Annotated in this window: 50 protein-coding genes and 1 riboswitch; of the genes, 15 read left to right on the forward strand and 35 right to left on the reverse strand. The window is 41.2% G+C overall.

Annotated elements, in window-relative coordinates; all coding sequences use genetic code 11:
- Positions 1-15: 15 nt before the first annotated feature.
- From B7E06_RS15815 to B7E06_RS15860, 10 genes are all read right to left on the reverse strand, one after another.
- The gene (locus tag B7E06_RS15815) at positions 16-759 is read right to left on the reverse strand and encodes an SDR family oxidoreductase (RefSeq protein ID WP_082234902.1); all 744 of its coding nucleotides are present in this window, start codon (positions 757-759) and stop codon (positions 16-18) included.
- A gap of 124 nt (positions 760-883) precedes the next feature.
- On the reverse strand, positions 884-2,104 hold the full coding sequence (locus B7E06_RS15820; RefSeq protein ID WP_082234903.1) for a hemolysin family protein: 1,221 nt from the start codon (positions 2,102-2,104) through the stop codon (positions 884-886).
- A 92-nt stretch (positions 2,105-2,196) separates the two neighbouring features.
- Positions 2,197-3,411, reverse strand: a complete 1,215-nt coding sequence (locus tag B7E06_RS15825) for an EAL domain-containing protein (protein WP_082234904.1) — start codon at positions 3,409-3,411, stop codon at positions 2,197-2,199.
- 141 nt (positions 3,412-3,552) lie between these two features.
- Positions 3,553-4,041 carry a GyrI-like domain-containing protein gene (locus B7E06_RS15830; protein WP_082234905.1) on the reverse strand — a complete coding sequence of 163 codons (489 nt, stop codon included), beginning with the start codon at positions 4,039-4,041 and terminating at the stop codon, positions 3,553-3,555.
- A 13-nt stretch (positions 4,042-4,054) separates the two neighbouring features.
- Positions 4,055-4,618, reverse strand: coding sequence for a GNAT family N-acetyltransferase (locus B7E06_RS15835; RefSeq protein WP_082234906.1), 564 nt, complete (start codon positions 4,616-4,618; stop codon positions 4,055-4,057).
- Positions 4,619-4,630: 12 nt separating this feature from the next.
- The gene (locus B7E06_RS15840; protein WP_082234907.1) at positions 4,631-5,173 is read right to left on the reverse strand and encodes a GNAT family N-acetyltransferase; all 543 of its coding nucleotides are present in this window, start codon (positions 5,171-5,173) and stop codon (positions 4,631-4,633) included.
- A 9-nt stretch (positions 5,174-5,182) separates the two neighbouring features.
- Entirely contained in the window at positions 5,183-5,860 is a 678-nt protein-coding gene (locus tag B7E06_RS15845) for a class D sortase (RefSeq protein ID WP_082234908.1), read from the reverse strand.
- 85 nt (positions 5,861-5,945) lie between these two features.
- Positions 5,946-6,884: an LPXTG cell wall anchor domain-containing protein gene (locus B7E06_RS15850; protein WP_082234909.1), complete on the reverse strand. Its 939-nt coding sequence runs from the start codon at positions 6,882-6,884 to the stop codon at positions 5,946-5,948.
- A 298-nt stretch (positions 6,885-7,182) separates the two neighbouring features.
- Positions 7,183-7,800 carry an NUDIX hydrolase gene (locus B7E06_RS15855; RefSeq protein WP_143414509.1) on the reverse strand — a complete coding sequence of 206 codons (618 nt, stop codon included), beginning with the start codon at positions 7,798-7,800 and terminating at the stop codon, positions 7,183-7,185.
- Positions 7,801-7,919: 119 nt separating this feature from the next.
- Entirely contained in the window at positions 7,920-10,967 is a 3,048-nt protein-coding gene (locus tag B7E06_RS15860) for an efflux RND transporter permease subunit (RefSeq protein ID WP_082234911.1), read from the reverse strand.
- Positions 10,968-11,261: 294 nt separating this feature from the next.
- A riboswitch (PreQ1 riboswitch) is annotated at positions 11,262-11,306 on the forward strand.
- 83 nt (positions 11,307-11,389) lie between these two features.
- Here B7E06_RS15860 and queC point away from each other — a divergent pair.
- The 3 genes from queC to queE are packed head-to-tail and all read left to right on the forward strand — an operon-like array spanning position 11,390 to position 13,241.
- Positions 11,390-12,049 carry a 7-cyano-7-deazaguanine synthase QueC gene (gene queC, locus B7E06_RS15865; protein ID WP_082234912.1) on the forward strand — a complete coding sequence of 220 codons (660 nt, stop codon included), beginning with the start codon at positions 11,390-11,392 and terminating at the stop codon, positions 12,047-12,049.
- Positions 12,050-12,517 (forward strand): 6-carboxytetrahydropterin synthase QueD, encoded by a 468-nt coding sequence (queD, locus tag B7E06_RS15870; RefSeq protein ID WP_082234913.1) that lies wholly within the window; start codon positions 12,050-12,052, stop codon positions 12,515-12,517. It abuts the gene before it with no gap.
- Positions 12,510-13,241, forward strand: a complete 732-nt coding sequence (queE, locus tag B7E06_RS15875) for a 7-carboxy-7-deazaguanine synthase QueE (RefSeq protein ID WP_082234914.1) — start codon at positions 12,510-12,512, stop codon at positions 13,239-13,241. The genes queD and queE overlap by 8 nt, the downstream gene beginning before the upstream one ends.
- 23 nt (positions 13,242-13,264) lie before the next feature.
- On the opposite strand, the gene B7E06_RS15880 is transcribed toward queE, so the two are convergent.
- Together B7E06_RS15880 and B7E06_RS15885 are read right to left on the reverse strand one after the other, a co-directional pair.
- A complete protein-coding gene (locus B7E06_RS15880; protein ID WP_082234915.1) occupies positions 13,265-13,432 on the reverse strand; it encodes a YqaE/Pmp3 family membrane protein in 168 nt (55 codons plus the stop codon).
- A 19-nt stretch (positions 13,433-13,451) separates the two neighbouring features.
- Entirely contained in the window at positions 13,452-14,150 is a 699-nt protein-coding gene (locus B7E06_RS15885) for a phosphatase PAP2 family protein (protein WP_082236034.1), read from the reverse strand.
- Positions 14,151-14,528: 378 nt separating this feature from the next.
- Between B7E06_RS15885 and B7E06_RS15890 the strand changes: the two genes are divergently transcribed.
- From B7E06_RS15890 to B7E06_RS15930, 9 genes are all read left to right on the forward strand, one after another.
- Positions 14,529-15,353, forward strand: a complete 825-nt coding sequence (locus B7E06_RS15890) for a M55 family metallopeptidase (protein WP_082234916.1) — start codon at positions 14,529-14,531, stop codon at positions 15,351-15,353.
- An 11-nt stretch (positions 15,354-15,364) separates the two neighbouring features.
- Positions 15,365-16,297: an ABC transporter permease gene (locus B7E06_RS15895; RefSeq protein ID WP_082234917.1), complete on the forward strand. Its 933-nt coding sequence runs from the start codon at positions 15,365-15,367 to the stop codon at positions 16,295-16,297.
- A 1-nt stretch (position 16,298) separates the two neighbouring features.
- Positions 16,299-17,252 (forward strand): ABC transporter permease, encoded by a 954-nt coding sequence (locus B7E06_RS15900; protein ID WP_082234918.1) that lies wholly within the window; start codon positions 16,299-16,301, stop codon positions 17,250-17,252.
- A 5-nt stretch (positions 17,253-17,257) separates the two neighbouring features.
- Entirely contained in the window at positions 17,258-18,256 is a 999-nt protein-coding gene (locus tag B7E06_RS15905) for an ABC transporter ATP-binding protein (protein WP_082234919.1), read from the forward strand.
- 30 nt (positions 18,257-18,286) lie between these two features.
- A complete protein-coding gene (locus tag B7E06_RS15910; protein WP_082234920.1) occupies positions 18,287-19,918 on the forward strand; it encodes a peptide ABC transporter substrate-binding protein in 1,632 nt (543 codons plus the stop codon).
- Positions 19,919-19,991: 73 nt separating this feature from the next.
- Positions 19,992-20,915 carry a S66 peptidase family protein gene (locus B7E06_RS15915; RefSeq protein WP_179134069.1) on the forward strand — a complete coding sequence of 308 codons (924 nt, stop codon included), beginning with the start codon at positions 19,992-19,994 and terminating at the stop codon, positions 20,913-20,915.
- Between the two features lie 19 nt (positions 20,916-20,934).
- On the forward strand, positions 20,935-22,017 hold the full coding sequence (locus tag B7E06_RS15920; RefSeq protein ID WP_082234922.1) for a mandelate racemase/muconate lactonizing enzyme family protein: 1,083 nt from the start codon (positions 20,935-20,937) through the stop codon (positions 22,015-22,017).
- A gap of 19 nt (positions 22,018-22,036) precedes the next feature.
- Positions 22,037-22,984, forward strand: coding sequence for a C40 family peptidase (locus B7E06_RS15925; RefSeq protein WP_082234923.1), 948 nt, complete (start codon positions 22,037-22,039; stop codon positions 22,982-22,984).
- On the forward strand, positions 22,981-23,994 hold the full coding sequence (locus tag B7E06_RS15930) for an ABC transporter ATP-binding protein (RefSeq protein ID WP_082234924.1): 1,014 nt from the start codon (positions 22,981-22,983) through the stop codon (positions 23,992-23,994). Before B7E06_RS15925 ends, B7E06_RS15930 begins: the two co-directional genes overlap by 4 nt.
- Positions 23,995-24,030: 36 nt before the next feature.
- Here the strand turns inward: B7E06_RS15930 and B7E06_RS15935 are convergent, their stop codons facing one another.
- From B7E06_RS15935 to kduD, 3 genes are all read right to left on the reverse strand, one after another.
- Positions 24,031-24,996 carry a bile acid:sodium symporter family protein gene (locus B7E06_RS15935; RefSeq protein ID WP_082234925.1) on the reverse strand — a complete coding sequence of 322 codons (966 nt, stop codon included), beginning with the start codon at positions 24,994-24,996 and terminating at the stop codon, positions 24,031-24,033.
- Positions 24,997-25,087: 91 nt separating this feature from the next.
- Positions 25,088-26,038 (reverse strand): dienelactone hydrolase family protein, encoded by a 951-nt coding sequence (locus B7E06_RS15940; RefSeq protein ID WP_082234926.1) that lies wholly within the window; start codon positions 26,036-26,038, stop codon positions 25,088-25,090.
- Between the two features lie 321 nt (positions 26,039-26,359).
- Positions 26,360-27,115 (reverse strand): 2-dehydro-3-deoxy-D-gluconate 5-dehydrogenase KduD, encoded by a 756-nt coding sequence (gene kduD, locus B7E06_RS15945; protein ID WP_082234927.1) that lies wholly within the window; start codon positions 27,113-27,115, stop codon positions 26,360-26,362.
- Positions 27,116-27,284: 169 nt separating this feature from the next.
- Between kduD and B7E06_RS15950 the strand changes: the two genes are divergently transcribed.
- Both B7E06_RS15950 and B7E06_RS15955 read left to right on the forward strand, forming a co-directional pair.
- Entirely contained in the window at positions 27,285-28,283 is a 999-nt protein-coding gene (locus B7E06_RS15950; RefSeq protein WP_082234928.1) for a LacI family DNA-binding transcriptional regulator, read from the forward strand.
- Positions 28,270-28,950, forward strand: a complete 681-nt coding sequence (locus B7E06_RS15955; protein WP_082234929.1) for a rhamnogalacturonan acetylesterase — start codon at positions 28,270-28,272, stop codon at positions 28,948-28,950. Before B7E06_RS15950 ends, B7E06_RS15955 begins: the two co-directional genes overlap by 14 nt.
- Here the strand turns inward: B7E06_RS15955 and B7E06_RS15960 are convergent.
- The 15 genes from B7E06_RS15960 to B7E06_RS16030 all read right to left on the reverse strand — a co-directional run bounded on the left by B7E06_RS15960 (position 28,947) and on the right by B7E06_RS16030 (position 50,784).
- Entirely contained in the window at positions 28,947-29,867 is a 921-nt protein-coding gene (locus tag B7E06_RS15960) for an AEC family transporter (RefSeq protein ID WP_082234930.1), read from the reverse strand. The genes B7E06_RS15955 and B7E06_RS15960 overlap by 4 nt on opposite strands.
- 71 nt (positions 29,868-29,938) lie before the next feature.
- Complete coding sequence (locus B7E06_RS15965) at positions 29,939-30,574, reverse strand: YesL family protein (protein WP_082234931.1); 636 nt, start codon at positions 30,572-30,574, stop codon at positions 29,939-29,941.
- A gap of 22 nt (positions 30,575-30,596) precedes the next feature.
- Positions 30,597-31,898 carry a Gfo/Idh/MocA family protein gene (locus B7E06_RS15970; protein ID WP_082234932.1) on the reverse strand — a complete coding sequence of 434 codons (1,302 nt, stop codon included), beginning with the start codon at positions 31,896-31,898 and terminating at the stop codon, positions 30,597-30,599.
- Between the two features lie 32 nt (positions 31,899-31,930).
- Entirely contained in the window at positions 31,931-33,040 is a 1,110-nt protein-coding gene (locus tag B7E06_RS15975) for a glycoside hydrolase family 88/105 protein (protein ID WP_082234933.1), read from the reverse strand.
- 23 nt (positions 33,041-33,063) lie between these two features.
- Positions 33,064-33,861 (reverse strand): carbohydrate ABC transporter permease, encoded by a 798-nt coding sequence (locus B7E06_RS15980; protein WP_179134142.1) that lies wholly within the window; start codon positions 33,859-33,861, stop codon positions 33,064-33,066.
- A 60-nt stretch (positions 33,862-33,921) separates the two neighbouring features.
- Positions 33,922-34,833 (reverse strand): carbohydrate ABC transporter permease, encoded by a 912-nt coding sequence (locus B7E06_RS15985; protein WP_082236035.1) that lies wholly within the window; start codon positions 34,831-34,833, stop codon positions 33,922-33,924.
- Positions 34,834-34,994: 161 nt separating this feature from the next.
- Positions 34,995-36,296, reverse strand: coding sequence for an ABC transporter substrate-binding protein (locus tag B7E06_RS15990; protein WP_082234935.1), 1,302 nt, complete (start codon positions 36,294-36,296; stop codon positions 34,995-34,997).
- A gap of 173 nt (positions 36,297-36,469) precedes the next feature.
- Positions 36,470-38,029, reverse strand: coding sequence for a response regulator (locus tag B7E06_RS15995; RefSeq protein WP_082234936.1), 1,560 nt, complete (start codon positions 38,027-38,029; stop codon positions 36,470-36,472).
- Between the two features lie 4 nt (positions 38,030-38,033).
- A complete protein-coding gene (locus B7E06_RS16000) occupies positions 38,034-39,761 on the reverse strand; it encodes a sensor histidine kinase (protein WP_082234937.1) in 1,728 nt (575 codons plus the stop codon).
- An 87-nt stretch (positions 39,762-39,848) separates the two neighbouring features.
- Complete coding sequence (locus B7E06_RS16005; RefSeq protein ID WP_082234938.1) at positions 39,849-41,162, reverse strand: hypothetical protein; 1,314 nt, start codon at positions 41,160-41,162, stop codon at positions 39,849-39,851.
- 167 nt (positions 41,163-41,329) lie between these two features.
- Positions 41,330-45,379 (reverse strand): bacterial Ig-like domain-containing protein, encoded by a 4,050-nt coding sequence (locus B7E06_RS16010; protein WP_082234939.1) that lies wholly within the window; start codon positions 45,377-45,379, stop codon positions 41,330-41,332.
- Positions 45,380-45,394: 15 nt separating this feature from the next.
- Positions 45,395-46,243, reverse strand: a complete 849-nt coding sequence (locus B7E06_RS16015; RefSeq protein ID WP_082234940.1) for a sugar phosphate isomerase/epimerase family protein — start codon at positions 46,241-46,243, stop codon at positions 45,395-45,397.
- A gap of 73 nt (positions 46,244-46,316) precedes the next feature.
- Entirely contained in the window at positions 46,317-47,807 is a 1,491-nt protein-coding gene (locus tag B7E06_RS16020; RefSeq protein WP_082234941.1) for a UxaA family hydrolase, read from the reverse strand.
- Positions 47,808-47,824: 17 nt separating this feature from the next.
- Complete coding sequence (gene uxaC / locus B7E06_RS16025) at positions 47,825-49,252, reverse strand: glucuronate isomerase (RefSeq protein ID WP_082234942.1); 1,428 nt, start codon at positions 49,250-49,252, stop codon at positions 47,825-47,827.
- A 14-nt stretch (positions 49,253-49,266) separates the two neighbouring features.
- Positions 49,267-50,784, reverse strand: a complete 1,518-nt coding sequence (locus B7E06_RS16030; protein ID WP_082234943.1) for a tagaturonate reductase — start codon at positions 50,782-50,784, stop codon at positions 49,267-49,269.
- A 283-nt stretch (positions 50,785-51,067) separates the two neighbouring features.
- Here B7E06_RS16030 and B7E06_RS16035 point away from each other — a divergent pair, with 283 nt between their 5' ends.
- Positions 51,068-52,570: a glycine betaine uptake BCCT transporter gene (locus tag B7E06_RS16035; protein ID WP_082234944.1), complete on the forward strand. Its 1,503-nt coding sequence runs from the start codon at positions 51,068-51,070 to the stop codon at positions 52,568-52,570.
- A 207-nt stretch (positions 52,571-52,777) separates the two neighbouring features.
- Here the strand turns inward: B7E06_RS16035 and B7E06_RS16040 are convergent, their stop codons facing one another.
- From B7E06_RS16040 to B7E06_RS16060, 5 genes are all read right to left on the reverse strand, one after another.
- The gene (locus B7E06_RS16040) at positions 52,778-53,527 is read right to left on the reverse strand and encodes a P-II family nitrogen regulator (protein WP_082234945.1); all 750 of its coding nucleotides are present in this window, start codon (positions 53,525-53,527) and stop codon (positions 52,778-52,780) included.
- Positions 53,481-54,251, reverse strand: a complete 771-nt coding sequence (locus tag B7E06_RS16045; RefSeq protein ID WP_082234946.1) for a DUF1538 domain-containing protein — start codon at positions 54,249-54,251, stop codon at positions 53,481-53,483. The genes B7E06_RS16040 and B7E06_RS16045 overlap by 47 nt, the downstream gene beginning before the upstream one ends.
- On the reverse strand, positions 54,248-54,940 hold the full coding sequence (locus B7E06_RS16050) for a DUF1538 domain-containing protein (protein WP_082234947.1): 693 nt from the start codon (positions 54,938-54,940) through the stop codon (positions 54,248-54,250). Before B7E06_RS16050 ends, B7E06_RS16045 begins: the two co-directional genes overlap by 4 nt.
- A 283-nt stretch (positions 54,941-55,223) precedes the next feature.
- Positions 55,224-56,777, reverse strand: coding sequence for a BCCT family transporter (locus B7E06_RS16055; RefSeq protein WP_082234948.1), 1,554 nt, complete (start codon positions 56,775-56,777; stop codon positions 55,224-55,226).
- A gap of 240 nt (positions 56,778-57,017) precedes the next feature.
- On the reverse strand, positions 57,018-57,599 hold the full coding sequence (locus B7E06_RS16060) for a YpjP family protein (RefSeq protein ID WP_082234949.1): 582 nt from the start codon (positions 57,597-57,599) through the stop codon (positions 57,018-57,020).
- Between the last annotated feature and the right edge of the window lie 72 nt (positions 57,600-57,671).

Genomic DNA, 57,671 nt, shown 5'->3' on the forward strand with positions numbered 1-57,671 from the left:
GACTGCAATTGAAAATTACATGGTTTGATTAGTTGGTCGAACGACGATTTCGTTCACGGCTACTTCAGCCGGCTCTTCTAAGGCAAAGCGAACCGTTCTCGCGATGCTGTCCGGTTTTATCGCCATTTGATAAAGATCATCCACTCCTGATTTAACGTCGTCATCGGTAATAGTAGATGTAAGCTCTGTTGAAACAGCTCCTGGGGATATAATTGTTGCTCGAATGTTTGATTCCTGAGATTCTTCCATTCTCAGACCATCCGTAATCGCTCGCACTGCAAACTTAGTTCCGCTGTACACCGCGCTTCCAGGGAATACAACGTGGCCGGCTACGGAAGATAAGTTGATGATGTGGCCCTGCTTTCTTTCACGCATATATGGCAGGACGGCTGAAATCCCGTATAAGACCCCTTTAATATTGACATCGATCATCTTATCCCACTCTTCAATTTTTTGCTTATTTAAATATGAGAGCGGCATTAGACCGGCATTATTTACAATGGCATCAATCTGGCCAAATTTTTCATGCGCGAATTTTGCAAGCTCTTCCATTTCTTTAGCAGATGTCACGTCTGTTGACTTGTATACCGCTTCGCCATTATTATTATTCAAATTATCGGCAATTTCTTTCAAACGTTCTTCTCTTCTGGCGGCTAACACGAGCTTAGCACCTTTAGACGATAACTCTTTTGCTGTTTCTTCACCAATCCCGCTTGACGCCCCTGTAATAATTACAACTTTATCTTGTATGTTAGACAATTTAAATCCTCCTATAAAAATGACATCACTGGCTACTGTTTCCGTTCTTGTTTTTGGTTAAACCCTCCGATAGGCCAATACTCATAAAAAAGCCTCAGCTGTATGAGTTCAGCTGAGGCTTTTTTCACTTAATAATTTGAACTTTGCGTATCATATGGCCTTCAATTTCAAGGACTTTGAATGTTAGATTGTCACGTTCAAGCACTTCTCCCTTGTCTGGAAAGTCGTTAAATTCTTTTAACATATATCCTGCAAGGACATCTTCTTCTTCAGGGATATCAGTATCAAAAATAGAATTTAGTCGGCGGAGCGTTATTTTACCGTCACATATAATGTTGGTGTCTGTCAGCTTTTCAACGAGTGGATCAGCTTCCCTGTCGTGTTCATCTTCGATCTCTAGTCCGATCATGGATTCAATAATATCTTCATGAGTAAGCAATCCTTCTGTTCCGCCATATTCATCAAGAACAATAGCCATGTGCTTTTTCTCTTTGCTCATTTTGCGGAAAACCCACTCGATGGACTGGAATTCATAGACGACGACAGGATCATTATCACAATACGCTTCAAAAGGTTTTTCTGGTTCCATCGACCAGGAAAGCAGGTATTTTGAGTGAAAGACCGCTACAATATCATCTATGTCTTCATCATAAACTGGATATCTTGTATAAGGGTGCTCAATTACATTGTCACGCACCTCTTCGAAGGAAGCTGTTTTAGGCAGTGCTTCTATTTCCACGCGCGGGGTCGTCATCACATCTTTTACATTTAAGTTATAAAAGTCCAGGACTCCTTTTATACGGTAGGACTCCGTTTCATTAAAGGTGCCTTCTGAATCTGCAATATCTACCATTGTTCTGAGCTCTTCTTTTGAAATAGATACATCTACTGGCTGTCCTTTAGAAAGGGCCTTGGTAATGAGTCCAGTGAGTTTATTCAATACAAACGTAATAGGTTTGAAAATGATAACAAAGAAACGGATGACGGGATATACAATTAAAGCAATTCGGTCAGGAAAGGTTGCTGCCACGGACTTGGGCAGGACTTCTGCAAAAATAATAATAACTATTGTTAAAATAGCTGAAGCAATTCCGATACTGAAGCCATATTGAATCGCTAACGTTGTCACCAACGTCGGCAGTAGTATGTTGGCTATGTTATTGCCAATTAAAATGGTCGTTATAAATTCACTTGGCTTAGAGACGAGGTTCAGCAGTTTCTTCGCTTTTTTATCGTCATTATCCGCTTTTGTTTTTAATTTCATTTTGTTTGCAGCCGTCAAGGCTGTTTCGCTCCCCGAGAAAAACAGAGAAACAAATATTAAAAAGATGATCGCAATGATCACAGGTTATTTCCTCCTTAAAGCATGCACACATTTTAGTAAATGTTTAATATCTACTATAGATTATTTAATAAAAGGAAGAAAGTAATACATCTTTAGATGAGCAGACACTCATTTTCATAAATATACGAGTAGCGAATGTCTACAAACAAGAAATGCTTGTCTGTTAAAGGAAAGCTGAATGTCCGTACCATTTCTTTTGTTTCGATATCTGAATAAATATCAGAAATCGTCCCTCTATTTAAAGTTTTCATTTGCATAACATTTTCTAAAAAGTACGGCCGGAACGCCCAGTTAGACCCCTTTTTACGAGGTTCGAGCTCCCATTCCTTTTCACGTTTTCTGAAGTTTGAAGAAATTTGCAGGCCGTCACTGTCACATATAAACATCCGAAAGCTTTCTTCATTAAATTGATGGCTGAGTAAGTTTATAAATTCATCAATCTTCTTCGTCCCCTCCCATTTAGACAGCAGTCCTTTCACTTTATGCTCCCATTCAGTGAGAATGACGAGACGCTGTTCGATCAGCAATTTTTCACGCTGAATATATGCTGCTACTTTGCTTCCAATATCAAGTGAGAGGGAGTCTTTACTGAGGAGTTCCACATGGGGCCTTGCCAGATAATGCCCTTGGTAATAGCGCCCTCCATTCTTCCAGGCAAAATGAAGCTGAAAATCATCTTCAATATTTTCAAAAAGTAGAGCAGCCCCGATACGATGAGCCAGCATAGACAGTGAATACATAATATCTTGAAAGACCTCCGAATTGTGAGTACGGATATGTTTCGTATCAATTTTTAAAATATGAGGCTCGAGCTGCCGGATTCTATCAATATTTGAACTCTTTGCTCCTACATGATCAATGGCCACCTGGATGCCATAAGTCTTGTAATAAAGGAGCAGGTTGCTGAGTTTATCAAACTCCTGGTCGAAATCATGCTCTGTCACTTCAATAATAATTCGATTCATGGCAAAACCTCTCTGCTCAAAGGTAAGCAGTGTTTCTAATAAATCTTCTCCGTCATTTACCATCAACTGTTTTGCTGTTCGATTTATAAATAAGTAGCCGCTATTGTCGTTCTTAAGCATATCCGATATAGCCAGCTGCAGGATGTGCTGATCGACTTCTACCTTAAATTCCTCAGGTACTTCTTCATCTAAAAAGAAGGAACCCAAGCTTTCAGATTCATTATTATCATAAAATCTCCCAAGCACCTCATAGCCGATAACATCGTGTTTTATAGCACTGACAATCGACTGATAAGCTGGTCTGACTTTCTGTAAATTTCCTACTACATCTAATGGGTCCATATGTCTCCCTCCTCTGTTCTGTTCATCCTGGTTTTTTCGTCTTTGAGAAGACCGTTTTAAAAAACGAGCAACAAGAAAGCCGGGATTAAATTATTATATATCCCAGCTTCTCAACTTGTCATATACGATTGCTAATTATCACTATAGTTTCGTAACAGGGATTAATATATCAAAATGTGGATCACTAAGGTCTCGATCGGCGGGATACCTTTCGTGTTTAATTGGCAGTTTATCATAGTATGCAGTGCCTTGTTCTTCAAAAGGGACATAATGGTTATTCTTCAGCCAATCATAGATTTCTTCATAGGTGAGGCCAATGTTCTCTCCTTTTTCGTGCGAAGTCATAAGGCAGGTCATAGCAGGAACATAAATTTCTATCATACCTTCAGGAACCGGCTCATTTTCAGGAACTTCGTATACAGAGTAGTGTGAAAAACCATCTGGTCTTAAATGGTAGGAGAGACCTAACTGTATAGCGGGGTCAACAGGTGAAGAAAACTCTTTAACTCTCTCATTCACCTCTGCAATAACTTCCTTTAATGTATGAACATGAGAATAAGCACCTTCCCACTTTAAACCGACTGCCCTGTACCCCGGGCGTTCTACAATTTGGTATTTGTCAACTCCCATATGACTTGCTCCTTTACTTTTTAATTTTTGCGTAAATGCATGTGTCCCTTAACTCTGTCTCATCTACAGACAAGTCCTCATTTTGCAGGATTCCTTCAAGGTGAAACCCTAAGCGTTCAGGAACAGTCCGGCTTTTCCTATTTTTTGAATCACAGCGGATTTCTAAACGACGTGCCTTAAGTTCCTTGAAAGCAAAGTCTGTTATACCTGCTACCGTTTCTGTTACATATCCCTTTCCACTAAATCTCGTATCTGCCCAGTAACCGATTTCAAATTTTCGGACTTGCCAATTTAATCGGTGCAGGCCGGAAGAGCATACAAACTGCCCTGAATCTTTTAAAAAGGCCAGAAATCTTAAATCATCCCGTTTTATAAAGGCTGCATGGGACTCCCTGATATTGGATTCTGTATCTTCCTTTGTTTGATCTTTCTGTGCAAAGGGAAGCCATTGTTTTAACTCGTTTCTTGATGCTTGTATAGACTCATACACTGAAAGTCCGTCTCCCGGATTCGGCTTACGAATCAACAGTCTTTCGGTTTCAAACTGCTCTGGAAAGTCAATTAGTATTGGATCCATCTGCTTAACCCCTTACTCGTCTTCTGGATTAATGATAGCCAGCATTTGATGGTCTTCCCATCTGCCGTTGATTTTGACATTTTTTCTGGCAATCCCTTCTTTATGAAAACCTGCTTTCTCCAGCACCCTGATCGATGCTTTGTTCCGCGGCATGACTCCGGCTTCAATTCTATGTAATTGCAACTCTTTAAACCCATGCTCAACGACAAGTTCTACTGCTTCTGTGGCAAATCCGAGTCCGTTATGCTTCTGATCTACAAAATAACCTACAAACGCTCCCTGCAGTGATCCCCTTAATACTTGAAATAGATTTATAGTACCAATCAATTGATCATTCTCGACATAAAAGATACCAAAATAGTAGCCATCATCTTTAACCATTTCTTCGTGAAACTCTTTAATACGCTGTCTTTGCGTCTCCTCTTTATAAAAATCGTCTATTCGTTCCATGGAGAACATTTCAAAAAACTTTCTGTTATTCGTCTGGAATGAGGCCATTTCAGAAGCATCTTCCACTTCCAAAGGCCTAATATATACTTTATCTCCCTTTAACATGGGTTCCTCCTACATATCGGTAGTATTTACAAGTTCTGATTCAATAATATAACGATCCGGAGCATCCCCTAGGAATTCAAAAGGGTAACAGGTCGTTAACGTAAGCGTAGGTGTCTCTTTATCGACAATCACTGAGCGGTCTTCAGCATCCGTAATCCAAGTTTTCTGAATGACATATTCATATCTTTTCCCTTCAAATTCAAGAAACAACGAATCTCCTTTTTCTATATTTTTCAGTTCGGAAAATACCGTATCTCTATGACCGCTTAACACTGTATGTCGTTCTTCATCAGGGGTTGTTGTCCATTGACTGACATACATCCCAACTCCCTGTTCTAATGTATCATCATCCGCTCCCCAGTAAGTATGATAGCCTTTCTCAAGCTTAGGAATAACAAGTCGACCGATTTCTTCCCCTTCGTTCATGTCTTCCATTTCGTCACTCATCCTAAGGGGGGATTCCGGTGCAGCACTGCCTGATTTTATGGGCTTTTTAACTATTTCCTCTTGTTTATTGCTCTGGGAATCTTCCGCAGTTTCACTTGAATCCTCTACACCCCCCGCCCATTCCTTCATCTCTTCTTCTGATATTGACTCAAAAGCCTGACTGCTTTGCCACCACTGAAAACCATAATAACTGACCATAAAAAAACCTATAGCTACCAAAAGAAGCGATAATTTTTTCACTATTCACTCACCTCACTTCCTTTTATCTTACAATAAACAGTAAAAAGCCGCATACCCTTATGCGGCTTTTTACTTAATTTTTCTTTTAAGATTCACTTGGTTTTCGGCTTCTTAAATGGAAAATAAATGCCCCACCCAGCATTAAAGCCAGACCCGATAAAGCCATTGTCGGATAAGAAGTAGACGTATTTGGAAGCTCGCCGCCCTCTGTTTCCTCCGGCATCATGTCCTCCATAGGTGTTGCGGAAGAAAGTACTTCTTCAGGGACAGTAATTTCACCAACACCATTAAAGTTATCAACCGTCATGTTCATATTAATAACGGAGTTGATCGTTTCTCCGTCCATATTCATATCAGTATCCATCTCCATGACCGTTCCCGTCATATAATGGTTGTCTTTATCGATCGTAACTTCATATTTAAGACTGTTAATAGTCATTTGATTCATCAGCTCGTTCATCATCTCTCCAGATTCCTCATCCTGCATCATAGAGCCAAGCATCTCTCTGGAAGCCTCCATTACAGCTTCGCCGTCACCTTCATAAGTAAGCAGGTAGGAGTCTCCTTGATCTTCCACACTCATTTCCTCACCGAGTGCTTCTAATTGAGCCATTTGTTCCTCTACCATACCCATGCCGGCGAGTTCTGATAACGAATCACTAAATTCATTCGGCATTTTAACCCAGCCTTCTACAGGATCTTCCTGAAAGAATCCTTCGTCTGTCAGATAAGACTCCAGGCTGACTTCCCCTTCTTCAGGGATCATAGTTGTGGTTACCATATGCATGGCAAAAGGATCTACAGTTATATCAACTTCTGATTCTGATGAAATCGACATTTCCTCGCCGCCCATATCCATCATCTGCTCCATTTGCATATGAGTGGAATAGCTGTCCAGCTCGGCCATTGCCTCATTTGATTTTTTCAAAATTTCTTCAGCGCTCATTTCTCCAGCAGCAAAATGAGCCGGTGCTGCTAATAACAGGACAGCAGCAAGTGCACTAGCGGTTAACTTTTTAAACATTTAAACACTCCTATTTTAAAAATTGCAAAACAAATAGAGTGATTACGCCTAATATGTATTCGACCTGTTGACTGGAAAAGCGAAGACATCTTCCATTTATTTTACTAAAGTTCTCATTCCCTAAATAGTTCTTATGAAACGTTTATTTTCTATTTTTGATAATTTTTTACATAAAATAGAGTCTTACTAACGGATAATATTGTCTCAAATTACCTATTATTTAATTACTATTCATTTTCTCAATGGTTTCTCCTATTATTTATTTCCCTCTTCTACTTGCTGCAATTATTATATTTTTCTAATCGATAATAGGCGGGCTGTTTGGATGATTGTAAAGATCAAACATCAGGGCGACTTGTGCATAGGTATTACGGCTGGATGATAGTTCAGGCAGGCGATCAAGTGAAAAAAATTGAACATCACTCGTTTCTAAAGTGTCAATTGAAGGCTGGCCGGTGACCTCACACTCTATAAAAAACTTATAATAGTGAAATGGCTGAGGAGGATGGTCATGTTTTTCGTAATCCAAAACGGCCAGAAGCCGCTTGTAGGAGGCAAAGAACCCCGTCTCCTCCCGTATTTCTCTTGTTACATTTTCTATAAGAGACGAACCTGTATCCGCAAATCCCCCTGGCAGCGCCCATAAATCATCAATCTTTTCTTTAACCATCAATATCTCATCTTTATAGAAAACCACTCCCCTCACATCTACTTTAGGAGTTTGATAACCTTTTTCCAGTAAAAATAAATCCTGTATCTTTTCCATATCTGTATTAGAGTATTCTGCTAAAATTTCTGCACTAAGTTCTAAAAGCTGCTTATAACGCTCAAGGTCGAATTTATCTTTGCTGAAGGCTAATCCTGCCTGAGCAGTAGAATGAATCTGTTTTGCCCAATGTAGCCACTGAAGACTCAAACCCATCACTCCTGTTTAATATTTTTAATCCATATGTAATGTTACGTTTTTAAAGGGAAATCGTTTCATAATTACAAATAAAGACGAAAATGCAGCATGCATTCTCGCCTTTATTTATGTTAACTGGCTGTTTCTTTTTGTTGAATGACAGATTCTTTCACTTTGCGTTTCTTCCAAAAACGAAGGCGGAATCCGCTAAACAATCGATAAACTGCCGGGATAAGAAGTAACGTAATAAACGTTGCAAATAGAAGACCTGAAATGATTACCGTGGCGATTGGTGCCTGATAGCTGCCTCCTGAGCCAGTAGCAAGGGCCAGTGGAAGCATACCAGCTGCCGTAGTCAAGGTCGTCATAAATATTGGCCGAATTCTATCTTTTCCTGCCCCTACAAGAGCTTCATTGACAGAAACCCCTTTTGATCGAAGCTGATTTGTTCTGTCAATATAGAGAATGGCATTATTCAAGATGATGCCAATCAGCATGATAACACCCATTCCTGACATGACACTTAGTTCTCTCTGTGTAAGAAATAAGCCTAATATCACCCCGACAATTGTCATTGGAATGACAGACATAACGATAAGTGGATGACCTAAGTGATTGAATTGAACGGCCATTACAAGATAGACAAGAAAAATAGCTAAGCCAAGGATGATCAGCATTTCCTGGATGAGCTCCTGCTGCTGCTCTAAATCACCAGCTGCAGACACTGTATAACCATCCGGGGCTTTGTACTCATTAATCAATTTCTGAACTTCCCTGTTGACCGCACCTAAATCGGTGTTTTCGATATCAGCGGAAAGAGTGACAAATCGTTCCCCATTCAAATGCCTGATCTCATTAGGAACTTCAGTTTTCTCTAATTCTATAAAACTAGAAAGCTTCTCTTTCCCTTCTTCTGTTTTTATTTCCATATTTAAAAGCTCTGATTGAGAAGTCGTGCTCTTATCCCAGCTTGCAACAATAGGAACGGTTTCCCCATCCACATTCATTTCTCCTGCTGGAGCCTGAATCATAGATTGTTCAACATAGTTTCTGATTTGACTGCTGGAAAGGCCGGCTTCTTTAATAGCTGCTTCTTTTAACACTATCTCCTGTTCTACAGAAGACCTTTCATCAGAACTGCTTAGACCTGCAATACCTTCAATTTTTTCCATTTCTTTCCTAAAATCTTCTGCAATGGCCTTAAGCTCTGTAAATTCTTCTCCCTTAATATTAACTTGAACTGGATAAGCCGCCCCTCCGGACATCGCACTCTGTACAGAGTTAATAGGTAAAGTCTCTTCCAATTCCCGAAGAGAACTTAGAATATTTTCATTCACCTGCTTTTGTTCAACTGTTATGTTCTCGCCCTTGGTCATATTCACTATTGAGAAAAGCATACCACCGCTTTCCATTAAATAATTTGTTTCTACATCATCAACGTTCGACAACTTTTCATTTATTTCCCGGGCAATTTCTTCTTTGTCCTGATTAGTCAAGCCTGTGTCTAAGTCGACGATCAGCTCAGTATAACGATTAAATACATCCGGCATAATTGTCATCGGTATTTTAGGTACAAGCAGTAGTGAGCCCGCAAACATAACTGCAGAAATGCAAACCACAGCAAAACTGTACCTTTTCTTTTTAACAACTTTTGAAATGATTCGTCCGTATCCACTGATAATTCTCCCTTCCTGCTTTATCTCATTTGAAGGTCGAAGTTTTAAAAACTTTTCTGATAATGATGGGATAACGGTGAAAGAAACGATGACTGAGCTGATGAGAGTGACTGCAACTACAACAGAAAGCATGATCATAAAGCTCCCCATTTCACCGCCAAGCAGTCCGATCGGAACAAAGACCGCGATAGTAGTGAGCATCGAAGCTAATACAGCATTTCCTACTTCCTTTGTACCCTCAAGAACAGCCGGTAAGTTCTCTAAGCCTTTTTCTTTCTTTTTATAAATGGATTCAAGAATAACGATAGAAGAATCAACCATCATTCCTATTCCGAGGCCAAGCCCTATTAATGTAAGAATGTTAAAGCTGTAATCAAGGAGCCACATTGATGTGAAAGTTAATAGAATGGAGGTCGGAATACTGAGACCGATAATAAAGGTCGCACGCGCATTTCTTAGGAACACCAGAAGAATAACGAGCGCAAGAATTCCCCCAATTAAAATATTAGAGGTTACTCCATCCAAAGACTCTTCTACATAGTCGGCTTGAGCCACAATCTCATTGATTTCAATTCCTTGAGGAAGCCCTGCCTCCTTCATATTCTTTATTTCTGCCCGAACCGCTTCTGCCATTTCAATTTGCGTATACTCAGAAGATCGGCCAATTTGCAATAAAATAAAGTCATTTGATCCGTTTTTCCATACATAGGAAGAATTTTCGACTGGTTTTAGAGAGACCTCTGCAAGCTCGCTAAGCTGAATCATACCGTTTTCACCAGGAATTTCGATTTGTTCTACATCTTTTGCACTGTCAAGCTGAGTCACCCACCTTAAAGTTGGTGATTCGGCTTCTTCTGTCAGCTCCCCGAGTGTTGATTCCCTGTTAGCTTCTTCAATAGCTCCTGTTACCTGATGAAAATCAAGTCCGTTTTCGATGACTTTCTCCTGGTTAAATTCAATCACTAATTCGTTTTGAGCAGTTCCTGAAAGGGAAAGGTCACGCACTTCCGCTAGGTTTTCGAGTCGTGGCTTTAATTCATCTTCTGCGAAAGAGGATACCTGATTCATATCCGTTCCAGAAACATCCATAAAAAACTCATATCCTGTATCTAATCCATACTGACCCGCTTCTACTTCTTCAATATCTGGATTATCGACGGCCGTTGTGTTCACAACAGATTCTACCTCTTTATAAACTTCGTCCCCTTCTCCTTCTTTAAACGTTAATTGGAAAGAACTTCTTCCCATGTTTGTTGTTGAGCTTACTTCTTCGACTCCCTCGATTCCCTCGAGCTTCTGCTCTAACTGATTAGTAATCGACCGTTCGACTTCAACAGCTGGTGTATCACCAGCAAATATTTCTATGTAGCCTCCATCCATCGTTACCGGCGGCATGAGTTCCTGATCAAGCTTAAGCAGAGAATAACCTCCTGTCATAAGTACTAGAACTACAAGAAGGCCAACTAAGATCTTGCGTTGTACGATAAATTTTAATAATTTCATAAAACCCCTCCACATCTACGGATTCATTTTTATTCCTCATTTTTACAATCTCATGTGCACTATAACCTATAAATGTCACTTGATGTTTTAAACTTTCTTAATATTTGGTACTTTTATCATATATTATTTTTCACCAGCCGCTAATGAACTAGAGACTTATCTTTTGTAAGACCACAGACTTATATATGAAATCATTATTTGATTTAGACTTCGAATGGACGAAGAAAAGACCTTTTTATTACACTTAACTGTGTTATACTTAAAGGTGATGGAGTTTAATAAAGTCTGCAATCAGCAGGAGAGGTTCTAGCTACACCCTCTATAAAAAACTAAGGATGGAACTGTACCTGCCTTAGGTGCGGTTTTTTTATGTTTTTAGGGTTAGTAGAATTCTCTTTTTCATTAGAAAGGGGATTTTTTTTATGAATAATAAAGCAGTAGTCGTCTTCAGCGGGGGGCAAGACAGTACAACATGCCTGTTTTGGGCGTTAAATAAATATGAAGAAGTTGAAGCTGTAACCTTTGATTATAATCAGCGTCATAAGGATGAAATAGAAGTGGCGAAAAAAATTGCCCAGGATTTAAATGTAACGCATCACGTACTAGATATGTCGTTACTCAGCCAGTTGGCACCTAATGCACTGACCCGAGATGATATTGAGGTGAAAGATGGTGAAAATGGAGAGCTTCCTTCCACTTTCGTGCCAGGACGTAATCTTCTTTTCTTATCCTTTGCAGCGATTCTTGCCAAGCAAATCGGTGCCGCCCATGTAATTACAGGAGTCTGCCAAACGGACTTTAGCGGTTACCCCGATTGCCGAGATGTATTTATTAAGTCTTTAAATGTAACGCTTAATTTATCTATGGATGATGAGTTTGTCGTTCACACACCACTCATGTGGCTTGATAAGGAAGAAACGTGGGAGATGGCTGATCAGCTAAATGCTTTTGACTATATCCGTGAGCATACTTTGACATGCTACAACGGAATTATCGGAGATGGCTGCGGTGAGTGTCCTGCCTGTAAACTGCGTCGAAACGGTTTGGAGAATTATCTCCAGAGAAGAGAGGAGGTTCAGTAAATGTTCGGTTTCACGATTGTCGAAAACCTCCAAAAGATGGACAAAGATATTCAAAAACATGAACTAAGATATCACAGCAAGCGGGTTCTAGTCAGTAAAGAGTTTACATTTGATGCCGCCCACCATCTACATTGCTATGAAGGAAAATGCAAAAACTTACACGGTCACACTTATCGTGTCGTGTTTGGCATCAGTGGGTATACCGATGATATTGGACTTGTCATCGATTTTGGCGATATTAAAAAGGTTTGGAAGGAACAAATCGAGATTCATCTGGATCACAGATACCTTAACGATACTCTCCCTAACATGAACACTACGGCAGAGAACATGGTTGTCTGGGTCTATGAAAAAATGGAGCAGGCATTAGCAGAAGAGCGCGAGGATTACCGTGTGGAGTTTGTAAAACTTTATGAAACTCCAACAAGCTATGCTGAAGCAAGACGGGAGTGGATGATCGATGGCTAACAAATTTCCGGTCTTAGAAATTTTCGGCCCCACTATTCAAGGAGAAGGAATGGTCGTCGGCCGGAAAACAATGTTTGTACGAACAGCCGGCTGTGACTACAGCTGTGCATGGTGTGATTCAGCTTTTACATGGGATGGCAGTGCGAAAGAAGAAGTACGGCGAATGACAGCGGAAGAAATCGTACATGAGCTTCGAGAAACCGGTGGGGACAAATTTGACCACGTGACCGTATCCGGAGGGAATCCAGCACTTTTAAAACACCTCAATGAATTGATTGAGCTTCTTCACGAATTAAGAGTCGAAGTTGCCCTGGAAACACAAGGCAGCCGCTGGCAGGAATGGTTCTTGGAAATTGACGACCTGACGATATCTCCCAAGCCTCCAAGTTCAAAAATGAAAACTAACTGGGAAACACTTGATGGTATCCTTCAAAACCTGAAAGTTAATGGCCGCCTTTCCCATACCAGCTTAAAGGTCGTAATTTTTAATAAGAAAGACCTTGAGTACGCGGAGAAGGTTCACAAAAGATATGAAGAAGTGCCGTTTTTTCTTCAGGTGGGCAATGAGGATTTGGAAGAGGAGCAGCCTGAACGACTAGCGTCCGACTTGCTCTCTAAATATGAATGGCTGATCGATAAAGTCATGGAATCTTCCGCCCTCAATCACGTAAGAGTACTGCCACAGGTTCATGCCCTGTTATGGGGAAATAAGCGGGGAGTATAAAAAAAGCTCGGCAAGCCTAAAGGCTACCGAGCTTTTTTCTTATCATAATATCCTTTAATAATAATCGCAGCATGGATGGCACCGGGTACGAAAAATAGTGCCGTCAGTAATAGATTTAGAAGTGCTTTTCCAATTTGTCCTGTAAAAAGGACAGCAACTGGTGGTAAGAAAATAGCTAAGATATAAAGCATTGTTAAAAAACTCCTTTTATTAATTAGTATGAGTTAATCGTCTTTTACGTTGTCTCCACAGTATGATTTCCAGGGCTGCGATGCAGATGACCAGCCATGAAAGACCAATGGTTAATCCTCCTATAACATCAGTAAAGTAATGAACGTTTAAAAATACCCGGCTGAATGATATAAGGAATATTAAGAGCACAAGGCATGTATTAATCACCCACTTTAACGGTTTCTTTAAAGGGCTGATGAGAACCACATAGATCATAAAGCCGTAAAAAACCGAAGCACCGGACGTGTGACCACTTGGAAAGCTGTACCCTGTCCCATCATACTCAGCTAACAGCTCAGGCCTCTCCCTGCTAAAAAATAATTTTAAAACCTTTGTAAGGGCCGAGATCCCGACCATAGCTACCGCTAAATATACGGCTGTCCACTTGCTTAACGGGATAAAAAACAGTAAACAGAAAAACATAATAATCGTAAAAATGGTAATTAATGTTACAGATCCAGCCTCCGTAATCCATCCCATAGCTGTGGTGAGCCAGGCCGGACTTTCGCTTGCAACACGGGCGGCGGCTGCATCAACGGCAAACTTTTCTCTTTCCATGACATCTTCTGCTATTTCCATGAATAGAGCGCCGCCGCTCCCTACCGCCAAAAGTCCAATCAGTACAAGTAATATGGAGGATTTCGAAAGTTCCGAAGCTTTCGATTCAGAAAATAACATGACAGTAAGCTTCCTCCTCTGTCTATCTTGAGCAGTACCATAAAATCCTATTCCCCTATTGATGGCCGGTAAAACGACTCTATCTTCTCTTTTAATTTTGACAGCTGTTCTCCTGGTGATTCTTCCTCTTTCCACGCTTCTCTCCGCTCTTTCAGCGCTTCCTGGCTCTTTCGACACTTCTCCCTTCTCTTTCAGCGCTTTTAGTCACTTTATCCCCCCATAATCCCAACCGCCTCTAACAAATTTACTAAAACTCTTTTTCATAACATAGGTAAAAATTCTGATATATTTTTTTAAACTAGATTGCCTTTTATAGGAAAGATTGATAAAATTATTAGAAAATTACTAATTTTTCATGCACCGTCAGGGGGTACAAAGATGAAGCTTTATCTTTCCGTAGATATGGAAGGAATAACAGGACTGCCGGATCATACTTTCGTTGATTCTTCAAAGCACAATTATGAGCGTGCCAGAAAGATAATGACAGAAGAAGCGAATAACGTGATTTCATCGGCATTAGAACAGAATATTAAGGAAGTTACAGTAAACGACAGTCATTCTAAAATGAATAATTTATTGATTGAACACATTCACCCGGAGGCTCAGCTGATTACAGGAGATGTGAAACCTTTTTCTATGGTACAGGGATTGAATGATACATATGATGGAGCGATTTTCCTCGGCTACCATTCAAGAGCTGATCAGCCGGGAGTTATGTCTCACTCCATGACATTTGGAGTCCGCAATTTTTACATAAACGATATGGCAGTAGGAGAACTTGGACTAAATGCTTATGTTGCCGGCTATTATGATGTTCCTTTAATTATGGTCTCGGGCGATGATCGTGTAGCAGAGGAAGCGAAAGGCTTAATACCTAATATCGTCACAGCTCCTGTAAAAGAGTCCATTTCAAGATCAGCTGTTAAAACATTAACTCCAAAAAAAGCCGGAGAGCTGTTACATAAGAAGACGGTGGAAGCGATAGAAAACCTCCAGAATATCCAACCGCTGATCCCGCCAAAATCTCCATTATTGAGAATAGAATTTGCAAATTATGGACAAGCCGAATGGGCGAATCTTATGCCAGGAACTCAAATCGAGCCCAATACAACTACGGTCTCCTATCAGGCAAAAGACATATTGGAAGCATACCAGGCGATGATCGTTATGACTGAGCTCGCGATGCGTACGACATTTAGTTAGGGGGATCGTCCATGGGCCGTTACATATTGAAACGCTTTATTTTAATGCTTGTTACCATACTTATTATCGCTACATTAACTTTCTTTCTCATGAATCTGCTTCCTGGTTCGCCTTTAAATGAGGAGCGATCCACCAATGAAGCGGTTCAGCAAAACTTGGAGGCGCACTTTAATCTCGATGAGCCTCTCATTGTTCAGTACATTTTATATTTAAAATCAATAGTGACATTTGACTTTGGTCCGTCAATTAAACAGCCGACGGAAACCGTCAATTCCCTTCTCGGCCGTGGCTTTCCCATTTCTGCTGAGCTTGGAATCTGGACAATTCTTGTCGCTCTTATATCCGGTATTACACTTGGGGTACTGGCTGCGCTTAAACATAATGGAATTATTGATTATGTTGCGATGACTGTGGCCGTGCTTGGTATTTCCATTCCTAACTTTGTGCTGGCAACAATGTTAATTCAGGAATTGGCCGTTAACCGCAACTTTTTTCCTGCGGCTACGTGGAGCTCTCCAATGCATATGATCCTTCCGATTCTTGCTCTCGCCACTGGACCAATGGCCATTATCGCTCGTTTAACCCGCTCGAGCATGCTCGAAACTTTAACACAGGATTATATTAAAACGGCCAGGGCCAAAGGCTTGTCCCCTTTTAAAGTAGTCGTTAAACATGCCTTAAGAAATGCTCTGATGCCTGTTGTTACTATACTTGGAACGTTGATGGCCGGAATCTTAACAGGCACATTTGTGATTGAGAAAATATTTGCGATTCCTGGAATGGGCAAGTATTTCGTAGAAAGTATTAACCAGCGGGATTACCCGGTAATTATGGGAACTACCGTGTTTTACAGCGCATTTCTTGTGTTTATGCTGTTCCTTGTGGATATTGCGTATGGTCTTTTAGATCCTCGAATTAAGCTGCACGACGAAGGAGGTAGCTAAAATGCTTCCTGTTACAAAAAACAAAAAAACCAATCATTCAGAGATTCCAGACGAATGGTTTCGACCGATTGAAAAAAATGAAAAAAGCGCTGAAACCGTTGTTCGACCTTCTCTTTCCTACTGGCAGGATGCCTGGCTAAGACTGCGGACAAATAAGCTGGCAATGGCCGGTCTGTTTTTCTTAATCTTGCTTGGTATTATGGCGATCTTCGGTCCGATTTTGTCGCCACACTCAGTCTCTCATCAGGTGCTTTCTAATCAGAACCAGCCTCCATCCCTTACCCATTGGTTTGGAACGGATGATATGGGAAGAGATGTTTTTACAAGAACATGGTATGGAGCAAGAATTTCGTTATTTGTCGGCTTAATGGCCGCACTCATTGATTTTTTTATTGGTGTTACATATGGAGGCATTTCCGGCTATAAAGGCGGCAGAACAGACAATATTATGATGCGTATTATTGAAGTTTTATATGGACTTCCTTATCTGCTTGTCGTTATTTTACTGCTCGTTGTTATGGGACCGAGTCTGATGACCATTATTATCGCACTAACTGTCACCGGGTGGGTTGGCATGGCGAGAATTGTACGGGGCCAGGTACTTCAAATAAAGCAAAATGAATATGTGCTTGCCTCCCAGTCATTTGGGGCAAAGACGAAACGGATTATTCAGAAGAATCTTCTCCCCAATACGATGGGTCCAATTATTGTTCAGATGACATTAACGGTTCCCACCGCTATTTTTGCTGAAGCTTTCTTAAGTTTTCTCGGATTGGGTATACAGTCCCCGTTTGCCAGCTGGGGTGTTATGGCGAATGATGCACTTGGAACCATTCTGTCCGGTCATTGGTGGCGGCTGTTCTTTCCAGCATTCTTTATCTCAGCAACAATGTTTGCGTTTAACGTTTTAGGTGACGGTTTACAGGATGCCCTGGATCCTAAATTAAGGAGGTAGCTTCAGTGGAAAAAATACTTGATATTCAAGACCTTCACGTTTCCTTTCAAACTTACGGAGGAGAAGTTCAAGCCATTCGAGGAGTCAATTTAGAACTTTATAAAGGAGAAACATTGGCCATTGTTGGAGAATCAGGATGCGGCAAAAGCGTTACAGCTAACAGCATTATGAAACTGATCCCCTCCCCTGCTGGAAAAATTAAACAAGGTTCAATTGCATTTAAAGGTAAAGATCTTACCAAAATGTCGGACAAAGCGATTCGAAAGGTGCGGGGTATTGATATTTCAATGATCTTTCAGGATCCGATGACCGCGCTGAATCCGACGCTTACTATTGGAGACCAGCTGACTGAAGGAGTCCGTCAGCATCGCCGGGTATCCTCCGCTGAAGCCAATAAGCAGGCAATTGAAATGCTAAAGCTTGTCGGCATCCCTAACCCGGATGAAAGAATGAAGCAATATCCGCATCAGTTCAGCGGCGGGATGAGGCAACGGATCGTAATTGCCATGGCCCTTATTTGTGAACCGGAATTATTAATTGCAGATGAACCGACAACAGCGCTTGATGTGACGATCCAAGCTCAGATATTACAGCTGTTTCAAAGAATCCAGCGGGAAACCGGTGTTTCGATTATTTTAATCACTCACGATCTGGGAGTGGTAGCTAAAGTTGCCGACAGAGTTTCCGTGATGTATGCAGGAAAGGTTGTCGAAACGGGTACAAGACGTGATATTTTTCACCGGCCGAGCCACCCGTATACTCAGGGACTGCTCCATTCCGTCCCCCGTCTTGATCAAAAAGGAGAAAAACTCATTCCGATTGATGGGACTCCACCCGATTTATTTTCTCCCCCGGAAGGGTGTCCATTTACCGCAAGATGCCCCCATGCAATGGAAGTTTGTTCAAGGATTTACCCTTTTCATTCAGAACTCAGCGAGACTCATGCTGTCGACTGCTGGCTTCAAGATGAAAGGGCTAAAAAATATATGGCTTCACCCAGTTAGAGATTTTTATTATTGAAAGGGGAAAAGAGTATGAAAAAGTGGTTAACCGTTTTGCTCAGCTTAGTAGTTGTCGTTATGCTGGCAGCCTGTACGGCAAACGAGAGTTCCGGAAATGACAATGAAAGTGAGGACGGGGAAGAATCAGGCGGCAGCGATACTTCCACCCTCCTGCTAAACAATGGTACAGAACCCACCTCTTTGGATCCGCCGATTGGCTTTGACGCGGCTTCCTGGAATGTGCTGAACAACTTAATGGAAGGTATGACCCGTCTAAACCAGGAGCATGAACCGGAAGAAGCGACGGCCGAGTCCATTGATGTATCTGAAGATGGAACGGTCTACACTTTTACGATTCGTGAAGATGCTAAATGGTCAAACGGTGATGATGTAACTGCAGAAGATTTTGAATTTGCCTGGAAACGTCTATTAGATCCTGAAACAGCATCTCCTGCTGCGTTCCTTGGATATTTTATTGAAGGCGCTGAAGATTATAATAATGGAGAAGGATCAGCCGATGATGTAATGGTAGAAGCTACTGATGAGAAAGAGCTGAAAGTAACTCTTAATGCCCCTACGAATTACTTTTTAAATATTATTTCCAACCCGGCGTTCTTCCCGATCAATCAATCGGTCGCTGAAGAAAACAAAGAGTGGTTTACAGATGCTGAATCTTTTGTCGGAAACGGTCCTTTCTCACTTGATAAATGGGAGAAAGATAGTGAAATGGTATTAAAGAAAAATGAGGAATATTGGGATGCAGATACCGTAAAATTAAATGAAGTAAGTTTTGCCATGGTAAATGATCCAAATACGGAATACCAAATGTATGAAAGCGGCGACCTCGATAATTCTGAAATTCCAGCAGACCTGGCAGATCAGCTGCTTGAAAGTGAAGATGTGACCATTGAAGACCAGGCTGGAAATCAGTTCTACCGCTTTAATGTAAAAGAAGAGCCTTTTCAGAATAAAAAAATCCGTAAAGCTTTAGCAATGGCAGTAAACCGTGAAGACATCGTCAATTACGTAACAAAAATGGGCGAAGAAGCAGCCCACGGCTTTGTTTCACCTGGATTCGCTGATGCTAACGGTAATGATTTCCGTGAACAAAGCGGCAAACTTGTTGAATTCAACCCGGAAGAAGCTAAAAAACTTCTTGAAGAAGGTATGGAAGAAGAAGGATATGATGAGCTTCCTGATATCACATTGACTTACAATACGGACGAAACGAATAAGAGTATTGCTGAAGCGATTCAGGAAATGTACAGCGAGAACTTAGGAATCGACGTCACACTTGAAAACACGGAATGGAACGTTTTCCTCGAGGATCAGAAAGCCTTGAAACACCAGCTTTCCCGCAGTTCTTTCCTTGCTGATTATGCAGATCCGATAAACTTCCTGGAAAGCTTTGTTACAGATTCTTCTATGAACCGTACAGGCTGGTCCAATGAAGAATATGATAAGCTGATTGCCGATGCGAAAGAGGAAACAGATGAAGAACAGCGCTTTGAATATATGTATGAAGCCGAAAAGATTTTAATGGAAGAAATGCCGATCTTCCCTATCCACTTCTATAACCAGGTCCATCTGCAAAAAGAAAATGTGGACGGTATTGTCCGCCACCCTGTAGGTTACCTTGAACTGAAATGGGCCACAAAAGAATAAAAGTAACAGTGTGAGGACCCATACATTTGTATGGGTTCTCCCCTGCTTATAGACATAAACAGGAGGCCAGATCATGATTTTCCCAAAACGATTAAAGCCAGGTCAAACTATCGGTGTTATCGCACCGGCCAGTCCACCCAATCTGACAAACCTGCATAAAGCTATTCCTTTTTTCAACAGCCTGGGGCTTCATGTAAAAGTTGCCCCCCATGTGTCGAGTACATATGGATATCTTGCCGGCAGTGATGAGGAAAGGCTTCATGACCTACACCTTATGTTTTCCGACCGTACAATAGATGCCGTTTTTTGTGCAGGCGGAGGTTTTGGCACGAGCCGTATTGTTGATCAGATCGACTACAAGCTCATTCAAAAACATCCTAAGATTTTTTGGGGCTACAGCGACATCACTTATTTACATACCGCTATTCGCCAAAAAACAGGGCTGATCACTTTTCACGGTCCGATGCTCAGCTCTGATATTGGCAAAGATGATTTTGATGCTTTTTCCACTCTAATGTTTAATCAGTTGTTTCATCCAACCGAGCTTACTTATTCTGAATCTATTAATCCTTTACATACTCTCTCAGAAGGGGAAGGATCCGGAGAATTAGTCGGCGGAAACTTATCTTTACTCGTTAATACGATTGGCTCCCCTTATGAAATCGATTCTAAAGGAAAACTCCTGCTGATTGAGGATATTGGCGAGGAGCCTTACAGAATAGATTCTTTTTTAAGCCAGCTTAAACTATCTGGTAAACTATCAGAAGCAGCCGGGATTGTAGTAGGAGATTTCAAAGATGCAGAACCGAAGAAACGAGAAGAGTCTCTAAGTTTAGAAAAGGTGTTCGACCACTATTTTTCCGACCTGGATGTACCTGTGATATCTGGTTTTAAAATCGGCCACTGCCTCCCTCATTATGCTGTCCCACTGGGAGCTAAAGCAGAATTATCTACTATTACTAAAACCTTAACCATCCAGCCGGGTGTGGCATGGTAAGAAGAAAGGGGGCGGATCTGTGAATATACAATCAATTGAAACCTTCCGAATGGCCGTTCCTTTGAAAAAGCCCTTTAAAACCGCGCTCCGAACGGTAACAGTAGCAGAAGCCATCTATGTAAAAATAACTTGCGACAATCAGATAACTGGCTGGGGGGAAGCTCCCCCTACCCATGTTATAACTGGGGAAAGCCTATTGAGTATTGAATATGCTATACAAAGTATTTTAAAACCTGCTATTTTAGGGAAAACACTTTTAAATAGAGAAAAATTATTTCAAACGATTCAACAATGTTTAGCAGGAAATACGAGTGCAAAAGCAGCTGTCGATATGGCGATTTACGATTGTTTAGGACAGAAATGCCGACTTCCACTTTATCAGCTCTTAGGCGGGTATCGCAGCAAACTGGAGACAGATTATACAGTTAGCATAAATGAACCGAATGAAATGGCCACTGATGCAGGAAAGTATATGGCTGATGGATTTAATATTTTAAAAATTAAAGTAGGAAAAGACACAATTGAAAAAGATATTCAAAGAATACAAGCAATTCGTGATGAGGTCGGCCCTTCCCCTGTTATCAGACTTGATGCCAATCAGGGATGGACGGTAAACGAGGCTGTTTATGCCATCCGCCGCATGGAAGATTTGAATTTAGGGATAGAGCTTATCGAGCAGCCTGTCTCAGCCCATGATATTGAAGGTTTAAAAAAAGTTTCCCAACAGACGCTTATTCCTATCATGGCAGATGAAAGTGTCTTTTCTATCTTTGATGCTAGAAGAGTGATAGAAACGAGAAGTGCCGACATGATTAATATTAAACTGATGAAGTCAGGGGGTATTCATCAGGCTTTAAAGATTAATAAGCTTGCTGAATCCTTCGGTATTCCTTGTATGGTCGGCAGTATGATTGAAACGAAGCTCGGGATTACCGCTGCTGCTCATTTTGCAGCCAGTCAGAAGAATATTACTCATTTCGACTTTGACGCACCGCTTATGCTCTCCTCAGATCCTGTAAAGGGTGGAGTTATCTTTGATAAAAATTTCATTACACTATCTGAAGATTATGGGCTTGGCGTACAATCCGTGAAAATAGATTGAATAAAAAGGAGGGAAGTTAATGACACAAGCAGAAGCTACACGTACAACCTGGGTTGTCCAAGTACCTGTTGCAACAGTATGGACAACGATAGAATCTCCCCGATCGATCGATTTACCAGGGATTTCAAACCCTGCAAAAATTAAAGAATGGCTCGATTCATTGACCTATGAGACTAGTCTTTCACTCAGTGATGAAAATCTGGTTCAGTCCCAGCTGCTTTATGGTGAAAAAGTTCTTGTAGATAATATTGAAAACGAGTGGGCCCGTGTAATTATTCCTACCCAGCCATCTAAAAAAGACGATCGCGGGTATCCTGGATTTGTTCCTGTTAAGCAGTTGAAAGAAATCCCTGAAGATGAATGGACAGGAAAAGGGATAGCAGTGGTTAAGAAGAACACCACACTTTTGATTGATGAAAAAGGAGAACCGATGTTTGAAATCAGCTATTTAACCTCCCTCCCTGCTTTATCAGAGGAAGGAGAGTTTATCCGTGTAAGAACACCACACGGTATCGGACTTGTACCTGAGAGGGACATTTCCATCTATCCATCTAAAGAGCAAATTCCTCAAGGAAACGGAAAGGCTATTCTTGAAGCAGGGGAAACATTTCTGGATCTCCCTTATTTCTGGGGAGGTATGAGCTCTTACGGCTATGATTGCTCAGGCTTTGCTTATAACATGCACAAAGCCAATGGCTACGTCATCCCACGTGACGCGACAGATCAGGCGACAGCTGGAGAAGAAGTGGAACTTGATGAGATTCAGCCGGGAGATCTTTTATTTTTCGCCTACGAAAATGGCAAAGGAATGATTCACCATGTCGGTATATACTATGGTGACGGTAAAATGATCCACTCTCCGAAGACAGGGAAAACGATAGAAATTATTCCTCTAGAAGGAACCATCTATGAAAAAGAACTATGCTTAGCCAGAAGATATTGGAAAGAATCGGAGGATCACAGATGAGAGAAGAGAAAACACTCCAAGTCCGAAACTTAAAAAAGCATTTTTATCTTGGAAAAGGTAAAACATTAAAAGCGGTCGATGGGATCAGCTTTGATATTCATAAAGGTGAAACCTTCGGACTTGTAGGAGAATCGGGATGCGGAAAGTCTACAGCAGGAAGAACCATTCTAAATTTGTACAACCGAACAGACGGCCAAGTATTGTTTAACTCTAGAGATGTTCATTCACTCGGCGAAGAGGACAGCTTTAAATTAAAAAGACAGATGCAGATGATTTTCCAAGACCCTTATGCTTCCTTAAATCCGCGATCGACGGTCGCAGATATTATTTCAGAACCGATGATTGTCCACAAACTCTACAAAACAGAAAAAGAAAGACTAAACCGGGTGTATGAACTTTTAGAAGAAGTCGGTCTTAATAGAGATCATGCGAACAGATATCCACATGAGTTCAGTGGGGGTCAGCGCCAGCGGATTGGAATAGCAAGAGCGCTCGCATTGGATCCAGATTTGATTATTGCCGACGAACCTATTTCAGCCCTTGATGTTTCCGTGCAAGCCCAGGTGGTAAATCTGCTCGAACGACTGCAGGAGGAAAAAGGGTTAACGTATTTATTTATTGCCCATGACCTTTCCATGGTAAAACACATTTCTGACCGTATCGGTGTTATGTATTTAGGGCATATGGTGGAGCTGACTACAAGCGAGCAGCTTTATGATAAACCATTGCACCCCTACACTCAGGCACTTCTTTCAGCCATCCCTATTCCGGATCCTGATGTAGAAGACAGCCGCGAACAAGTCATTATTGAAGGTGAACTCCCAAGCCCGATTGATCCTCCAAGCGGATGTGTTTTTCGAACACGCTGCCCATTTGCGATGAAAGCCTGCGCGGAATTCACACCGGTATGGCAGGAAGTTGAAAAAGATCATTTTGCAGCCTGTCACTTATATAACGAGGAGATAAAAGATAAATCCCCTGTGGGGGGCCGCACGGAAGCGGGTGTATAAAAAAAGGTATCAGGCAGTGTCGGCCTGGTACCTTTTTTATCCTGCACTTCTACTCTCTTTCTTTCCTGCTCTGTCCCTTTTACTCAATAAGCTCCCCGTCAATGAAGCTAACACCTGCTGAAACAGCATACCAACGATAACAGGGACGGCTGCAGGAGGAGGAAAATAGGTAATCGCAATAACAGCGCCCCCACTAATGTTTCTCATACCGCTGTTAAAAGTAAGGGAAATATTACTCGCCCGGTCAAGTCCGCTCAGCTTACCAGACAAATAACCAATATAGTAAGCAAGGACGGCAAGAAAAAATACAGTTAATGCAACTAAGAGAAGTTTTACATCAATATTTTTTAAATAAGGAGCGACAGCTGAACTGTTTATTGCAACAACAGTACCGATCCCAATTTTAGTAAACGGAGCTAAGTTAGCTTCAAGCTTTCTCGTTTTCCGAGGATTCATCCACTGATTTACACACATTCCCAGGATTGAGGGAATGACAATCATCCAGAGGAGCCCTGCCATAATATCAACCGGACTCATTTCGATACGATTTCCCACAAGAACTTGCAGGACAAGTGGAACGATAAACGGAGCCAGCAGAGTGTCGATCAAAATAATTGAGAGAGTCAGCACTACATTTCCCTTATAGATGGCTACCCATATTAAACTCGTAATCCCAGTCGGTATAACAAAGGATAGGACAAGACCTATTGTTGTCATCTCATCTCCGGGAAAAAGAATCTTTCCTGCACCTAATGCGATCAGAGGCATAATCAAATGAAGGACGACTAGACATATGATCAGAGATAAGGGATGGCGCATGACGTTTCTTAAGTCATGAAAATTTGAGCCGAGGCTTCCGGAAAAAGTCATAAATGCAAAAATCCACGGAACGAGAAATACATATATACTCAGCCAGTCATTCAGCAACACTCCGATGACGACAGCAGCGGGTGTAATATAGGGCATGATTTTTTGCAAATATAAATTCACAGCGCTAAGCATATACAAAACTTCCTCTCAATCTGTTCGTAGGGAATATCTAGTAATTATAACTCAAATTCCAGAACGTGTACCTATAGAAATGCCTGAATCACTAAGTGAGTCGGGTCTTGAGCCAATTTAGCGACCTTCGTCCGCTTACTTCATGCTCCCCTTCAAATAAATCCAATGTTAAGCGTCCAGCCGCCTTTCTGCTGTTATATGCCTCTTTTAAACTTGCATAAGCTTTTTCCGCCTCCGCGGCTGGAAAAGTAGAGTCTTTCCGGCCGGATTCTATAAACAACGGCCGGGGAGCTATTAATTTTAGTAAGTCAGGCAGCTCGCCCAGTCGCAGCAGCCCTGGAATATAATTATCGATGCAGTGATTCGAGGCTAAAATACTCCCATGAAAGGTGCCGGCAAATCCACTCAGCACAACTGCTTCCAGTCGTTTATCTAAAATTGCCAGCAGAGCGGCGATCCATCCGCCACCTGAAAAACCCATAACACCAACTTTTCCCGACTCTTCTTTTTTTATAAAATCTAAAACCCGCTTCATCTCAAATACTCTTAATCCTGCTAATGTTTTTCCTGTCATTAATAAATGGACAGCTAACGAATAACAGGAATTTAAATTTCCTTCTTCGATATCCTTTGTGAGTCTTCTATCTCCAAAACCAATAAGCTGAGGAACATAAACCGTAAGTCCGAGTTCGGCTAATTGTACCGCAAAATGATTATGGAGGCCTTTATAATCTTTATCAGTAAGCTCTCTGTTTCCGCTGCCGTGACCGTGGATGGCAAGGACACTTCCAGATATTTTTCCGCTCGGTCTCAGGACGTCAACAGGAACTTTGAGATTGTCAGTTGATTGAATAACATACCTTTCTTTCGAGTAACGGGTGAAAACTTCTGTTGACTGCTTTTCTTTTTTTACAACAAGCTGGTTTTCTGGAAATTCACCAAGCAGGGAAGACAGTTTTCTTTTCATCTCTGTTCTTGATTCGAATTCGCCTTCCAGAGTTCCTTTATATAACTCTTCCAAGAAATGATCTGTACGATTCATATTGAAACTCTCCTCCATTAAAAAAAGCCGGTATTAACCGGATTTTTAAAAGCTCTTCTGAGTAAAATTCATTAAAAGCGGGGCTGAAGACCGTTCCGTTTACCTTGATATAGAAAAACGGGTCTGGAGAAAGACTCTCTTTCCATGAGCGAACGGTGAGCTTCCCATTTTAGTCTCGCCGTTTCCCCAGGCCCTTTATTAATATGAGTCTAAACGGCACATTGTTGTAAGAGGAGAGTTTTCCATTAAAACAGTAAACTGCTCTACAGCATTCCGTTTACCCAATCAACGGTAAAGAGGCTGGAAAATGGTTGAAGAAAATTAAGAGCTCATCCACCCGCCGTCAACATTTAAAATATGTCCGTTCACATAATTAGAGGCATCGGATGCAAGAAACACAGCCGCTCCCTTCAAATCTTCCGGTGTCCCCCATCTCCCTTGAGGGATTCGTGAGGTAATATAGGCGTTCCGATCTTCATCTTCACGTATCGGCGCGGTGTTGTCTGTTGCCATATACCCGGGTGCTATTGCATTTACGTATACTCCGCGGCTGGACCATTCATTAGCGAATGATTTAGTAAGGCCAGCGACAGCGTGCTTGCTGGCAGTATATGCAGGTACTTTTAAACCTCCCTGGTAGGAAAGCATGGAGGCGATATTAATTATTTTTCCTGAACCATTTTCAAGCATATGTCTGCCAATTTCTCTTGTCAGCTGAAAGACAGCATGCTGGTTCACATCAATTACATTAAACCAGTCTTCATCGGAAAAGTTTTCAGCTTCTGAACGGCGGATAATCCCCGCGTTGTTAACTAAAATATCGACTTGGCCTGTTTTGCCAACTGCATCTGCTGCAAGCTGTGCTGCCGCTCCATCATTAGATAGATCTGTAATCACTTCATAAAAAGTGCCGCCGGCTGCTTCTACTTTTTTCTTAGTATCGGTTAGGTCCCTTGTCCCGACGCCGATAACTGCTGCGCCAAACTCTGCTAAACCAACGGCTATCCCCTGGCCCAGTCCTCTGCTTGCGCCTGTTACAAGCGCCGTTTTTCCATTTAAAGAAAATAATGAATTCATAGATGTTACGCCTCCCCATTCCTTAAAATAATATTGATTTGCACAATAATAACAACGTTGTTATTATTGTAAATGTAAAGTAGTCCTTTGTCAATTGCAGCATAGCCGCTGCATTGTCACTCGTCTATAGGTTCATTATAATAATAGTATAAAAGGAGGGCTGCCGATTATGGGAGTCACTATTAAAGATATAGCCAAAAGTGCCGGGGTCAGTTATTCTACCGTATCTAAAGCTTTAAGAGACAGTCCGCTCGTAAAAGAGCCGACAAAAAAGAAAATATTAGAGATTGCAAATCAGCTCGGCTACCGGCCGAACGCTGCAGCAAGGAGCCTTGTTTCCAAGCGGTCTCATACCATTGGAGTGGTCTGGCCGACCATTGAACGAGTCACACATTCAGCTCTCATTACCGGTTTGAACAAACAGCTTGAAAAACATTCATATACTACTCTGATTTCCATTAATGAAATGAAATCAGCGATTGATACATTTAACAGGTATCAGGTAGATGCCATCGTAGCCTTTGATGAGAAAAACAGTACCAGTGATGTAAGCGGGTCTACAGTACCGATTGTGACTTACGGGATTGCCGGACGTTCTTCTTTCCCGACCGTAGATGTGCAGCGCAAACAGGCGATTATGAAAGCCGTTAATTATCTGCTGTCAATGGGACATCAGAAGATTTCCTACATCGGAGATTTGGAGGACGATCACCTGCAAAAAGAAAAAGTTAATGGATTTATAGAAGCGATTCAAAAAGCGGAAGATCCCTCGGCTTGTCCGGTTATCTCCGTCTCTGATCTTGAACAGTACAACGGGTATATGGCTATGAGAAAGCTGTTGGAGCATCCAAACCGTCCTACAGCGATAATTAGCGGAAGCCATGATTTATCACACGGCTGTATGCAGGCCATTAAAGAACATAGTTTAACCGTTCCTAATGACTTTTCCTTAATCAGCTATGATAACATTCCGGCAACTGAGGCCTTTGAGGTTCCGCTTTCCACTACAGGGGTCCCTCTTGAAATCATTACGGAACAACTGGCAGCAGCCTTGATCGCTCTTATACAGGAAGAAGACATACAAGAAGCGATTTATTTAAAGCCTGAGTTAAATATTACACCTTCCTGCAGGCAGCTAAATGAGGGGGCAGTTAATGAAGAAGACTAATTTATTTCTCGCCGGCGATTCTACAATGGCGGACTATCCTGAGTCACAGTTCCCGCAAATGGGGTGGGGACAGAAGCTCTCTCTTTTCTTAAAAAAAGAAGCGGTTGTCTGCAATAAAGCAGCAAATGGCAGAAGTTCAAAAAGCTTTATCCATGAAGGAAGACTGCAGGGTATTATAAATGAGATATGTGAAGGTGATTTTCTGCTGATCCAGTTTGGTCATAATGACAGCAAGCCGGAAGAAGAAAGACGGACTGACCCTTTTTCATCTTATAAAAACTTTTTAGCTCAGTATGTGAAGGCTGCCAGAGAAAAAGGAGCCCTTCCCCTCCTGTTCACTTCTATTCAGAGGCGTAATTTTAATAAAACAAGCCGTTTGATGGAAACTCATGGAAATTATCCAGAAGCAATGAGACAGCTCGCTTCTGAAATGAATGTACCGCTTATTGACCTCACTAAAAGAACGGAGGAATATATAAACGTGTTGGGAGTCGATGGCTCAAAGTCTCTCTTTATGCATCTAGCTCCCAGCAAATTCAGCAATTTTCCAAATGGCGTTCAGGATGATACTCACCTAAATGAAGAAGGAGCGAAGATTGTTGCACGGCTTGCAGCCCGTGAATTATCGGTCCTTCCCCATCCGATAGCTGATTACATAAACCTTTAAAATAACTGCTGGGCTGCAAAAATTGTGAGTGTAACGGTAACCATACTAAAGATGGTAGAGGATAAAACAATTTGCGCTGCCAGTTCCGGCTCGTTATTATATTCCTGTGAAATGATCGCACTATTCACAGAGCTTGGCATTCCTGAGGAAATGAGCAGAGCCTGGGCAAGAATCCCATCGTAACCGAGCAGAATAATTAGGGAATAGGCGATAACAGGACCAAGAGCAAGACGGATCATTAAACTTATATAGACGACGAGCAGTTTAAGCTTAAAGGTCAGCTGAGCAACCTGGGCGCCAAGTGTCAGCAGTGCGATCCCAATCATAGCATTAGCAATATACTCCCCGGGTTTAATCAGAAACCCGGGGATTTGTACATTTCCGATATTGAGCAGGACACCAGCGGCCATCGCATAAATTGCAGGCATTTTAAACAATCCGATAAGTGCCCTTAGTTTTCCTTCTTCCACCGATCTTAATGAAAAGATCCCAAACGTATAAGATAGGACATTTTGAAAAGTCATAACAATAACCTGTATTGTGGCTGCAAAAGGATCTTGTTTAAACGCCAGATCATTTACTGGTACCCCGTAATTCCCCGAATTGTAAAGAAGAACACTGTTCGTAAATACTCCTCTGACACTTTTCTTATATTTTCCAACCTTGCCGACGATCTGTACAACTATAAGCAAACTGAATATAAATAAGCTGAAAAAAAGAAAGATCTGTCCCAGCAAATCGATTGAAAAAGAAGATTCGTATAAGTTAACGAGGACAAACCCCGGACTTAAAAAATAAATATTTAACTTTGCCAATGTGTACAAATCGAGCGAAAATTTCAAATGCATCCAGGAACCTAGACCTATAAGAATAAACACGGGAACGATGATATTTAAAAATATAAAAACGATTTCCATAAGCTGTCACTCCTGAATCCATTTCGCCCGACGATTGGAAAAAGCGGCCCTTATTGGACCGCTGATTCTCACTATGCTGCATTGCTCTCCAGCTTAATTTCTTCAATCGTTTCAAAACATTTTAAGCCGATCCACATGTTTAAATGGGCGAATATAGTAAATCCAAACAGCGGAATGAAGCCTGGAAATGAAATAAAGAAATAATAGGTGGATAAACTGGTTACGATCATTAATATAAGATTACTAGGTTTTAAAAAACCGATCAAGAGTGCCTGCTTGAATATCTGCTTCAATTTTAAATTATAATGTACATAAACCGGCAGAAAGTAAGTGAGCAAAATAATAAAGGTAAGACATGCTGCCATCAAAACATAAGTCAAGAAAACATAAATCGTCCCTTCCATCTGGCGGAAAAAATGAAGATCATAAAAGCACAGCCAGCCAATGACGGTAAGAATCAACGCAGCCCCATTGGCCCGAAAAAATTCCTGACGATAGGCAGAAAAGAAGGTTCTCGTCAGGGGGACGTTATCATCACCCATTACCTGCTTTCTAGTAACGGTGTACATTGCCACAGTACTTGGCGCAATACCCAGCACTATGCCGCCCATTAATGTACCTGCTATCCATAAGAGGTTGAGGAGGGCAAAATGAGTCACCCAATTACAAAAAGCCAGCACTCCCGTTAACAAACGACCACCCAACATTTCAAAAACCTCCTTCTAATCGTTAAGACATACGAGACAGCGACTGCTCCTCACTGAGCAATTCCTCGATCAGCATTGGTTTCTTTTCCTTTACAGAACGCCACACAGCTTCACCTGTTGTAACAGCGTACGCTCCATCCTCACTGCCGGATAGAATGGAATAGCCGCGGTGTGGCGCTTCCCCTAAGAAAATATCCTCTTGAATTACAGGATCTCCCCCACCGTGTCCGCCTTCCTGTTTCACTACATGAATCGTTTCTTTGGAACCAAACAACGGGAAGTAATCGATCGTCTGCTCTGGAACCGGGAAAGGAACACGGGACGGGGCATGATATTCCGTCGTTTCAATCCGTCCTTTGGTACCGTTAATCGTTAATCGGTATCCTTCATAAGGCAGTGAGAAATTAATCGAATAGCTGAGCAGTGCCCCTTTTTCGTATCGGACTGTCGCCGTATACGTATCTTCAATCTCAATCTCAGAATCAAAAATACACTGATCAGGCCGGTAGTTTGTATATCCATCTTTTCGCTTTGTATCGGAATCAATATGATCATCCTTCACGATTGCACTGTTGCTTCGTGAATTCCAGCGAGTATAGTATGAGCAATCGTCCTTGACATGGCATGTCTGACAATGGCGGCCGTCCTCTTTAAGAGGATTGTGTTCGCTTTCTGGGCCGTAATAATTCAATGCTCCAAAAGCGAAAACTTCCACGGGCTTCTGGCCAAGCCACCAGTTGACAAGGTCAAAGTGATGAGAACTTTTGTGGATAGATAAGCCGCCTGAAAATTCCCTCATCCGGTTCCAACGCTGAAAATAACTGGAACCGTGATACGTATCGATATACCAGTTCAGATCGACCGATGTCACCCGGCCGATTTTACCGGAAAGGATAAGCTCCTTTATTTTCATGTGATAGGGACTGTAGCGGTAATTGAAAGTAACCGTCACTTTTCCTTTGCTTTTTTTCTCCGCCTTCATCACTCTGCTGCTGTCGCGTGCTGTTGTCGTCATTGGCTTTTCAGTGATCACATCAATATCATTAGATAAAGCTTTTAAAATATAATCTACGTGCGTATCATCACGACTTGTTACGATTACTACATCTGGTTTCGTTTCAAGAAGCATTTTATCAAATTCATCTTCTTTGTACTCCGGCACATCTTTTACTTTAGGAAAAGACGACTTACAGACTTCAAATCTTTTAGGATCCTTATCCAGCAGCGCCACAAGTCGACTCGTCCCTTTAAACGTCCCTATCATTGGTTTAATAAACATATCGTTGGCTCGTTTACTTACACCGCACACAGCAAATTTCTTCATATAGACAACTCCGTTTATTTATTAAGTCACTCCTACAGTTCAGGCAGTAAATGCTGCATTTCAATACTTGCCAGTACGAAAGATCCTACACCGTGAAGATCATTGTCTGTTTTCGGCCGGTTGATATAATGTTCATAATCTCCAACACCCGTACCGATACAGATTTCCGGCATCACAAAATCACCGGCTTCATTAAATTTCATGCGCTCCAGCAGGCCGCGGTAACCTTTAACCGCCTGCTCCTTATAGCTTTCATCCACATGCCCTTCCCGAATTCCCCGAGCAATTGTATAAACAAACAACGCTGTACAAGATGTTTCCATCCAGTTGTCCTGCTCTTGAGGCTTATCTACCACCTGATACCACATCCCTGTTTCACCATCCTGATAGCGCACGAGGCTCTCTACCATATTACTGAGGGCTTCCGTTAAATCCTTTCTTGATGGGTGATTCGCCGGCAGGAAGTCCAGAATTTCGTTATACGTAATGCCATACCATCCGATGGCCCGGCCCCAGAATTCAGGTGACCGGCCTGTTTGAGGATCTGCCCATGACTGCTTTCTGCTTTCATCCCATGCGTGATGATAAAGCCCGGTATTTGGGTCAAGTGTATGTTTTCTCATCAGCCGTTCCTGTTCAAGAACCATTTCAATCAATTCAGCCTCGTTATAGGCTTTCGCATAGTTCATCGCAAACACCCCGCCCATATAAAGCCCGTCCAGCCACATTTGGTAGGGATAATGATCTTTATGCCAAAATCCTCCATCAGATGTACGGTTTAATGTTGGAAACATGCTGCGGAGCTTTTTGGCAGCCTTGCGATAACGATCGTCTTCTTCCCGCTCATCAAGCTCAAACAGCAGGAGACCTGCCTGGATAGCATCCAGTTCTTTTCGATTCCAGAGAAAGTTTCCATTCTCATCGATATTATGATCCACATAAGCTTTTATATAATTGTAGTAATCGTCCCCGCCGGTAATTTCTTTTAGCTGCCGCATGCTTTCTAAGAAAACCCCCTGATGATAATGCCAGCGGCCGTCAGGTGGAAGTTCGGAAGCGGCATAAGTATTCATTAACGAATCACAGGCCGCTCTTCCCCAATCGAGTGGGGTTTTTAGCTTTTCTTTAACTTGTGTGTTCATCTATATCTCTCCTCCAATAAAATTTAACCCTTCAATCCTGTGGAGCTGATTCCATCCACAATATACCTTTGGAAAATAAAGAAAATAACAAAAATCGGCAGAATACTTAACGTAGACATTGCAAACATGGCTCCCCAGTTCGTTACGGAGTTTGGATCTGAAAATAACTTCAGGGCCAGGGATACAGGATATTTTTCAGGTGTCGAAAGATAAATCAGCGGTCCCATGAAATCGTCCCATCTCCAGTAAAAGGAGAAAATAGCAGATGTCATCATCGCCGGAACAACCAGTGGTACAATAATGCGGAAGAAAATGTTAAAGCTGTTACAGCCATCAATTTTTGCTGCTTCATCAAGCTCTGTTGGGATCGTACGAATAAACTGCATAATCAAAAAGATGAAGAAAGGAATTCCAAAGAAAGTTGGAAGAATCAATGGAAGATACGTATCGATCCAGCCAAACTGGTTGAACATGATGTACTGGGGAATCATCACCATTTCAAAAGGAAGCATCATCGTAAGCATCATGCAGACAAACCAGATTCTCTTACCTGCAAATTTTATTCGGGCAAATCCATAAGCAATAACTGTGGAAGAGACAACACTTCCAACTGTGGCTATTACTGTAATAATCAAAGAGTTTGTAAAAAAGGTTGTGAACGTAATTCCTGCAAATCCATTCCATCCTTCAATATAGTTCTCAAAGTTGAATTCTTTCGGAATGAGCGAGTAAGAATCCACAAAAACCTGGGAACTCTCTTTTAGCGAGCTGCTCACCATCCAAAGCAGCGGATAAATCATGATCGCTGCAAAAGATGCCATTAAAACATGCTGAATAGTCTTCTTAACTGTTTTATTTTTCTTCAAAGAGCTTCCTCCTTTCTACTTGGCATCCGATTCATAGTGCACCCAGTGCTCAGAACTCTTAAAGATTAATGCCGTAAAAATTCCTATGATGATAAGCATGACCCAAGCCATCGCAGAAGCATAACCCATATCAAAGTATTCAAAAGCCCGGCGATACATATACAAAACATAGAGAAGGGTACTGTCTACAGGACCGCCGTTAGTAACAACGAAACTTGGGGTAAATGCCATAAACCCTTGAATTACCTGCATTATAGTGTTGAATAAGATTACGGGTGTTAATAATGGGATCGTAATGATAAAGAACTGACGTAAAGGTCCGGCTCCGTCCACACTTGACGCTTCGTAAAAGGTCTTTGGAATATTACGAAGACCTGCTAAGAAAATCAGCATCGAAGAACCAAACTGCCAACCGTATAGTAAAATCAAAGTCCAAATCGCTGTATCCGGATCACCCAGCCATGAATGAGTCGGGAATCCAATTAGCGAAAGGATGGAGTTAAAAGCACCATCATCACCAAACAGCTGACGCCACATAATAGACACGGCTATACTTCCTCCTACTACAGAGGGCAGATATAGCAGTGTTCGGTAAAGACCAACCATTTCTACGACTTTATTTAAAGCGAGCGCAACAAGCAAGGCAAAAATGAGACGAAATGGTACGGCAATTCCTGCATAGAAGAAGGTCACCTTCATTGCCTGCCAGAAAGTCGGGTCACCTGTAAACATACGTTCATAATTGGCAAGTCCGATCCAATTTGGTGTGCCCATCATATCGAAGTCTGTAAACGAAAGATAAAGCGAGTAAAGGATCGGAAACAGTGTTAATGAAAGAAATCCTATAATAAAAGGGGAAATAAACATGTACCCCGTTAAATTTTTATTCCCGGTTGATACTTTTTTCTTAGGCGGCAAGACTTTCATTTGTTTCTTTATTTTCTGTTTCGTATGAGGAATCTCTTCAGATTCCTGTGTCTTTTTCTCAGGGATCATAATTTTCACCTCTTTTTTCGTATCTCTTGAAGATTAAGAAAAGGAAATGGTCCTGAATCCAGTTGTCTCAGGACCATCATTTCCTTTTAAGATTATCTGGCAAGGATTGCTTCTGATTCCGTTCTAAACTGTTGTGCAGCATCTTCTGGGCTGAGCTCTCCGTAAATAACAAGCTCATCCACTTTTTGCAGAGCACCTAGTACTTCTGAAGCCTGCGGCGGGAAGTTCGAATCAATTGGAGCACTTCTCTCAGTGACTTCTTCGATATATTCGTATACTTTCTTGTCTGTGTCACTTAAGTCATCCATTAATTCATTTCGAATGTCTTCTTTTAATGGCACTCCGCGGTCAGAACCTGCAATTTTATATACATCAATGTTATTGATAAAGAAGTCGATAAAACGAGCTGCTTCTTCTTTATGTTCAGAGTTTTCAGCAATGGACCAGAGCATCGCAGGCTTTAAATACATAGCCTGTTCATTGTTTTCACCCGGAAGCAGTGTCATTTGAATGTTTTTATCTCCTGCTGAGCTGTCCAGTGCTGTAGCCTGGTTGGACCATCTGAAATCAAAGGCTGCTTCTCCGCGTACAATCAGCTCATCCTCTACCCCTTTAATTTGCTGAATCGTATCATAGCCAGGGACAGCTCCCGCTTCATGAAGTTTTACGTTACGCTCAAAATAATCTACAAGCAGCTGATCGTCATCATATCCTAAAGCAGTACCATCTTCATTAAACAGCGTTTTGCCACTTTCTCTTAAATAGTATTCGAAAAGGTTCTTCGGCTCCATTAAGCGGGCACCGTATTCTCCAGTAGCTTCATTAATTTTTTGCGTATACTCATCGTAATCTTCCCAGCTCCAGTTTCCGTCAGATACATCTACACCTGCTTCATCAAGCATATCCTGATTGTAAAAGGCTGTCAGAGCATTCGTTCCAGTAGGAACCCCCTGTAATTTGTCATCCTTCATACCTGATTCAAGTACTGTATCGCTTACTCCTTCGAGATCAATCGTTCCATCTTCAACAAAAGGAGTAATGTCCGCCAGTAATTCCTTATCCGCATACTGGTTTAAGTACTCACCGAAGTTCTGCTGCATGATGTCAGGCAGATTGTTCCCTGATGCGGAAGCTGCCATCTTCTCAAAATATCCGTCAAATCCAGTGAATTCTGCATTAATTTTAATGTCAGGGTTTTCTTCTTCAAATGCTTTAATGATTTCTTGTGTCTGGTCATGCCGGCTTTGGGAACCCCACCAGGACATCGTCAGCTCGGTTACCCCATCTTCACCGCCGTCGCTGTTTCCTTCTGCTTCGTCAGAACCTGAACAGGCTGAAAGAACCAGAACCGTCATCAGCGTTAATAAAAAAACCAACCATAATTTGCTCTTCATACTATTTTCTCCCCCTCCAAATTTGAAAGCGCTTTCTGTTTCATGTGTCTATCATAGAATTTATAGTTTTTTAAATAAATAAAATTTTCAGACATTCATGTTTAAAAAACAGACTTCTCCTTGATCCGTCATTTTTTTCTTAGAAACCCATAAAAAAACTTATAGAGAACACTCTATAAGTCAGCTTTTACATTTTTGTAATCTGTCGGTGTCATCCCTGTATATTTTTTGAATACCTGTCCAAAATAGCGAGGATTATTGCCAAAACCAACCGCTTCGGCCACTTCAAATATCTTTACATGATCGGAGTGTTCGATCATGTCAACTGCCTTTTCAATTCTGAGGTTAATTAAGAAGTTTGAAAACCGCTCTCCCTTTTCCTTTTTAAACAGCTTTCCTAAATAATCAGAGTTCATATACAGGATTTCGGCTGCAATTTTGGACAGGGAAAGCTCTTCATCTCCCAGGTTATCTTCGACATAGCTGATTACACGATCAATTATATGGCTCTGTGTCTGCTTCGTCTTCTCGTAATGATAACGGCTGATTTGTAATGCTGTCTGCTCAAGAAATTCTTTAAATTCATGAAGCCTGTCATATTGCTGAAACACCAGAACCTGTTTAAGGTATTCTTCCATGTCTTGTTTATCCGCCTGCCTGATTAATGCCAAGTACAGTTCCAGACAATGAGTCTGGACAAGGCCGGCTTCATATTTTTCCTGTTTTATCTCTTCAAAGAAATCTTCTAAATATTCCAGGGCTGTCTTTGAATCCCCGCTTCGAACAGCGAACAATAGATCTTGATGATCATATTGTAATTCTTCCACGGGATTAGAAGGTTTCTTTAATTCCTGAACAGTTACGATGCTGCCTCCCTCGACATAGAACTGCTGTGTCAGACAGTCAAGAGCTTCTTTATACAGCTGGCGAAGCCGCTGTATGCTTCCTGCCTCACTGATAGCCGCAGAACACTCGAGGTTATAATAGTTGAAAAAATGTTCCTTAACTTGTTGCAAACAGGAAACCATTTCTCTCTGTAAGGAACGCTCGATTAGAATCACGACTCTATCGCCAATCGTTGTTTCCAATGTAATATAAGTGTCTTCCAATTGCTCGATGACCAGTTCTTTTAAGGCAAGCAAGTGTTCATATTCCGATGAACCTTCCACTTTCATTAATAAAATCCGGTATTCATCGGCAGTCGTATGAAGCCCAAACACACTGCTGTAGTACTCCCAGTCCTTAACCCCATATTTTTTCGTTGTAATGAATTCTTTTAAAAACTGCTCCTTCGCCTTAGGCATAACACTTTGCAGGCTCTCCTTCATTTTCTCAAGAAATTGTTCTCTGGAACTTTTCTCATCAAGCGTCTTCACCACTTTTGTTAAAGCTTCTTCAATTTTATTTTCATCACTTGGCTTTAAAAGATAGTGTTGGACATTACATTCCATCGCCGTTTTGGCAAATTCAAATTCGTCATGTCCCGAAAGTACAATAAACTTTATTTCGGGGTTCGTCTGGTAAACCTTCTGTATGAGTTCGACTCCGTTTAACCCAGGCATTTTTATATCCGTAATTACGATATCGGGAGGATCGCTCATTATCATTTCATATGCCATCAGCCCGTGATGGGCCTTGGCTGCCAGCTCTGTACCACAGGCTTCCCAATTGACAATAGCCGCTATCCCTTCAAGAATGTTAATCTCATCATCAACAATCAGCACTTTATACATTCACTCACCCCATCTCATTCGTATAAGGAACTCTGATTATTACTTCTGTTCCTGTACCGGGTTCACTATTGATTGTTATTCCGTACGCCTCTCCATACATCATCTTAATTCTTTCATTGATATTATTAATTCCAATCCCCGAGCTTCGTGATTTGATGAGCCCCTGATATATTGCTTCCAGCTTGTCTTCTTCAATACCCGGGCCATTATCAGTAACAGAAATTTCTAAATCATCGTCGACTTCCTTAATCGTCACAACGATACGACAGGAAGATACCATTTCTTCCAGTCCATGCTGAATTGCATTTTCCACGATAGGCTGGATAGAAAGCTTTGGAATATGTCCATCCTCCACTTCTTCAGAGACCTCCAGTGTGAAATCAAGCCGCTGATCATAACGATATTTTTGGATGGTAATATAATTCCTAACAATCTCCAGCTCTTCCTTTATTGTGATCATCGGAGTTTTTTTACTTATTATATTTCTCATCATACTGCCAAGCGCTGCCGCCATCACTGAGATCTTCTCCTGCTTATTCACCTTGGCCATCCAGTTTATTGAATCGAGTGTATTGTATAGAAAGTGCGGATTAATTTGAGCCTGAAGCGCTTTATATTCTGTTTCTTTTATCATTAGCTGCTTTGTATAATTCTCTTTAATTAATTCATTGATCCGGTTAATCATCAAACGGAAGTTGTTATGGAGGTCTCCTACTTCATCATTATAATGCTTGGCAGACAGCGGTTCTTCAAAATTTCCGCTCTGTACTTTCTTCATTTGAACCGTTAAGTCTTCAAGCGGTTTTGAGATATTATGAGCTGCTCTTCGGCTTAAAGTAATGGACAGTGTCAGCATCAATAAGAAACAGAGAATCATAATATTTTTAATAGTAAGCGTCTGGGAAGTGATGTTATCATAAGGCAGCAAGTGGTGGTACGTTAATTCCGAAAAATCCGAATGTGCATAGGATAATAAATATTTATTGCCGTCAATTTCCACAACATTGTAACCGTTTCCATCTTTTTCAGAAGAAAAGTCTTCTATTTCCCATTGGCCCTCTTCATTGCTTTGATAAAAGATTTCATTGTTACTCGTAATTACAAAGTCATTATTCGGTGAGAAGTTTAGGGTTTCTTTTATAAATTCATTCATATCTATAGAAATAATTAAGGACCCCATATCCTGCAAGCTTAGATTCTGGGTTTGTCGAATCAATCGGGCTGATGAAATTCCATTACGCCCTTCAATCGTCGTCCAAATGTTTGCGCCTTTAGCGTCCTTTAGCAATCTTTGAATCTTGTTATAATCACTTTCTACTTCTGTGTTAAATCCGGTAGTGTACTTTTCACCGTTGCGGTCAATAATCTGCATTGATGAAATATACTTTCTAGTCGACGCATAAGCAAGCAAACGTTCAAGCAGACGGGTCCTCGTCTGATAGGTTTCACGGTTAAGGCTCTGCTCGTTCATAATATATAAATAGTTTTGTATGACAAAATCAGTACTAACTTGAAATGAAAGATTTTCTACAATATTCAGCTCTTTATCCAGCACGGATGAAGAGAGCTGAAGCATGCCTGCTGATTCTTCATAAATCCTTTTTTCATATAAATTAGTGAAGTAATGGTAGGTTACCAGACCCATTGTTCCAAAAATCATTAAAAGGAGGAGAGACATCGAAAAGATTTTGTTTCTGATTGAAAAGTTACTGTAAAAATGTTTATATTTCATGGCCCTCCCCCTCTCACCATCAATTTGTAAGAAAATTATAACATATTTCGACGTTTTCCTATTGTTAATAATTGGGTATGGTATATGTTAAGCAGATTGCGCTTTATGTTGTTTTTCCCTTTTATTCAATCGGAACACAATCCATAATACGAGAATCAGACACGATAACTCACCTAAAGAAGCAGCAATCGAACCGTTCACTCCATTCCATGATGGAAAGAAATAGACGAGTGTTAAAAGAGCCCCTGTTACGACAAGCAGATTTAAGAGCTGCGCTGCAATCATGCGATGTGTTTCTCTATGAAGCATCAAAAAGCCGTTCAAGAAGTCAATCCACGGAAACACGAGAGTTTTAATCATAAAAAATTGAAGGACCGCTAATGTTGTCAAAGTGAGTTCTTCCTCTGCACCCATGACCGAATTCATAAACCATAATCCGATCGGTGTATAGCATAAAAAGGCCAAACACACTGTAGGAATGACACTGATTACAGTGATATATCTAAACACTTTCTGCTTATTTTCCTCATAAAGCTGGAGTACGAGCTGATGTGTGTACATAAAGAAACTGAGCAGCATCTGCGTAATGCTGAATGCCAGGGCAAAAGAAGCTATCCCCATTTCAATATCTTCCGTTTTTGATAAAAAAACATAGATGACAGGTACCAGAATAGTCTGAATAACAAAATAGAAAACTAACGGAAAATAAAACTTGGAAATCTCTCGGTTATTCAAAGAAGAAGTCTTTGTCCCCTCAGCATCTGCATCAAGTAATTGATGTCCCTTCCATATACTGATGAGACATTCAATCACCATTCCCGTCAAGAATAAGATCGCACCTGTAGCGCTTGTCACATAATCGAATAACACAAACAAATAGGCCGCAGACAGCATAGCGCTCAGCCGAATAACAACCATAATAGTCAGCCACTTCGTCTTCAGATGGCTAATGATAATTCCTTGGTAGAGGCCGCGGATACCCGAAAAAACAATAACAAACAGAATGACTTTAAAAGTCACAGAAATCGTATACACCATGGTTTCATCAGCATTGAAAAGCTGCACATAAACCCATTCTCCAAAAGGACTGTAAATCATCAGCAGACAAATCATCATGATAAAAGCCAGCGGCCAGATCATAAAAACGGCAAGCTTTTTAAATGACCGCGTATCCTTTACTAAAGCTGAACAAGTCTGTCGAAACACGATAACAGGTCTTTCTATGATCCCAAAAATGGCAAACGCGACAGCATAGCACGCAATGATAAATGCAGCGTTATCCCCCCTGCTCAGCGTTCCATTAATAATAACGTGAGTAATAGCGGTTAAACTTGCCGAGAAACCGAGTGGAATAAAAAAGGCATTCAGCTGGTTGTATGAGAGCGACGAATTCTCTTTCATTGTTTAGTCCTTCTTTCAATTGTTTATATATAGGAAATTGCCAGTTCATTAAAGTTTGGCACTCTTAAACTCCAGGCAGTTCCCCTAAGAAATGCATTCTTTAGTCGAAAATTTTAAAACAAACCCCCGGAGAGATTTTACGATTCTCCGAGGGCATTTTTTATTTATTACTTTACTCGAATGGTTGTCTCTGCTTTAATGGCCTCCCCTGACTTCAATAGGCCCGTCAAGCTTAATGTCTGTTCGCCCTTATCCAGCGGCTTTACAACTTCATGGCGGGAAAATTCAATTTTTCCATGGTTTTTATCATCCAGCGGCTTAATAGACCCATTTAAACGGATACTGTCTTCTACGATATCTTTCATTGAGTACCCTTCAGGCAGAGTTAGATGAACCTTAACTTTTGGCCCCTTCTTGTTATAATCTTTTTTCTTCAGAACGTTAGGAGTTACTTTCATATCTGCATTTACCTGCAGTTTTAGGAAGTCTCCTCTCAGGATGTTTCCTTTTTCATCTCTTTCAAATGGAAGTTTCGGATCCAGGCTGACGAAATTCTCCTCTGTAAGGACATTGCCAGATTGGTTGATACTTTCACTTCCGTTAAAGTAGAAGTTCTCATCAGACTCATTTTCTTCTGGATACTGGTCAGCAGAAGCTTCCCCTGTTTGATAGGAAACCAGGCCATCCACTGTAAAATCTTCCTCAATATTACCGTAGGTCGTAAGGGAAACATTCCTTCCTTCGTTATTAAAGCTGATATTATTCTCCGTAATAACACCTGGATTGCTGTTGCTTGTAATGCCATCAGCTCCGTTATAAAAAGCAAGGCTGTCTTTTAAAACATGCGGGACATGAATCCCTTCTCCTCCCAGCTTAAACCCGTTCTTATCTCCATCTCCGATCGTGCCGTCTGACAGGGTGCCATTTTCGTAAGCGATACTGTCTTCAATTAAAACAGCACCAATCGCACCAGTTCCTGCTTTCGTATATAGGTCCCAGCCGTCATCGATATTATGATGGGCAATACATCCACGGAAGATGTTGCCTTCCCCTGATGTCAATTTAGCGGCAAATCCGTCCGCATTATTGTCAGATGGGTCGCGGTTATCAAATGATTCACTATTTAAAATCAAGTTATGGGACGGCCAGTCCTCTTTCGGTTCACTGGCATCTGTCCGGCTGATCTGAAGCCCGGTATCACCATTTTCATAAAATCGGCTCAATTCTACGATGTTATGGTCGCCGCCAACCGTAAATCCTTTTGTGTTACCTGCCGAGCGGGCAAAGTCAATGCCTTTAATGTGCCAGTAATCACCGCTTAGCACGACACCTTCCGATTTCTTATCGAAATCAATAACCGGACGTGCTCCTTCTTCAGCAATTAAATACTTGTATTGATCTTCCCTGCCATCGTTGTATTTATCGATCGTAAGTGGGGAGCTTTGGACATAATCGCCTTCCGCCAGAACAATTTTCTGTCCCGGAAGAACATACTCAACCGCCGTGTCTAAATCAAGAGGCTGGTCTTTCGTTCCGTCCCCCTCACTCGTTCCTGAAGGGGCTACATGTATATCTCCCTCTTCAGCAAAAGTTCTCAGTTTTACTGTAAAGTTTTTTACCTGCTTATCATAAGAAGTTAAATACTGAGTGTCATCAGGGTAAAAGGTTAAACTGAAATTATTTGCACCGTTTTCCAGCTCTGTCTCAAGAGAAGTTAATTCACCTTTCTTTACAGGCAGATCGCTGGCGATGATTTCACTTCCCTGCTTCACAGCAGCTAAACCATCAACATTGGATTTAATCAGCAAATCATATGCAGTTTCAGATGACTTGCTGCGGGATTCAATTGAAAATTCAGGTCTAACGGGTTCTTGTGGCGGCTCTACTTTCGGTGCATCTGTGGCCTGATCAGAAATATTATAATCTATATTGCTCACTTCAATATCTGCTAAGCGAGCAGTATAAAAACCAACATAAATTTTCGAATCCTGTACATTTAAAATGTCAGGCTCGAAGAATATTTCCTGCGATCCATCATTTAATCTGCCGGTATAACCGCTGTTTGTCTTAGATAATGTCAGGCGGTAATCTTTTTCAGGATATGTTTTCCCAGGTCCTGGCTTCTCATCCTGAAGCATGATTTTCTGTACGCCTTCACTCCCTGCCCCATCAGGAGAGTCAACGCCTGTGCGGATAAATAACTGGGTGCCGTTCTTTTCCTGTGTACCTCCGCTGAATCCGCCAACAGCCGCTATGTTAGAAGCAAACACACCGGAATCGTTATTTTCACCGATAGCATCGCGGGCCATAATACCAAATGACTCCTGCCCGTCGTGGTTTGGACTCTTCGCATATTCATTAACTTTAATGTCCGCGGATAATTCAAAGTTGTCCTGTTCTGCATCGATTTCGGTATAGTAATACGTAATTCCGTCATGGTCGCCTGTAATTTTTCCGGCACCCGGCTCAGCTACAATTCGAATACTTCCATCATTCTCTTCAATATAATTTGTATCCTCACCCGTTGACTGACCGAATTGGATGGATTTCCACTCCGGCTCATAAGCTTCTCTTACTGTGACTTCCAGCCGAATAGCTTCAAGTGAATCATCAAAAGGGGAGATCGTAAGTGGATAGACGCCTGGCTGACTTGCATCAAATGCTGAATCAACTATGTTATATTGATCTTCACTTAGCAGCTCTTTTTCTCCATTATCATAAACCTTAGATACTTCCAACTGGGAAAGTTCAAGCTCATCTCCAATTTGATAAGTTGTCTGCGGATAATTGGTTACAGAAATACCTTCTGCTTCTTTTTCTTTTACGTTTACTGTGAAAGAAGTCGATTCTCCTTTAAAAGAAAGGCTGACTTCCTGGTCTCCCGTCTTACTGGAATCAAACCCTGCCGCCTCAAGCTGATTTTTTGGCACTCTCTCAGTTTGTCCATCACTATATTCAGCTGTAACAGATAAACCATCAAGAGACAGCTCCTCGCCTATAAAATACTGCGTTTTTTGTGGAGACTGCTTGACATGAAGTCCAATCACACGTTCATCTATAACGTCAATATCAAAAGAGGTACTAACATCCCCCTGGTTGGACTGAACAGTTACGGTGTGAGTGCCCGCTTGATCAAGCGGCTCTTCATCAAATTCGTCCCCGTCTATAAGCAGCTGGTACTGATCGGCCGTTAATTCCGTTTCCTGGTAACCGCTTTCAAATTCTCCAATAACGACAAGCCCTTCAGGATCGAAAGTATCATAAAGATAGTACTTCGTTTTGGCCGGATAGTATTGAATGCTCAGATCAGTAAGCTGAAGCTCACGGATCGTTAAGTCAATCTCTGTAGACTTTCCATTATAATGGACGGCTACCGTGTTGGTTCCCGCTTCTGAACTATCAAATCCCGATACAAAATAATCTTTTTCAGACAGCTGTTGTTCGCTTCCATCATTTAAGACAGCTGAGACTTCCAGATTATCAAGATTAAGAGACTCATCAATTAAGTATTCTGTTTTCATATCGTCTGTATTCACAGTAAGCTCTTCCACATTGTTTTCATACTGATGAAATTCTGTATTCTTAAACGTAATTTCGCCATCTCTGGCAACAAACAAGCCAGCGTAAAGATCATCTGTAAAAACATCTTCCATCTTCACGGTTTCACTTTGCCCATCTGCTGTCAGAAGAAACGTATCCCCGGATTTTTTAATGCTTAACTCATAGGACTCCCCTGTTGCCGGCAGGCTGGTTTCAGAAAAAGCATCCAGTTTTTCAAGTCCTCCCTGGCTGTAGAAACCTCTTACAGTATCATCAAGCGCCCCAACAGCAGTGTAGCTGGCATCCGCTTTTGAACTGTCTCCATGTTCCCCGACTCCATCACTGACCATTAATCCGAAGGCGCGCTGGCTGTCAGGACTGTAACGGTCCACATATACTTCTGTTGTTAATTCGAAATTTGACTCGCTGCTAAGTGGCAGATAGTAATAAGACAAACCTACTTCGCTATTGGCAATTTTACCGCCTGCTGCTTCCATCGTAATTGAGCCATCCTCAGAAATTTGAGGAGGTGGATTTTTATCTTCGCTCGTATTTGAACCATAAGCAGCGAATTTCCAGCCTTCCTGTGCTTTTACCGTTGTCGATCCAAGAGGTGTATAAACCGTCGTGAATACTATTATCAGCGTTAAAAAGATGGCCCAGCCTCGATCCTTCATTCACATCTCTCCTTATTAAATTGTCCTCTTTACTTCAGCATATCTCGCCTTTTTCCGTATTCCTTCAATATAACTCTTTGCTTCAAGCATCTGATGTTCCTTGGCGGCTTCCATAATAATTTGCACCTGCGGTTTATACTGTTCAAGCAGCTTCATATACAGCTCGTAGTTTAAGTCACCTTTACCAGGTACAACTGTTTCGATTTTTCCATTATTTCCAATGATCCGATCCTTTGCATGGCAGGCTATAATACGTTTTCCCAGTAAGTCAAAAGCTTCCTTGATAACACTATCCTGTTCTGCAAAGTTTTCTTCATGAACCAGGTTTCCAGGATCAAGTACCACTCCAAAATTTGTGGAAGGCACTTCCTCAAGCATCTGTGTTAAAGATTCGGCAGTTCCAATTAAGTGTTCGTTCGCAGGCTCTATGCCGATATACACCCCCCATTTTTCTGCCTCTTCCACAAGCTCCTCCAATCCACCTTTAAGAATGCTCCACTCCTTTCCTGTTGTATGATTTGAAACTTTTCCCACTTCACATGCAACCATCGGTGCTCCAAAGAACCTGGCATGGCGGATTAATTCCTTAAACCGTTCCAGATTCTCACGTCTGATGGCTTCATCCTCGTGAAAAAAGTGCAAATAGCAGGCCAGCACTGAAATCGATACATTCTGCTTATCAAACTCCTCGGCAATATCTAAAGCTAAACCTGGGCTTAAAACACCGGGCTTTGAAAAGTCATAATCGTTGAAAGCTTTCCATAGCGCGAGCTGAACGTGTTTAAAATTTTTCTCTCCCGTCTTGTATGCAATATCTTTGTAAGACATTTTTCCAAACAAATGAGCAAGTACGCCAACTGTCATGCTTAGTTCCTCCTTCGTAAAAAAAGCCTTAATCCAGCTGAGAAGCTGGAGCAAGGCTTTCATTCTAATTCGACTACAAGGTAACCCCTGACTTAAAGATTGCAATTTCACGGAAATTATTTTTTTCATGATTCAGCAGCTCACCGTCTGCAACCTTGATGATATATTCAATAAAGTTTTCCAGCAGATCTTCTTCAGGCTGTCCTTCAATCAGACTTCCGGCATTAAAATCAATCCAGTGTTTCTTATTTTCATACAACGGAGTGTTAGTAGAAATTTTCATCGTCGGGATAAAGGAACCAAATGGAGTGCCTCGTCCGGTTGTAAACAGCACCATTTGACACCCTGCTGCTCCAAGAGCTGTGGAAGCGACGAGGTCGTTTCCCGGAGAACTCAATAGATTAAGACCCTTTGTTGTTAAACGTTCCCCGTATTTCAATACGTCGGTTACGACAGATGTACCGGCCTTCTGCGTACATCCAAGCGACTTATCTTCAAGTGTGGTAATTCCACCATCTTTGTTTCCTGGAGAAGGGTTTTCATAGATTGGCTGCTTATGCTCAATGAAATACTGTTTAAAATCATTGATCAGATTAACTGTTTTATGAAACACCTCTTCATTTTGAGCCCGCTCCATCAGCAGAGTCTCTGCACCGAACATCTCAGGCACTTCTGTCAAAACGGTTGTGCCATTTTGGGCCGTCAGATAGTCTGACAGACGCCCGAGCAGCGGGTTAGCAGTAATCCCTGAAAAACCATCAGATCCCCCGCACTTTAATCCGATTTTCAATTCGGAAATCGATACCTCTTCCCGATGATCCCCTTTGGCCTTTTGATAGATTTCGTGAAGCAGCTTTACTCCTTCTTCCATTTCATTTGAAACATCCTGTGATGTAAGAAATTTCACCCGCTCTTCATCATAATGACCTAGAGAATCTCTAAACTCGTTGACACTGTTATTCTCACAGCCGAGCCCTAGAACGAGAATACCGCCGGCATTTGGATGCTTTACGGCATTTCCAAGGATGGTCCGTGTATTGGCATGATCGTCTCCCAGCTGGGAACAACCATAATTGTGGTTAAGCACTTGAATGTTATCAAACGGAGCAATATCACCGACTTCAGATTGAAAGATTTTAATAATCTGTTCGGCGATTCCGTTTACACAACCTACCGTAGGAACAATCCAGAGTTCATTTCGGATCCCCACATACCCATTTTTCCTTTTATAACCTTTAAACGTCCGCTCTTCTTTCGTATAAGGGTTGTCTAAAAACTGGGGAACATAATGATAATCCTTAACACCTTCTAAGTTGGTTTTCGTATTGTGTGTGTGCACCCAGTCTCCCTTTTTCACAGCAGTTGTTAAATGACCGATCGGAAAACCGTATTTAATAATATCGGCTCCCGTTTCCATATCATTCATTGCGATTTTATGGCCTCTTGGAATATCATTTGAAAGTTCAAGTTCTCTGTCTTCCAGTTGAAGAATAGAGCCTTTAGATAAGTCTTTTAAAGCAATGAGCACATTATCATTCGTATTAATTTGCAGAAACTCTTTCAATGTTGGGCACCTCTCTTCTACGATATGGTGAGATTCTCTGCTTTCTTGTTAAACCCTAAGTAGTGTTCGGCATTTTTATAGCTGATATTTTGAATCATCGGTTTTAGTAAGTCATCATCGTTTGGCACTTCTCCATTTTCTACCCATCCGGCCAAAAGATCACAAAGGATTCGGCGGAAATACTCATGTCTTGTATAGGACAGAAAACTTCTTGAATCGGTGAGCATTCCGATAAACTGACTGAGCAGCCCCATATCTGCAAGCGTTTTCATTTGAGAGAGCATTCCTTCCTTCGTATCGTTAAACCACCAGGCTGTACCGAACTGGATTTTCCCCGCAATTCCTCCCCCTTGAAAGCTGCCGGTAATCGAAGCAAGTACCGGATTATCTTTAGGATTTAAAGAATACAGGACAGTTTTTGGAAGAGCGTCATCTTTTTCAAGTGAATTAAGCAGCTTTGTTAACGGCTCAGCGATTTGTCCGTCGTTCATGCTGTCAAACCCCGTATCAGGTCCAAGCTTGTCAAACATTCTTGAATTGTTATTTCTTAAAGCACTGATATGGTATTGCATGACCCACCCAAGCTTCGAGTAGATTTTCCCTAAAAAATTCAATGTGTACGTTTTATACTTTGCTTCTTCGCTGCGGCTTATTTTGATTCCACTCTTTGCTCTGGCGAAAATCTTGCTGACTTCCTCAAGTGACGCTTCTTCATATAAAACCTCGTCTAAAGCATGGTCTGATACTCGTCCTCCGACCTCATGGAAATAGTGAGCCCTGGCATCGAGAGCTGCTAAAAAATCCTCGTAATTATTAATTTCAATATCAGCGGATTCTTCCAGCATTCCTATCCAGTCTTTAAAAGTGTCACGGTTCAGCTCGAGTCCTTTATCAGGACGGAAACTAGGCAGAACGGCTGTTTCAAAATTACTTTCTTTCAACTGCTGATGGTATTCAAGTGAATCTACCGGATCATCTGTCGTACAGATTACTTTTACATTAGAAGCTTCAATTAATTTTCTTACGCCAAATCCTTCTCTGTTTAATTGACTGTTAACCGATTCCCAAATTTCATCTGCACTATCTTCATTTAAGGCGACATAAATATTGAAATAACGCTGAAGTTCAAGGTGTGTCCAAGTATACACAGGGTTTCCTATTATTTTAGGAACGGTCTTTGCCCAGGCAAGAAACTTCTCATAAGGCGAAGCATCTCCTGTAATATACTTCTCCTCAATTCCGTTCGCTCTCATAAGTCTCCACTTATAATGATCTCCATCCAGCCAAATATCGGCAATTGTTTTATATGATTTGTTTTCATAGATTTCTTTTGGACTTAAATGACAGTGATAATCAATAATTGGCATGTCTTTTGCGTAATTATCATATAAATGCTGTGCTGTTTTGCTGCTTAATAAAAACTTCTCATCCATAAAATTTTTCACGGAGAAATCCCCCTTTATCGTTTAATGCTGGTAATAAGCATATCTTGCATGGCAGCTTTCGCACCGCAGGCTTCAATCTCTTTAAAGAAGTACGCTACATCTCTTGCCATTCCGGGTACTTTCGTTAAGTCCCTGCCCCACACTTCTTGATTGCTCAGCACATCCTCAAGACCGAACGATGGTTTTGTCTCCCAGAACTCTTTAAATATCTTGAGGACGACTTCATCATCTCGTCCTTTATACTCCATTCCATTTTTTTTACTTAAGAAGTGCCCATCTTCTATAGCTTCTGGACGATAGTAGTGAAATAAGGCGGCGATCGAAAAGCTGAACGTTTCCGACACTTTTAAATAAAGATCTACATGCTGATCTAATATAGGAAACACACGGCTTTTCAGCTTTTGTACAGCATTAAGTCCGAGATCAGTTAACTGATGCCTGACAAAGGGATTCTGAAATCGCTCAATTACCGAATCGGCAAATGCTTTTTTCTCGTTCTTTTCAAAATCGAGGATCGGCAGAATATCTTCATAAATGATTTTCTTCACATATTCGTTTGCCGTCTGATCTTCCATTACTTCTTTAACTGTCTGCAGTCCTGATAAAAATCCTACAGAGAATAATAAAGTATGGGGAGCATTTAAAAGGCTGACCTTCATTTTTCTAAATGGACGGACTTTGCCCCACTTCACATTAAGTCCTGTCTTCTGAAAGGGAAGTCTTTCTTCCAGTTCTTCATCTGCTTCAATCACGAACAAATGAAAAGGCTCACCAATCGTCATTAAATGATCCTGGTAACCTAATTTCTGTTCCCACTTCGCAGCGTTTTCTCTAGGATAACCAGGGACGATGCGGTCAACTAATGTATTACAGAAAGTATTATGTTTCTCTACCCACTGAACGAATGCTTCGCCCAGTTCCCAATGACGCGCAAGCTTAATTACAATCGACTTTAACAGCGACCCGTTTTCTTCCACCAGCTCGCATGGTATAATGACAAAGCCTGTTTCGGAACTGCCATTTGTGAAAATAAATCTGCGGTGCAACAACGCAGTCAACTTCCCGGGAAAGGACAATGGTGATTCGTTCTTTGGATAAGGTTCATCCATATACACAATCCCAGCCTCAGTCGTGTTTGAAAAAATAAATTCAATGGTATTCTTTTCTGCCAGTGCAAGAAATGTCTCCCACTCTTCATACGGGTTCAGGCTTCGTGAAATTGAGGAATTAATTTCAATTTCCTGCTTTTCTTCCCCATCACTAACACCCTGGAGAATGGTCGTATAAAGGTTATCCTGTGCCTTAAGTTTAGGAACAACTTTTCCATGAGGAGTAGGCTGAATTGCCACGGTCCGCCCGTTAAAGACCTCTTGTTTGTTCATTTGGTGAATCATCCAGTTGATATAGGCCCGCAGAAAGTTTCCTTCACCAAATTGAATAACCCGCTCAGGCAGGGCTTTTTCCAGGAAGGATTTATCCGTATCTGTAACGTTAGGCAGCTTTGAAAAATTAGCTTTACTAAGACTAGTCATGTGAGTAAGCCTCCTAAGCTCCAAAAATAACAACGTTGTTATTTTTGCTTAAAAAATATTATACATCAGGGAATCGCATTTTCATAACAACGTTGTTATACCCAAGTTTATGGATATTCTTTTATCTTGTCAAGAGTATTCTGAATATTAGTCTAAGAAATTCGAATACTTCTATTATGTTTAGGGTAGTGTTATTAGGTACGGAGAACTATCCTCGTCTTAACCCCCTCGCTCTTTTTACCTATTTATTCCAAAATTAGTTTTTATGGAAAGGAGATTTTTTATGAAAAAATTAACTTCGGTTTTTTGGATCTCTCTTGCGATTACCCTGTTTTCCGTAGTATGGGGAGCGGTGGCTCCAAAAAACTTAGAAACGATTACAGGAAATATTCAAGCTTATATTTCTGTACACTTTGGCTGGTATTATTTATTAATTGTTTCATTCTTCGTTGTGTTTTGTTTATACATGATTGTAAGTCCTTATGGAAAAATGAAATTAGGAAAGCCGGATGACACACCAGATTACAGCTATCCCACATGGTTTGCTATGCTGTTCAGCGCGGGGATGGGAATCGGACTCGTCTTTTTTGGAGCAGCTGCACCTCTCCAACAATACATGACCAATCCACCGATCGGGGAACCCGGCTCAGAGCAAGCACTGGCTGATGCCATGCCGATTACTTTTTTCCACTATGGAATTCACGCCTGGGGAATTTATGCCATTGTGGCTCTTGTATTAGCCTATTTTAAATTCCGCCGCGGGGCTCCTGGGTTAGTGAGTGCCACACTTGAGCCAATATTCGGCGATAAAATGAAAGGCCCGTGGGGGAAGCTTGTCGACGTTATAGCCGTCTTCGCTACGATAGTAGGTGTTGCCACTACGCTTGGTTTCGGAGCCGCGCAAATTAATGGAGGAGTTACGTACTTAACAGGAATTGGACAAAGCTTCGGTATTCAGCTCTTAATCATTATTATAGTTACTATATTATTTATGATCTCCGCTTATACAGGTTTGAGTAAAGGGATTAAATATTTAAGTAATGCTAATATGGGATTAGCCACACTATTATTTCTAATAATGATAATAATAGGGCCAACTATGTACATTTTAAATATGCTGGTAGATTCCCTTGGCACTTATATTCAAAATCTTCCGCGTGAAAGTCTGCGTGTGGCCCCAAATAATGAAGAACAGCGGCAGTGGATCAATGACTGGACAGTCTTTTTCTGGGCATGGTGGATCGCCTGGTCTCCGTTTGTAGGGATATTTATTGCCCGTGTGTCTAAAGGAAGGTCGATTCGTGAATTCTTATCGGGTGTTCTGCTTGTCCCTTCTATCGTAAGCTTCCTGTGGTTCTCAACATTTGGAAGTTCCGCGATTCAGAAAGAGAATGAAGGAGCTGATCTAGCCAGCCTGGTCCCAGAGCAGATGCTGTTTGGTTTGTTTGACCAGTTCCCTTTCAGCTTACTATTATCTATCATTGCGATGATGCTGATTGCTACGTTCTTTATTACATCTGCTGACTCCGCTACGTTTGTATTAGGAATGCAGACAACCAATGGATCCTTAAACCCTCCAAAAGTTGTTAAATTCGCCTGGGGGATTGCTCAATCGGCAACTGCTGCGGTCCTTCTTTATACCGGAGGCTTACAGGCCTTACAAAATGCGCTGATTTCAGCAGCTTTTCCGTTTTCCTTCATTATGCTTTTAATGGTCTATTCGCTGTTTAAAGCATTACGAGCGGATAAACTAGAACTAGACCGGATGCAAAATAAAACGAAATAACCAAAAAAAGAACGAGCGATCTGCTCGTTCTTTTTTAGTAGGGAAAGAGTTGTTCCGTTTGTTTTTATTGGAAAAAACGGGCTCGGGAATGACTTGATTTATATCGGTGAGCTGGTGAGTTATCCCGCTGACCTCACCCCGTCTCTCTCCTGATAATTGTAAAAACGAAATGCCGTAGCTTCCTTAGGATCGCAATTCTTTTCAGATTTATTTTTCGCTATCATCCCGCTTCATTTGATCATTGACCATTTCGTTCAATAAATGATTAATACCGACCGTCCGCTCGACATCAAGCACGAAGGCAATTCCTTTTCCTGGCTTATTTAATTCTGCACCTTCTTCAATTGCCTTTAATACATTATCTGTTCTTTCTTTGCGAATGAGCGTCAAAATCACTTCTTTTTCAGGCTCGATCAGGATATTAAAGAGCTTAGCTTTTTCATGAATCCCTGTGCCGCGCCCAGTAATAATAGTCCCTCCTTCTGCACCAGCGCTTTTCGAAGAATCAACGACTTTGTCAGAGTCCCCTTTATTAACTATAGTTACAATCAGATCATAAGCTATCGGCTGGCTCTTTACGTCGTTACTCATATCCTCACCGCCATTTTCTTGAATTTCTTCCAGCCCGAGCCCAAGCATATGTACAATACCGCTGATCCTCTTCGTATTGATCACGAAGCCAATTCCGTGCTGGGGCTTATTCAACTTCACTGAATCAATAATAGCATCCATAACTTTTTCATAGATGGAATCTGAGACAAGTGTTAAGATGATTTCTCTTTCCCTCGTAATTGGAATACCAAGAAACCTCTCCTTTTCATTAAGGCGGAACCCTTTACCGAAGAAAGTTGTACCGCCCTGGGCACCAGCTAAAGTGGAGGCATGAACTACCTTTTTGGCTTTTTCTTTTTTAACGATCGTAACTATTAACTTTTGCCCGAGCTTCTTCTTCGGCATGTTGGGCGTTCTCCTTTCTTCTGTAAATTACTCCCAATGTGAGAACAGACAAAATGGGAGCCAGAGCCACAAGGGAGACCATTCCAAATCCATCCCGGAGCGGGTCCCTTCCTTCCGTTACAGAGGCGATTCCGACAAATAACGCCAAAATAAATGTAGCCGTCATCGGCCCGGTAGCAACACCGCCCGAATCAAAAGCAATGGATGTAAACGTTTTCGATGAATATTTTACTATAATTAACGCAAAAATGTAGCCGGGTATAAGAAAATACCATAAAGGAATACCAAAAATAATCCGAACCATGGAAAGGGAAATTGAAAGTCCTACCCCAATTGATAAGGTATACAGCAGCACTTTATGAGGAATATACCCACCTGAAACCTTTTCTACCTGGTGAATTAATACACTGACAGCCGGTTCAGCATAAATAGCCACAAATCCGAGAACAAAGCCAATGGGTATCAGTACCCACAAGTGATTCATTGTTCCAAGCTTCTTCCCCATCAGCTCTCCTATCGGCATAAATCCAATGTGTACTCCTTGTAAGAAAAAGGATAGTCCTAAAAAAGTTAAAATAAAGCCAACAACGATATCCTGAAGTTTTCGAATCGGCAGTTTTAAAAAGAAAAGTTGAAATATCAAAAATAGAGCTAAGAGCGGGAGCAGTGCAAAGGTCACTTCCAGCATAGTATGCCCAAATCCTTCAAAGATCTTAATATTCATCCATAGATCACTCCCAGAATCATTACCGCCAGGATTGGACCAATGGAAGCAAGTGCCACCAGCCCAAAGCTATCTTTTGAAGAAGTTCTTCCTCTTATAACCGTGGCTACCCCAACACCTAAGGCCAAAATAAAAGGAACAGTTAAGGGCCCAGTCGTTACCCCGCCTGAATCAAACGATATCGGAACAAAGTGCTCGGGAGTAAAAGCAGCTAATAAGAAGACAAGAGTATATCCCCCAGCTAACAAATACACGATGTTAATATTTAATATGATACGAAAAAGCGCTAAAGCAACAAATAGTCCTACCCCAACTGCTACTGCCATTATTAATACATTTTGAGCAATGCTGCCATTGGAAACAATGTCTATTTGCGAAGAGAGAACCCGCACATCTGGTTCTGCGATCGTTACAACCACTCCTAATAAAAATCCGAAAAAGATGATGAGCCCGACCTTTTTCGTTTTCGAAATAGCTGAGCCAATTAACTCTCCCACCGGAAGCAGACCTACATTAACTCCTAACAAAAATAGGACCAGTCCCAGTCCTACAAAAAGGACACCCACTAGAAATTGTAGAAAATTTTCTAATGGAAGCCATATTAAGGTGAACTGTAAAATAGTGATCACAATAGTTATCGGTAATATGGAGAAAATGACTTCTAATATTGTTTCTTTTATATTGTCCATGGCATGCCTCCTCCAAATAAGAAGATCATTCCTACAAAGACTCAACATATAAACTTACTGATGCTCTGTTTAGACTGAGAAGCTGATCTTGACTAAAAAAATGAGGGTCATGGGTTTAAGGGGCGTACTTTAATTCTAGATTCTAATAGCAATCCTGCTTTTAAAGATAAATATGGAATCGACTGTGGAAAAATACCTGATGCTGTTCTTCTGCTTCATATGTATAATTTCTACTTAATTAAATCGATTACCTGCTCGATATGAAAAAAAGAAGCTCTTGTGATCAAGAGCTTCTTTTCAATTCATCCTTTCTTATATTATGTTTCCACGCCTGATCTTTATCAATCATCCGTTTCGCTGCGTAAATAAGGATAAACTGAATAATAATAATCGGCAGCCCCATGAGTCCTGAAATAACTTCTAATGGAGCAAGTCCTCCAATCCGCATTAAAACAAGAGCAAGCGCTGTAATAATGACAGCAATAATCACTCGAAGTGATCTTGGGGGTTCAAATTTACTCATATCCCTTGTACTTGTGTAGGCAGCTACCGTATACGTTGTAGAATCAAGGGTCGTTGTCAGGAAGATAAGCGCTACAATCATAAATACAATAATAGCCACAGATCCAAAAGGCAGTGTAGAAAGAATTTCCGGAATAGCTGCCATTCTTTCCTGGTCCTGAACGATATCCAGTACAGCAAGATCACCCGTGAGGTATCGGTGAACGCCAAGTCCTCCTAGTACTCCTGTCGCTACCCACGACAAAACAGTAGGTGCAAGGAAGTACGTAAGAATCATTTCTTTAATTGTTCTCCCCTTGGAAATTTTGGCTGCAAACACACTATGAAGCATTGCCCATGTGGCACTATAAGCAAACCAAAAGACCGTATTGCTTTGAATATGGGAACTTTCCCCATGGACAGACTGAGTATCCAATGAAAGGTTTATATAATTAGTTAATAAGAAAGAAACACTGTCTGAGAAATAATTTAATATAAATACGCCTGGTCCTCCGATAAGTACAAAGATAACGAAAAAACCAGCTAAGAACATATTCCATGTACTTAAACGTTTAATCCCTTTCTCAATTCCTAAGTAAGCACTTAAGGAGAATAAAAATACCCAAACTACTGTAACGATAATGGTCATCGTAAAAGTAACATCAAGCCCTGTCAGATGTGATAAGTTATGAGTAATAATCGGCGCTCCAAGGCCAAGGGTTACAGCTGCACCTGATAAAATACTAACAAGAAATAAAACATCAAATATTTTACCGCCAATGCCGTCTGTAAACTTATCACCAAAAATATCACGGCAGGCTTCAGAAATCCTCAGCATCGGCCGCTTCTTCACATGCAATATATAAGCCATAGCAGGGGCTATCATTACAAATATCGCAAACACCTGAAAGCCCCACATAAACATGCTGTAGGCATTTCCCCACAAGAGAGCTTCTGCTGAACCCGGCTCTACTCCAGCGGGAGGATCATTTGCTACAGATGTCCACTGAAGCATCGCCGTTCGCATAATCGTTGATCCTACACCCATTGCAATAAGGATCGATGCATATGAGAACAGACTCATTCGCGGTTTTTCTTTTGGATCTCCAAGCACGACTTTCCCATACTTAGAAAACGATAAATACAAACCAGCGACAACTAGGATAATCCCATACCAGAGATACCCCCATGTAAATACCTCTACAATATAATCAAATATAGAATTCAAGACTTCCAGCGACTCTGATTCAAATAAAGCAAAAGGTATACTAATACCAATAATAATAATTAATGAGGGAATAAAAATATTATAATCAATTAATTTTTTCCGTTTCATCAAATCCTCCTCTATCTCTCTTTTCTTTATTAAAAGGTGTCTTTACCTCTACCCTCCTAAAAGAGACGATAAAAGCGAATTATTAAATTTCCTTTAAAAATTTATTATGAATTCGTTTTCTTAATATAATAAAAACAAATATTCCAGTTCCATTGTCTTTTATAGTAATTAAAAACAAATTCACCGATAATTATTCCAAAATAAAAAACACTTTTCCTAATTCAGGAAAAGTGTTTTTCACTATGACATCCATTTCGGAGGGGTGTTTTTGTCCCAGTATACCTCACCAATCGAATGATGTTCTTCAAATTGATCGTCACTAAGATGATAATGAAAATTAAACCAGTAGCCCTCACCCGGTCGATTTACCCGTCCTACATCAAAGCGTGCCAACTCGTCTTTCGTACGGCCGTCAAGAATGGTGAAGATCTTTTCGCCATAGCCGGGAGTGAGCTCTTCTGTAATCTCAAAATACGGAACTTCCTCTTCTCCACGCTCTTTGATGATCTCTTCAATTACTTCCTCTATTTTTGGAAGAATTTCTTTTTCTACATCATTTTCTACTTTATTAGCAATTTTAGGGCCCATCTTTGTTATCATTCGGGCTTTAGCCTGTTCCGTTATACTATGTAAATAATCTTCTTCCGCGGTTTCAAAATCAGGCTCAGATGGTACAACGTCCGGTAGAGGAACGTTATTCTCTTTTTCAGTAATCGGCTTTTTCTCAGCTGCATCCATTTCCACATATGTTGGAGGAATATACAGCCCTAAGGTCATAATAGCCACTAAGACAACAAATATTTTTCTCATCCAAAGATTCATAGATTCCGGCTCCCTCGCAAGTACTTACTTAAAGTTTACCATTTTTAAGGAAAATGTCTATAAGACTACCTT

Source organism: Halobacillus massiliensis (assembly GCF_900166625.1).
Taxonomy (GTDB): domain Bacteria; phylum Bacillota; class Bacilli; order Bacillales; family Halobacillaceae; genus Halobacillus_A; species Halobacillus_A massiliensis.

Excerpts from the sequence above, each read along its gene's own strand:
- B7E06_RS15825 (WP_082234904.1), bottom strand. The coding sequence starts at position 3,411 with ATGGACCCATTAGATGTAGTAGGAAATTTACAGAAAGTCAGACCAGCT.
- B7E06_RS15830 (WP_082234905.1), bottom strand. The coding sequence starts at position 4,041 with ATGGGAGTTGACAAATACCAAATTGTAGAACGCCCGGGGTACAGGGCA.
- B7E06_RS15835 (WP_082234906.1), bottom strand. The coding sequence starts at position 4,618 with ATGGATCCAATACTAATTGACTTTCCAGAGCAGTTTGAAACCGAAAGA.
- B7E06_RS15840 (WP_082234907.1), bottom strand. The coding sequence starts at position 5,173 with ATGTTAAAGGGAGATAAAGTATATATTAGGCCTTTGGAAGTGGAAGAT.
- B7E06_RS15850 (WP_082234909.1), bottom strand. The coding sequence starts at position 6,884 with ATGTTTAAAAAGTTAACCGCTAGTGCACTTGCTGCTGTCCTGTTATTA.
- B7E06_RS15860 (WP_082234911.1), bottom strand. The coding sequence starts at position 10,967 with ATGAAATTATTAAAATTTATCGTACAACGCAAGATCTTAGTTGGCCTT.
- queC (WP_082234912.1), top strand. The coding sequence starts at position 11,390 with ATGAATAATAAAGCAGTAGTCGTCTTCAGCGGGGGGCAAGACAGTACA.
- queD (WP_082234913.1), top strand. The coding sequence starts at position 12,050 with ATGTTCGGTTTCACGATTGTCGAAAACCTCCAAAAGATGGACAAAGAT.
- queE (WP_082234914.1), top strand. The coding sequence starts at position 12,510 with ATGGCTAACAAATTTCCGGTCTTAGAAATTTTCGGCCCCACTATTCAA.
- B7E06_RS15880 (WP_082234915.1), bottom strand. The coding sequence starts at position 13,432 with ATGCTTTATATCTTAGCTATTTTCTTACCACCAGTTGCTGTCCTTTTT.
- B7E06_RS15885 (WP_082236034.1), bottom strand. The coding sequence starts at position 14,150 with ATGTTATTTTCTGAATCGAAAGCTTCGGAACTTTCGAAATCCTCCATA.
- B7E06_RS15890 (WP_082234916.1), top strand. The coding sequence starts at position 14,529 with ATGAAGCTTTATCTTTCCGTAGATATGGAAGGAATAACAGGACTGCCG.
- B7E06_RS15895 (WP_082234917.1), top strand. The coding sequence starts at position 15,365 with ATGGGCCGTTACATATTGAAACGCTTTATTTTAATGCTTGTTACCATA.
- B7E06_RS15900 (WP_082234918.1), top strand. The coding sequence starts at position 16,299 with ATGCTTCCTGTTACAAAAAACAAAAAAACCAATCATTCAGAGATTCCA.
- B7E06_RS15910 (WP_082234920.1), top strand. The coding sequence starts at position 18,287 with ATGAAAAAGTGGTTAACCGTTTTGCTCAGCTTAGTAGTTGTCGTTATG.
- B7E06_RS15915 (WP_179134069.1), top strand. The coding sequence starts at position 19,992 with ATGATTTTCCCAAAACGATTAAAGCCAGGTCAAACTATCGGTGTTATC.
- B7E06_RS15925 (WP_082234923.1), top strand. The coding sequence starts at position 22,037 with ATGACACAAGCAGAAGCTACACGTACAACCTGGGTTGTCCAAGTACCT.
- B7E06_RS15930 (WP_082234924.1), top strand. The coding sequence starts at position 22,981 with ATGAGAGAAGAGAAAACACTCCAAGTCCGAAACTTAAAAAAGCATTTT.
- B7E06_RS15935 (WP_082234925.1), bottom strand. The coding sequence starts at position 24,996 with ATGCTTAGCGCTGTGAATTTATATTTGCAAAAAATCATGCCCTATATT.
- B7E06_RS15940 (WP_082234926.1), bottom strand. The coding sequence starts at position 26,038 with ATGAATCGTACAGATCATTTCTTGGAAGAGTTATATAAAGGAACTCTG.
- kduD (WP_082234927.1), bottom strand. The coding sequence starts at position 27,115 with ATGAATTCATTATTTTCTTTAAATGGAAAAACGGCGCTTGTAACAGGC.
- B7E06_RS15950 (WP_082234928.1), top strand. The coding sequence starts at position 27,285 with ATGGGAGTCACTATTAAAGATATAGCCAAAAGTGCCGGGGTCAGTTAT.
- B7E06_RS15955 (WP_082234929.1), top strand. The coding sequence starts at position 28,270 with ATGAAGAAGACTAATTTATTTCTCGCCGGCGATTCTACAATGGCGGAC.
- B7E06_RS15960 (WP_082234930.1), bottom strand. The coding sequence starts at position 29,867 with ATGGAAATCGTTTTTATATTTTTAAATATCATCGTTCCCGTGTTTATT.
- B7E06_RS15965 (WP_082234931.1), bottom strand. The coding sequence starts at position 30,574 with ATGTTGGGTGGTCGTTTGTTAACGGGAGTGCTGGCTTTTTGTAATTGG.
- B7E06_RS15970 (WP_082234932.1), bottom strand. The coding sequence starts at position 31,898 with ATGAAGAAATTTGCTGTGTGCGGTGTAAGTAAACGAGCCAACGATATG.
- B7E06_RS15975 (WP_082234933.1), bottom strand. The coding sequence starts at position 33,040 with ATGAACACACAAGTTAAAGAAAAGCTAAAAACCCCACTCGATTGGGGA.
- B7E06_RS15980 (WP_179134142.1), bottom strand. The coding sequence starts at position 33,861 with ATGGCATCTTTTGCAGCGATCATGATTTATCCGCTGCTTTGGATGGTG.
- B7E06_RS15985 (WP_082236035.1), bottom strand. The coding sequence starts at position 34,833 with ATGAAAGTCTTGCCGCCTAAGAAAAAAGTATCAACCGGGAATAAAAAT.
- B7E06_RS15990 (WP_082234935.1), bottom strand. The coding sequence starts at position 36,296 with ATGAAGAGCAAATTATGGTTGGTTTTTTTATTAACGCTGATGACGGTT.
- B7E06_RS15995 (WP_082234936.1), bottom strand. The coding sequence starts at position 38,029 with ATGTATAAAGTGCTGATTGTTGATGATGAGATTAACATTCTTGAAGGG.
- B7E06_RS16000 (WP_082234937.1), bottom strand. The coding sequence starts at position 39,761 with ATGAAATATAAACATTTTTACAGTAACTTTTCAATCAGAAACAAAATC.
- B7E06_RS16005 (WP_082234938.1), bottom strand. The coding sequence starts at position 41,162 with ATGAAAGAGAATTCGTCGCTCTCATACAACCAGCTGAATGCCTTTTTT.
- B7E06_RS16010 (WP_082234939.1), bottom strand. The coding sequence starts at position 45,379 with ATGAAGGATCGAGGCTGGGCCATCTTTTTAACGCTGATAATAGTATTC.
- B7E06_RS16015 (WP_082234940.1), bottom strand. The coding sequence starts at position 46,243 with ATGACAGTTGGCGTACTTGCTCATTTGTTTGGAAAAATGTCTTACAAA.
- B7E06_RS16030 (WP_082234943.1), bottom strand. The coding sequence starts at position 50,784 with ATGACTAGTCTTAGTAAAGCTAATTTTTCAAAGCTGCCTAACGTTACA.
- B7E06_RS16035 (WP_082234944.1), top strand. The coding sequence starts at position 51,068 with ATGAAAAAATTAACTTCGGTTTTTTGGATCTCTCTTGCGATTACCCTG.
- B7E06_RS16040 (WP_082234945.1), bottom strand. The coding sequence starts at position 53,527 with ATGCCGAAGAAGAAGCTCGGGCAAAAGTTAATAGTTACGATCGTTAAA.
- B7E06_RS16045 (WP_082234946.1), bottom strand. The coding sequence starts at position 54,251 with ATGAATATTAAGATCTTTGAAGGATTTGGGCATACTATGCTGGAAGTG.
- B7E06_RS16050 (WP_082234947.1), bottom strand. The coding sequence starts at position 54,940 with ATGGACAATATAAAAGAAACAATATTAGAAGTCATTTTCTCCATATTA.
- B7E06_RS16055 (WP_082234948.1), bottom strand. The coding sequence starts at position 56,777 with ATGAAACGGAAAAAATTAATTGATTATAATATTTTTATTCCCTCATTA.
- B7E06_RS16060 (WP_082234949.1), bottom strand. The coding sequence starts at position 57,599 with ATGAATCTTTGGATGAGAAAAATATTTGTTGTCTTAGTGGCTATTATG.